This is a genomic window from Geodermatophilus sp. SYSU D00684, from assembly GCF_054050455.1.
This window is the reverse complement of record NZ_JBJGZI010000009.1, coordinates 114,005-167,097: the sequence shown is the minus strand read 5'-3', so window position 1 is coordinate 167,097 and position 53,093 is coordinate 114,005. Positions and strand designations below refer to the sequence as shown.

The following is a 53,093-nucleotide window of genomic DNA, read 5'->3' as shown; positions in this document are numbered from 1 at the left end:
GGCCCCCTCCCTCCCGGGAGGGGGCCGCCGTCGCGTGGGCGATGAGTCCGCCCGGTCCGGGCCGTCTCCTCTCCCGACACCCACCGACCCCGGGGAGCACGCGATGTCCTTCCAGGCCTACCTCGACGCGATCGAGGAGAAGACGGGCCTCACCCCGCGCCAGCTGCTCGCGCAGGCGCACGAGCGGGGCCTCGACGCCCCGGACACCAAGGCGGGTGAGGTGGTGGCGTGGCTGAAGGAGGAGCACGGGCTCGGCCGCGGTCACGCGATGGCGCTGGTCCACGTGCTGAGGAACGGCCCGGTCATCGACAGCAGGCACGTCGGCGGCACGGGCTCGCACCGCGACGAGTCCGACACCCTCTGGCTCGACGGCAGGGCCACGAAGCCCGCCGGGTGACGGGCCGCGCGGGGTCCTCCCGCTAGAGGCGGCAGGCGTGGATGCTCGTGACGAGGATGGCGCGGGCGCCGAGCTCCCAGAGCTCGTCCATGACCCGGTTGGTGTCCGACTGGCGGACCATCGCGCGCACCGCCGACCAGCCCTCGGTCTGCAGCGGGCTCACCGTCGGGCCCTCGAGGCCGGGGGTGAGCTCGGTGGCCCGGGCCAGCAGCTCGTTGGGGCAGTCGTAGTCGAGCAGCACGTACTGGCGGGCCACGAGGACCCCGCGCAGCCGCCGCCGCAGCTGGGCGACGGCGGGGATCTCCTCCGCGCCCTCACGGCGCACGAGCACCGCCTCGCTGGTGAGCACCGGCTCGCCGATGATCCGCAGGCCCGCCGCGCGCAGCGTCGTCCCGGTCTCGACGACGTCGCACACGGCGTCGGCCACCCCGAGGCGGCAGGCGGTCTCCACCGCGCCGTCGAGCTTGACCACGCCGGCCTTGATGCCCGACTCGTCGAGGTACCGCTGCAGCAGCACCGGGTAGGCGGTGGCGATCCGCCGTCCGGCCAGCTTCTCGACCGAGTCGATGCCCGACTCGACGGGGCTGGCGAACCGGAACGACGAGCGGCCGAAGCCCAGCGGCATGACCTCGACGGCGGTCGGGCCCCCGCCGTCGGCCGGCGCGGTCTCCAGCAGCATGTCGCGGCCGGTGATGCCGACGTCGAGGGTGCCGGCGGCCACGTAGACGGCGATGTCGCGCGGGCGCAGGTAGAAGAACTCGGTGTCGCTCTCGGGGTCGTAGACCGCGAGGTCCTTGGTGCTGCGCCGCTGGCGGTAGCCGCTCTCGGCGAGCATCGCGGCCGCGGGCTCGCTCAGGACGCCCTTGTTGGGCACGGCGATGCGCAGCACTGGGTGGCTCCTTCGTTGAGTGCTCGTCCGATGGTCTCTCGGCCCTCCTGCAGGGTCCCGCCGCGAGCGGGCGAGCGGTGGGGGGCAGGAGGGTCCTTCCTCAGAGGTGGGTGTAGACGTCGTCGAGGGTCAGCCCGCGGGCGAGCATGAGGACCTGCACCCGGTAGAGGAGCTGGCTGATCTCCTCCGCCGTCCGCTCGGGCCCCTCGTGCTCGGCGGCCATCCAGGACTCCGCCGCCTCCTCGACCACCTTCTTGCCCGCCGCGTGCACGCCGTCGCGGACGGCGGTCACCGTGCCCGACGCGGGGTCGCCCGCGGCGACCTTGGCCGACAGCTCGGCGAACAGCTCGTCGAAGCGCTTCACGCCAGGCCCTGCCCGACGGCCGGGGTGACCTGGAAGCCGGTGGACTGCCGCGGCCCGCGGAGGTCGCGGAGGGTGAGCGCGGTGGCCAGGGCGGCGACGGCGGCCTCCCAGCCCTTGTCCTCCGCGGAGCCGGGCAGGCCGGCGCGGTCGCGGGCCTGCTCCTCCGTGTCGCAGGTGAGCACGCCGTTGCCGACGGGCGTGCCGGCGTCCAGCGCCACCCGGGTGAGGCCCGCGGTGACCGCGTCGCAGACGTACTCGAAGTGCGGCGTGCCGCCGCGGATGACGACGCCGAGCGCGACGACGGCGTCGTGCCGCTCGGCCAGCGCCTGGGCGACCACCGGCAGCTCCACCGCGCCCGGCGCCCGGACGACGGTCGGCTCCCCGATGCCGCTGGCGCGGGCGGCCTCGACGGCGCGGGCGAGCAGCGCGTCGGTGATCTCGGCGTGCCAGGTGGTCGCGACGATGCCCAGCGTCAGCCCGGCGGCGTCGACCGCCTGCGCCTCGGGGCGTCCCTGTCCGCTCACGCTGCCTCCTCGCTGGCGCTCGTCGACCGCGTGCGCGGACCCGCTGCTGTGCCCCTCGGTGAACTCGCCAGCTCGTTCACAGCTGCTGCTCCCGCCGGCCCAGCGGGACGTCGGTGCCGGGGACGGTGGCGTGCTCACCGGCGGGGACGTCGGCGGGGCCGGACTCGGTCTCGGGCTCGATGATGTCGAGCAGGTGGCCCATCCGGTCGCGCTTGGTGCGCAGGTAGGACAGGTTCTCGGCGGTGACGTGGCTGGGCAGCGGGACCCGGCCGGTGACCTTGAGGCCGTAGCCCTCCAGGCCCGCGCGCTTGGCCGGGTTGTTGGTCAGCAGCCGCATGGTGTGCACGCCGAGGTCGACGAGGATCTGCGCGCCGGTGCCGTAGTCGCGGGCGTCGGCGGGCAGGCCGAGGTCGAGGTTGGCGTCGACGGTGTCCACGCCGGCGTCCTGGAGCTGGTAGGCCTGCAGCTTGTGCAGCAGGCCGATCCCCCGGCCCTCGTGCCCGCGGATGTAGAGCACGATCCCGCGGCCCTCGTGCGCGACGGCGGCCAGCGCGGCCTGCAGCTGGGGGCCGCAGTCGCAGCGCAGCGAGCCGAAGACGTCGCCGGTGAGGCACTCGGAGTGCACGCGGACGAGCACGTCCTCGCCGTCGCCGATGTCGCCGTAGACGAAGGCGACGTGCTCGCGCTCGTCGTAGGAGCTGCGGTAGCCCACCGCGGTGAAGGTGCCCGGCGCCAGCGGCACGGTGGCCTCGGCGACCCGCTCGACCAGCTTGTCGAACCGCTTGCGGTAGGCGATGAGGTCGGCGATGGAGATCAGGCACAGGTCGTGCTCGTCGGCGAAGACCCGCAGCTCCTCGGCGCGGGCCATGCCGGTCGGGTCCTTCTCGCTGACCAGCTCGCACAGCGTGCCCGAGGGGCGCAGGCCGGCGAGGACGGCGAGGTCGACGGCGGCCTCGGTGTGCCCGGGCCGGCGCAGCACGCCGCCGTCCTTGGCGCGCAGCGGCACGATGTGCCCGGGGCGGGCGAGGTCGGCCGAGGAGGTGTCCGCGGCGGCGAGCAGCCGGATGGTGTGCGCGCGGTCGGAGGCCGAGATGCCGGTGGTCACGCCCTCGCGGGCGTCGACGGTCACGGTGTAGGCGGTGCCGCGGCGGTCCTGGTTGACCCGGAACATCGGCGGCAGGTCCAGCCGGTCCGCGTCGGCCTCGGTGACCGACACGCAGATGTAGCCCGAGGTGTACCGGACCATGAAGGCCACGAGCTCGGGGGTGGCCAGCTCCGAGGCGAAGATGAGGTCGCCCTCGTTCTCGCGGTCCTCGTCGTCGATGACGACGACGGGGCGGCCGTCCTTGACCGCCGCGATGGCGCTCTCGACCGTGTCCAGGCGGACTGCTCCGCTCATCGTCGCGCTCCCAGCAGACGTTCCACGTACTTGGCGATCACGTCGACCTCCAGGTTGACCGGGTCACCCGGGGCGCGGCCGCCCAGCGTGGTCTCCCGGAGGGTGGCGGGGATGAGGCTCACCTCGAACCAGGGCTCGGGGTCGTCGGCCGCGCTGAGGGCGCTGACCGTGAGCGAGACGCCGTCGACGGTGATCGAGCCCTTCTCGACGACGTAGCGCGCCAGCTGCGGCGGCAGCGCGACCCGGACGACGTCCCAGTGCTCGCTCGGCGTGCGCGAGACGACCGTGCCGACGCCGTCGACGTGGCCCTGCACGACGTGCCCGCCCAGGCGCCCGCCGGCGGCGACGGCGCGCTCGAGGTTGACCGGGTCGCCGTCGCCGAGGGTGCCGAGGCTGCTGCGGCGCAGCGTCTCGGCCATGACGTCGGTGGACCACACGGAGCTGCCGTCGGCGTCGGGCTCCACGCCCGTGACGGTGAGGCAGACGCCGTTGACCGCGATCGAGTCGCCGAGGCGCACGTCCTCGAGCACGCGGCGGGCGCGGATGCGCAACACCGCGGCGTCGGCGGACTCCTCGCGCGCGGCGAGGGAGCCGACCTCCTCGACGATGCCCGTGAACACGTCAGCCCCTCTCGTCCGCGACCGGTCGGTCTCCAGTGTGCCGGGTCGGCCGCAGGCGGATCTGCGCGTCCCCGCCCAGCAGGGTGACGTCCCGGACCTCCAGGGTCAGCGCCGCGCCGATCGTGCTGATTCCCAGGTCCCCCACCAGCGAGGGACCGGCGCCCAGCAGCTTCGGCGCGAGGTGGACGACGGCCTCGTCGACCAGGCCGTCACGGAGGAAGGCGGCGGCCAGCGTCGGGCCGCCCTCCAGCAGCACCCGGCGCACGTCGCGGTCGAACAGCTCGGCGAGCAGCTCGGCGGGGCCGGCCGCGCGGCTGACGTGGGTGGGCGCGGAACCGTCGAGCACCCGCGCGGTGGCCGGCAGCCGGCCGCGGCGGTCGTGCACCACGCGCAGCGGCTGGCGGGCGGCGTCGCGGCCGTCGGCGTCGCGGACGGTGAGCTGCGGGTCGTCGGCCAGGGCGGTGCCCGACCCGACGACGACCGCGTCGCACGTGGCGCGCAGCGCGTGCACGGCGGCGCGGGCCGTCGGGCCGGTGATCCAGCGGCTGGTCCCGTCGGCGGCGGCGACCCGCCCGTCGAGGGTGGCGCCGACCTTCCAGACGACGAACGGCCGGCCCGCGCGGACGCCGGTGAGCCACGCGGCGAGCGCGCCCTCCTCGGCGGCCTGCCGCTCGACGCCCACCTCCACGTCGACACCGGCCGCGTGCAGCCGCTCGGCGCCGCCGACGGCCAGCCGGGTGGGCTCGGGCACGGCGACGACGACCCGGGCGATCCCGGCGGCCAGCAGCGCGTCGGCGCAGGGGCCGGTGCGGCCGGTGTGGGCGCACGGCTCGAGGGTGACGACGGCGGTGCCGCCGCGGGCGCGCTCACCGGCCTGGCGCAGCGCGTGCACCTCGGCGTGCGGCCCGCCGGGCGGGGAGGTGGCGCCCTCCCCCACGACCGCGCCGTCGGCGTCGAGGACGACCGCGCCGACCGGCGGGTTGGGACTGGTGCTGCCGAGGACGCTCTCGCCGAGCGCGCGCGCCCTCACCATGGCGGCCTGCTCGGCCGGGGTGACCGTCACCCGGCGGCCGCCGCCGTGGCCTGGGCGCGCAGCGCGGCGATCGCGCGGGCGGGGTCGTCGGCGCCGTAGACGGCCGAGCCCGCGACGAAGACGTCGGCGCCTGCCTCGGCGGCCCGCTCGATGGTGTCGGCGTTGATGCCGCCGTCGACCTCGACCAGCAGCCGCAGGTGGCCGGTGTCGACCAGCTCGCGGGCGCGGCGGACCTTGGGCAGCACGTCGGCGATGAACGCCTGGCCGCCGAAGCCGGGCTCGACGGTCATGACGAGGAGGGTGTCGAAGTCGCGGAGGACGTCCTCGTAGTCCTCCAGCGGCGTGCCGGGCTTGATGGCCAGGCCGGCCAGGGCGCCGGCGGCACGGATGTCCCGGGCGACGTCGCGGGGGTCGCCGGTGCAGGCCTCGGCGTGCACGGTGACGTTGCGGGCGCCGAGCTCGGCGTACCCGGGCGCCCAGCGCTCGGGCGCCTCGATCATCAGGTGGCAGTCCAGCGGGATCGGGCTCACCGCCTGGATCGCCTCGACCACCGGCCGCCCCAGGGTGAGGTTGGGGACGAAGTGGGCGTCCATGACGTCGACGTGCAGCCAGTCGGCGTCGGCGACGCGGGCCACCTCGTCGGCCAGCCGGGCGAAGTCCGCCGAGAGCAGGCTGGGGGCGATCATCGGGGTCCGGGCCACGTCGTCCGAGTCTAGGCAGCCGGTGATCACCCCCTCGCGGCGCCGCCGTCCCGCTACCGTGCCGCCCGTGTCGGACACCGGGGTGGCCGCGCGGGTCGCCGCACCGTGCCTGGCCGGACGCGGGCGCCCGGGCGACTGGTCGATCTGCGGTCCGGCCGTCCGTGCGGGGCTGCTGCTCGACCTCGGGCTGGGCGGCCGGGTGACCCAGACGGCCGACAGCGTCGTCGACCGCTCCCCGACCGGGTCCGCCGCGGCCGACCGCCTGCTCGCGGCGATCGCCGCCGGGCCGGAGCGGTCCCTCGACAGCTGGGTCGAGGACGGGCCGGTCGGCCTGCGCGACGTCGCCGACGCGGAGGTCGCCGCCGGCCGCTGGGACCGGCGGCGGCTGCGGTGGCGCCGGGACCGGTTCCTGCCCCACCGCGAGCGGCTCGACGTCGACCGCACCCGGGACCCCGGCTCGCTCGACGGCCGGTGGACCGCCGCGGACGCCGCCGTCGCCGCGGTGGCCCTGGCCGCCGGGCTGCGCGGCGGCGGCCCGGTGCCGCCGGAGCCGGAGCTGGTCGCCGCCACCGGTGCCGCGGCGTGGCTGTGCGGGCCGGTCACCGGGCACCTGCACGCCACCGCCCGCCGCTACCGCACGCAGGCCACGGCGCTGCGCGCGGGCGACGCGCCGGGCCCGGCCTGACCGGCGCTCAGCCGCGGTCGGGCAGCGCGGTCCACTCGGCCCAGGACAGGTCGCGGCCGACGAAGCGCGGCGCCCGCAGCGGCCACTCCGCGGCGAGCCAGCGCGGGACGAAGGCGTCCAGCGCCGCCTCGACCTCGGTGCCGGCCAGGCGGTCGACCACCCACCAGGACACCTCGGCGTCGGCGTCGCCGGCCTTCTCCGGCGGGTCGACGTAGGCGCAGCCGAGCAGCTCGGTCTCGTCCTCGTCGAGCAGCGCGTAGTTGAAGCTCTCGTGCGCCTCGATCTCCCGCTCGTGGCGGGCGAGGTCCTCCCGGTCCTGCTCCTCGGTCATCGTCGCGGGCGGCCAGCCCCACGCCTCGCCGTAGATGCCCCACAGCCGCTCGCGGGAGCCCATGACGGCGGGGAAGTCGATGGCGGTGTCGGCCGCGCGGATGGGGCGCAGGTGCTGACCGGTGGGCAGGTCGGCGCGGAGGGGGTGGACGAAGTCGTCGGGGAGCCAGGAGTCCGAGGGCGTGGGCACGGCGGGGCAGGCTAGGCGACGGACGCCGGTCGTGGGGCCCCGCGCGTCTCAGCGGGTGCGGCGCAGCAGGGCCAGGAACATCGCGTCGGTGCCGTGCCGGTGCGGCCACAGCTGCCCGTACGGGCCGCGCTCGATCCCGGGGACCTCGGGGAACAGCGGCGCCACCGGGAGCACCTCGACGTCGTCCCGCGCGGCCGCGGCGTCCGCGACCGCGACGGTCTCGGCGGCGTGCGGCGAGCAGGTCACGTAGGCGACGACGCCGCCGGGGCGCACCGAGGCCAGCGCGCGGTCGAGCAGCGCGGTCTGCAGGTCCACCAGCGGGCCGACGTCGTCGGGCGTGCGCCGCCAGCGCACCTCCGGACGCCGGCGCAGGGCGCCCAGCCCGGTGCACGGCGCGTCGAGCAGCACCCGGTCGAACGAGCCCGGCGCCCACGGCGGCTCCCGCCCGTCGGCGACGAGCACCTCGACGTCGTCCTCCCCCGCCAGCGCCCCGCGGACCAGCTCGGCGCGGTGCGGCGCGCGGTCGGCGGCGGTCAGGTGCACCCCGGCCGGGCGGACGGCGGCCAGCAGCCCCGCCTTGCCGCCGGGGCCGGCGCAGACGTCCAGCCAGCGCGTGTCGGGGCCCTCCAGCGGCGCGCGGGGGAGCAGCAGCGCGGCGAGCTGGCTGCCCTCGTCCTGCACCGCGGCCCGGCCCGCCCGCACCGACGGCAGCTTCCCGGGGTCTCCCCCGCCGAGGCGCACCGCGTACGGCGACCACGGCCCCGGCGTCCCGCCGGACTCCCCGGCCAGCGCGGCGCGGTCCACGTGCCGGGCGACCAGGTGCACCTCGGGCGCGGCGTCGTCGGCGAGCAGCGCCTCCTCGAGCTCGGCGTCGCCGCCCAGCGCCTCGCGCCAGGCCGCCACGATCCACCCGGGGTGGTCGGTGGCCAGCACCAGCCGCCGGTCGCCGTCGGCGCCGAGCCGCTCGAGCCACGCGGCGCGGTCCCCGCCGGTGGCCACCTTCCGCAGCACGGCGTTGACCAGCCCGGAGGCGCCGGCGCCGACGATCGCGCGGGTGAGGTCGACGGTGGTCGCGACGGCGGCGTGCGCCGGCACCCGCAGGTCCAGCAGCTGGTAGGCGCCCAGGCGGAGCAGGTCCAGGACGCGCCGGTCGAGGTCGGCCAGCGGTCGGTCGACCAGCCGGGCCAGCACCGCGTCGAGGGTGCCCTGCGCGCGCAGCGCCCCGTAGGCCAGCTGGGTGGCGAAGGCGGCGTCGCGCGGGTCGAGGCCCCGCTCGCGGAGCAGCTGGGGCAGCAGCAGGTTGGCGTAGGCCTCCCGCGCCGAGACGCCGTCCAGGACGTCGTAGGCGGTCAGCCGGGCGCCGTCGAGGGACGGGCGGCGGGGCGAGCGGTCGCGGCGCCCGCCGCGCGGGCCGGCCGGGCGCCGGGGCGGGCGACTCATGCGCCGAACCGCTCGCCGGGCGCCGGGCGGGCGCCGCGGGCCCAGTCGGCGGCCGGCAGCATCCGCTTGCCCGCGGGCTGCACCTCGCCCAGGCGCACCGAGCCGCGGCCGGTGCCGACGACGACGCCGCTGGGCCCGGCCGACACCTCGCCGGGTGCCAGGGCCAGGGCGGTCGGCAGCGGCTCGACCGGGCCCAGGCGCAGCCGGTCGCCGCGCCAGGTGGTCCACGCGCCGGGCGCGGGGGTCACCCCGCGCACCCGCCGGTCGACGACGTGCGCAGGCAGCTCCCAGTCGACCCGGGCGTCGGCGGTCTCGATCCGCGGGGCGAGGCTGACCCCCTCGGCCGGCTGGGGCCGCGGGACGAGGGTGCCGGCCGCGATGCCGTCGAGGGTGGCGACCAGCAGCCGGGCGCCGCTGACCGCGAGCCGGCCGAGCAGGTCACCGGCGGTGTCGCGCGGGCCGATCGGCTCGGTGACCAGGCCGAAGACCGGGCCGGTGTCCAGGCCCTGCTCGAGCCGGAAGGTGCAGGCGCCGGTGACCTCGTCGCCGGCCATGACCGCGTGCTGCACGGGCGCCGCGCCGCGCCAGGCCGGCAGCAGCGAGAAGTGCAGGTTGACCCAGCCGTGCGCGGGCAGCTCCAGCGCCGCGGGCGGGACCAGCGCGCCGTAGGCGACCACCGGCGCGCAGTCGACGGCGAGGTCCGCGAGCTGGGCGAGGAACTCCGGCTCGCGCGGCGACCGGGGCTGCAGCACCGGCAGGCCGGCGGCGTCGGCGCGCTCGGCCACCGGGGAGCGGCTGACCTTCCGGCCGCGGCCGGAGCGGGCGTCGGGCCGGGTGAGCACGGCGGCCACCTCGTGGTCGGAGGCGAGCAGCGCCTCCAGCGAGGGGACGGCGGCCTCGGGCGTCCCGGCGAACAGGAGCCTCAGTGGGGGCTCACCTCCACGCGCGGGACCCAGGCGGCCATGCCGGCCCACTCGGCCTCGGCCAGCGCGGCCCGCGCCGCGGCGGCGGCCTCGGGGTCGAGCCGGTCGACGAACACGACGCCGTCGAGGTGGTCCACCTCGTGCTGCACCGCGCGGGCCAGCAGGTCCGAGCCCTCCACCCGCACCGGGTCGCCGTGCACGTTCCAGCCGGTCGCGACGACGTGCAGGTGCCGCCGGCAGTCGAAGCGGAAGCCCGGGATGGACAGGCAGCCCTCGGGCGCCTCCTCGGTCTCGTCGCCGACCAGGTCGACCGAGGGGTTGACCAGGTGGCCCACCTCGCCGTCGACGTACCAGGTGAAGACCCGCAGCCCGACGCCGATCTGCGGCGCGGCGAGCCCGGCGCCGCCGGCGGCGTGCATGGTGTCGGTCAGGTCCGCGACGAGCCGGCGCAGCTCCGCGTCGAAGTCGACGACGGGCGCCGCGGGCCGGTGCAGGACCGGGTCGCCCAGCAGCCGGATGGGGGTGACGCTCACCCGCCCAGCGTAGGTGGGGGCGTGCGGGGACCCGTCACACCAGGTCGAGCGGGTCGAGCTGGACGCGCACGTGCTCGGGCGCCTTGCGGGCGCTGCGCACGCCCTGCACCTCGGCCAGCGCGGTCGCCAGCGCCAGGCCCTCGGTGCGCGGCACCCGCACGAGGTAGCGCTCGCGCTCGCCCTCCTGCCCGGGCCGCGGCGGCTCCGGCACCGGGCCGAGCAGGTCGGCGTCGTCGGGCAGCCGCGCGGCGCCGAGGAACTCCGCCAGCGCCGCCGGCGACCCGGACAGCGCGGCCATCCGGGTGACCGGCGGGAAGCCGAGCTCGCGGCGGTCGGCGAGCTCGCGCTCGGCCAGCCAGCCCGGGTCCCAGCGGACCAGCGCCTGGACGACGGGGTGCGCGGCGTCGGCGGCGACGACGACCGAGCCGTGTGCCCGCACCAGCGTGGCGGCGTTCATCCAGCGGCGCAGGGTCTCCTCCCCCGCCCGCAGGTCCGCCCGCCCGAGCAGCGCCCACGAGTCGAGCAGCAGCGCGGCGCCGTAGCCGCCCTCGGCGACCGGCTCGGCGCCCGGGGTGGCCACGACCAGCTGCGGCCCGGCGGGCACCGACGGCAGCACGCCGGAGCCGCGCCCGGACACCCGCACCGGCGCCCCGGGGAACGCCCGGCCCAGCTCCTCGGCGGTGCGGTTGGCGCCGACGACGGAGGCGCGCAGCTTCGTCCCGTGGCAGTGCGGGCAGTCGAAGGTGGCCGCGGGGCGGGCGCACCAGCGGCAGGCCGGCACCCGCGAGCCGCCCGGCCCGGGCGTGGGTGCGATGCCCAGCGGCCCGGAGCAGACCGCGCAGCGGGCCGGCGCCCGGCAGCGGTCGCAGGACAGCCCCGGCGCGTAGCCGGCGCGCGGCACCTGCACCAGCACCGGGGTGCCCTCGGCCAGCGCCGCGCGGGCCACCCGGTGCGCGAGGCTGGGCAGCCGGGCGGTGCGCGCGGCGGGGTCCCGCGCCAGCTCGTGGTCCTCGCCGAGGGCCTGCACCCGCGGGGCGACCGCGCGCAGCGTGGCGCGGTCGGCGGCGAGCTCGTGCGCCCAGCCGCTCTCCACCAGCAGCGCGGCCTCGGCGGTGCGCGCGGTGGCCGCGACGACGGCGGCGCAGGAGGACAGGTGCGCGCGGTGCACCAGCACGTCGCGGGCGTGTGCGTAGGGGGCGCGCGGCTCGGCGTGCAGGTCGTCGCCGTCGTCCCAGATCGCGACCAGGCCCAGGTCGGCGACCGGCGCGAACGCCGCCGCGCGGGTGCCGAGGACGACCTTGGCGCTGCCGCGGGCGGCGTCGAGGAAGCGGCGGTAGCGGGCGTCGGGGGCGGCGTCGGCGCGGAGCACGACGAACGACCCCTTCGGCAGCCGGGCGCCGGCCGCGGCCTCCAGCCGGTCCAGGTCGCGGCCGTCGGGGACGACCACCAGCGCGCCGCGGCCGCCGGACAGCGCCGCCTGGCACAGCTCGGCCAGCCGGGCGGGCCAGTCCTCCCCCGGCAGCGCCGTCCACACCGCGCGGGCGGGCCGGCCCTCGGCGACGGCGGCCAGCAGCGCCGGCCCGGTCGGGTAGCGGGCGAAGCCGGCCGGGTCCGGCGGCGCCGGCGGGTCGGCGGGCTCGGCCGGCGGGCGCTTCTCCGCGGCGGCCCGCCGCGGCGGGACGGCCAGCCGCAGGACGTCGGTCAGCGTGCCGGCCCAGCGCTGCGCGACCGAGCGGGCCAGCGCGGCCACCTCGGGGGTGAGCACCGGCTCGGACGAGACCAGCTTGGCGAGCGGGGCGAGCGTGCGGCCGGACTCGCTGACGTCGGTGAGCTCGAGGACGAACCCGTCGACCAGCTGCCCGGCGAAGCGCACCCGCACCCGGCAGCCGGCCCGGACCTCGCCGGCCATCTCGTCCGGGACCGCGTAGTCGAAGGCCCGGTCGAGGTGGGCCAGCGGCACGTCGACGACGACCCGGGCCACGCGTTTCGGCCCCGCGCGGAGGCTCGCCCCGAGCTCGCGAGGGGTGAGGGGCGCGGGGTCCTTCGACAGCGCTGTTCTCCGTTCGGCGGGGTCGTGTCGCAGCAGTGTCCCCGCCGGGTCCGACGATCCTGGCCCCGCTGCAGGGGCCCGCCGCGAACCTGGTGACGTGCTGGAACGGTCACCCTCCAGGCCCCGCGCCGAGCTCGCGAGGCGTGGGGGGAAGGGTGGTCCTCCGTCAGCCCACCGCGGAGCGGAGGGCCTCCACGCGGTCGGTGCGCTCCCACGGCAGCTCGACGTCGGTGCGGCCGAAGTGGCCGTACGCGGCGGTCGGGCCGTAGATGGGCCGCAGCAGGTCCAGGTCGCGCACGATCGCGCCCGGGCGCAGGTCGAACACCGTGGTGACCGCCTTCTCCAGGACGTCGTCCGGCACGGTGCCGGTGCCGTGGGTGTCGACGAACAGGCCGACCGGGTGCGCGGCGCCGATGGCGTAGGCCACCTGCACCTCGCAGCGGCGGGCCAGCCCCGCGGCGACGACGTTCTTGGCCACCCAGCGCATCGCGTAGGCGCCGGACCGGTCGACCTTCGAGGGGTCCTTGCCGGAGAACGCGCCGCCGCCGTGGCGGGCCATGCCGCCGTAGGTGTCGACGATGATCTTGCGGCCGGTCAGCCCGGCGTCGCCCATCGGGCCGCCGATGACGAACTTGCCGGTCGGGTTGACCAGCAGCCGGTAGCCCTCGGTCGGCAGGCCGAGGGCCTGCAGCTCCGGCTCCACGACGAGCTCCTGCACGTCGGGGGTGAGCAGCTGCTCGATGGAGATGTCCTCGGCGTGCTGCGAGGAGACGACGACGGTGTCGACCCCGACCGGCCGGTCGTCCTCGTAGACGACGGTGACCTGGGTCTTGCCGTCGGGGCGCAGGTAGGGCACCGAGCCGTCCTTGCGGACCGCGGCCAGCCGGCGCGAGAGCCGGTGCGCCAGCGCGATCGGAAGCGGCATGAGCTCGGGGGTCTCGTCGGTGGCGTAGCCGAACATCAGGCCCTGGTCACCGGCGCCCTGGCGCTCGATCTCGTCGTCGGTGGTGCCGGTGGTGCGCGCCTCGTAGGCGGTGTCCACCCCCTGCGCGATGTCCGGCGACTGGGAGCCCAGCGAGACGCTGACGCCGCACGAGGCGCCGTCGAAGCCCTTGCGGGAGGAGTCGTAGCCGATCCGCAGCACGGTCCGGCGGACGACGTCCGCGATGTCGACGTAGCCGGCGGTGGTGACCTCGCCGGCGATGTGGACCTGGCCGGTGGTGATGAGCGTCTCGACGGCGACGCGGCTGCGCGGGTCCTGCGTCAGCATCTCGTCGAGGATCGCGTCGCTGATCTGGTCGGCGATCTTGTCCGGGTGGCCCTCGGTCACCGACTCGGACGTGAAGAGGCGGCGTGGCACTCGGTTCTCCCTGGGTCGGTGACGAGATCGTGGCGCGGGCTGCCCGCGCCGTGGGAGCAACTTACCGGCGGGACCCGCCCGTGGCAGCCGCCGGTCAGGCGAGACGGGGCAGGACGACCTGCCAGACCGCCGCGGCGACGGCGTCCTTGCTGCCGTGGGGCACCTCGGTGGCGGTGCCGTCGGCGGCGAGGACGACGGCGGCGTTGTCCGGGCGGCCGAACACGCCGCCGCCGGAGACGTCGTTGACGACCAGCAGGTCGCAGCCCTTGCGGGCGAGCTTGGCCCGGGCGTGGGCCAGCACGTCGGCGTCGGCGTCCCCGGTCTCGGCGGCGAAGCCGACCACGAGCTGCCCGGGGGCGCGCTTGGTGACCAGCTCGGCGAGCACGTCGGGGTTGCGCACCAGCGGGACGGCGTCGGGCTCGCTCGCGCTGTCCTTCTTGAGCTTGGTGGCGGCGACGGTGGCCGGCCGGAAGTCGGCGACGGCCGCGGCCATGACGACGACGTCGGCATCCGGGGCCTCGGCGAGCATCGCGGCGCGCAGCTCCTCCGCCGTCCCGACCGGGACGACGCGGACGCCGAACGGCGCGGGCAGGTCGACGTTGGCCGCGACGACGGTGACGTCGGCGCCGCGGGCGGCGGCGACGCGGGCCAGCGCCCAGCCCTGCTTGCCCGACGAGCGGTTGCCCAGGTAGCGCACCGGGTCCAGCGGCTCGCGGGTGCCGCCGGCGCTGACCAGGACGCGGCGGCCGGTGAGGTCGGCGCGCACGACGTCCGCGCCCGCCGCGAGGACCACCTGCGCCAGCGCGGCGACGTCGGCGGGCTCGGGCAGCCGACCGGGGCCGGAGTCGGGACCGGTCAGCCGGCCGACGGCGGGCGGCAGCACGATCGAGCCGCGGCGGCGGAGCGTGGCGACGTTGTCCTGGGTGGCCGGGTGCAGCCACATCTCGGTGTGCATGGCCGGCACGAACACCACCGGGCAGTGCGCGGTGAGCAGCGTGGCGGTGAGCAGGTCGTCGGCGCGGCCCATGGCGGCGCGGGCGAGCAGGTCGGCGGTGGCCGGCGCGACGACGACGAGGTCGGCGGTCTGCCCGATGCGCACGTGCGCGACCTCGGGCACCTCCGACCAGACGTCGGTGGTGACCGGGTGGCCCGACAGCGCCTCGAAGGTCGCCGCACCGACGAAGTGCAGCGCCCCGGGGGTGGGGACGACGCGGACGTCGTGCCCGGCCTCGGTCAGCGCGCGCAGCAGCAGGGCGGCCTTGTAGGCGGCCACGCCGCCGGCGACGCCCAGCACGATCCGGCTCATGCGCCCCATCCTCCCGCAGACGCGACGACGCCCCCGGCCTGGGCCGGGGGCGTCGTCACTCGCACGGGGCTGGAACGGCCCCCTCGCAGGGTCCCGCGCCGAGCGTGCGAGGCGTGGGGGCGAGGGGGTCCTTGCTCAGTTGTCGCCGGCGGTGTGGGTGAGCAGGCCCTCGTTGATCTCGCGCAGCGCGATCGACAGGGGCTTCTCCTGCGGGGCGGTGTCGACCAGCGGGCCGACGTACTCGAGCAGGCCCTCGGAGAGCTGGCTGTAGTAGGCGTTGATCTGGCGCGCGCGCTTGGCGGCGAAGATCACCAGGCCGTACTTGCTGCTGGTGCGCTCGAGCAGCTCGTCGATCGGCGGGTTGGTGATGCCCTCGGGGGCGGGTGCGACTCCGGACACGGGCGGGCGTGCTCCTCGGTTGGCTCGGTGGGAGTGAGGGGCCTCGGGTGGCCGGTCACTCGGAGGCGCCGGCAGCCTTTCCTGCCGACGGCGCGACCAGCAATCCTACCAACTCGTCGGCGGCCCTCGCGACGTCGTCGTTGACCACCACGACGTCGAACTCCCCCGCGGCGTCCAGCTCGGCCTGCGCGATCGCCAGCCGGCGCTCCTGCACGGCCGGCGGCTCCGACCCGCGGCCGGCCAGCCGGCTCTCGAGCTCCGCCCACGACGGCGGGGCGAGGAAGACCAGCTGCGCCTCCGGGGCGCGCGCCCGCACCTGGCGGGCGCCCTGCAGCTCGATCTCGAGCAGCGCCGGGGCCCCGGCCGCGAGGCGCTCGCGGACCGGGGCGGCCGGCGTGCCGTAGCGGTTGCCCGCGTACTCGGCCCACTCGAGCAGGCCGTCCTCGGCGACCAGCCGGTCGAACTCGGCGTCGCCGATGAAGTGGTAGTGCACCCCGTCGACCTCTCCCGGGCGCTGCCGGCGGGTGGTCACCGACACCGAGACCCACACGTCGGGGTACCGGCGGCGGACCTCGGCGACGACGGTGCCCTTGCCGACCCCCGAGGGTCCGGAGAGCACCGTCAGGCGCGCCGGGGCAGGGATCGGCTGGGCAGTCGGCAACGGGTGGTCCCTCGTGGTGCTGGTGTCGGACGGGTGGTGCGGCGGGGTGACCTCAGACCGTCGAGTCGGCGGGCACCTGGTCGGCGGCCACCGGATCGCCGCCGAACTCCGCCTCCAGCGCCTTGCGCTGGTTGGCGCCCAGGCCGCGCACCCGGCGGGTCGGGGAGATCTCGAGCCGCTCCATGATCTTCGCAGCCCGGGCCTTGCCCACGCCGGGCAGGGACTCCAGGACGGCGGAGACGCGCATCTTGCCGATGACCTCGTCGGTCTCGCCCTGCTTGAGGACGTCGCCGACCGTGGCGCCCTTGCTCTTGAGCCGCTCGCGGAGCTCGGCGCGCGCCTTGCGGGCGGCGGCGGCCTTCTCCAGTGCGGCGGCGCGCTGTTCGGGGGACAGGTCGGGGAGGGGCATGGTGCGTCCCATCGTGTCGTTGCCGGGGATCTGCGACCCGGCGGGTACGTGCGGTGTCGGGTGCGGGCCCGCGGTCTGGGCACCGACGATCAACCTAGTAACCCCGAATCCGCAGGTCACGCGCTGTTTGCACGACCTTTTCGATCTCCGGTCGTCCGCTCGTGACGCCCTGTGGAGGCCTGCTGTGACCCTCCGTGAACACCGCAGGTCACGAAGTATACGAAACGCATTCGTGTCGGCCCGCCGCCCCCGACGCGCCCGGACGTGACACGCCGGGCGGCGCGCCCGGGGCAGCCCCGTCAGCGGGCCGACCGGCGGCCCAGGACCCAGCCGCCGACCGGGGCCGGCACCGGCGCACCGGCGGCCGCGAGGGCGGCCCCGACCAGGTGCCCGGGGTCCCGGACGACCGACCCGGGGCCGGACGTCAGGGTCAGCGTGCTCCCGTGGACGGAGTCGACCTCCTCCAGGGGCGCGTACGCGGTCCAGCCGTACCCCGACGGCGGGCGGGTGGTCGTCCACCAGAGCACCGCGACCCCGGCGACGGCGAGGGCCACCCCGGGTACCGCGACCAGCCGGGGCAGCGCGCGCCTCACCGCCCGAGCTCCTCCGCCCAGCGGGCGGCCGCGGCGCGCAGCCCGGCGGGGTCCGGGCCCGCCGCGAGCACGTCGCGGGAGACGGTGGGGACGACGGCGCGGCCGGTGCCGAACAGCCGCCGCAGGTCCGCGGCGGAGCCGCCCTGGGCGCCCAGCCCCGGCGCGAGCACCGGGCCGCCGAGACCGTCGAGGTCGACGTCGAGCTCGCGCAGCGTGGCGCCGACGACGACGCCGAAGGACCCGGTCGTGGCGCCCCAGCAGCTGCCGAGGTCCCGCACCGCGCCGCGGTCGGGCAGCGGGTCGCCGACGACCCAGCCGGGGGTGTTCCAGCCGCGCACGGTGTCGACGACGGCCTGCGCCACCGACCGCTCCCCCACCCCCGCGTGCTGCAGCGTGCCGGCGTCGGGGTTGGACGTGCGGGCCAGCACGAACAGCCCGCCGCCGGTCAGCCGGGCGGTGTCGACGGCCGGCTGCAGCGAGCCCGGCCCCAGGTAGGGGCTGACGGTGAGCGCGTCGACGGCGCACGGGTGCTCCGGGCGCAGCACGTCGGCGTAGGCGTCCATGGTCGAGCCGATGTCGCCGCGCTTGGCGTCCAGCAGCACCAGCGCCCCGGCCGCGCGGGCCCGGGCGACGGCGTCCTCCAGCACGGCCAGGCCGCGGGAGCCGTGCCGCTCGAAGAACGCCGACTGCGGCTTGACCACGGCGACCTCGCCGGCCAGCGCGTCGACCACCGTGTCGGTGAACCGGCGCAGCCCGTCGACGTCGTCGGCGAGGCCCCAGCGCTCGAGCAGCGGCGCGTGCGGGTCGATGCCCACGCACAGCGGCCCGCGGGCGGCGACGGCGTCGGCGAGCCGCTGCCCGAACGGCGCGCTCACCGCGGCACCGACCGGGACAGCGTGTCGCCGTGCGCGGCGATGCAGTCGCGGGCGAGGAAGGGGTCGGCGAAGGCGCCCGACGCCGACTGCACGGCGTCGGCGCCGGCCTCCCACAGCGCCGCGAACGACGCCGGGTCGGTCACCCCGCCCATCGCCAGCACGTCGAAGCGCCGGCCGGACGCCTCGCGCAGCGCCACCAGCCGGCGGGTGAGGTCCAGCGCCTGCCCGCGGACGGCCGCCCCCGACAGCCCGGCCACCGCGCGGCCGGGGAAGGTCGGCTCGCCGTCGCCGCGCACCACCCGGCTCGCGACCGTGTTGATGCCCGCGACGCCGTCGACCAGCGGCGCCAGCCGGGGCACCAGCGCGGCCAGCCGGTCCTCGTCGAGCCAGGACAGCTTGGCGACCAGCCCGGTGCGGTCGTCCAGCGCCCGGTGCACGCCCTCGACGACGGCGACCGTGGCGTCCGCGTCCAGGCACAGCGGCGGCTTCACGCCGTCCGGCGAGGCCGACAGCGTGTTGGGGCAGGACAGGTTCAGCTCGACGACCGTCGCGCCGGCCTCCTGCGCCATCGCCGCGACCCGGGCGAAGTCGTCGACCAGGGCGGGGCCGTCGCCGGACCCCATGACGCTGACCAGCAGCAGCTGGTCGGCGTCGACGGCGGCCAGGGACCGCTCGAGGTCGGCCATCCACTCCTCCGGCGCCGGGGAGGGGACGCCGAAGGAGTTGACCGTGCTGACGTCCGGGGAGCCGGGCGCCACCCAGTCCCAGGGGTCGGAGACGACGGCGTCGCCCGGCGGGCGCGGCGCGAACGTCCAGTTCGGCTGCACGTTCGGCTCGTGCGCCCGGCTGCGCACCGTCTTGTAGGTGAGCACGCTGAACCCGTTGCGGGCGTGGAAGCGCACCCACTCCTCCCCGCCGTTGAGCACGCACGCCGGCACGCCGATCGGGAAGCCGACGTCGCGGCCGAGCACCCGCCACCGGCGGTCGCCGGCCCGCGGCCGCCGCGGCAGCCGTGGGCCGACCGGGGTCAGGAGGTTGTCGCGGTAGGAGCCGAGCAGGTCGTAGGACGGCGTGCGCACCCCGTGCGCGGCCAGCAGCCCGCCGTGCCCGGCGAAGAACGCCACCCGGGTGAGCAGCGGCAGGTCGCCGTCGCCGGCCTCCCCCGCCGCGAGGCGCGCGGCCAGTTCCTCCGCGCCGGCGCGCAGGGCGGCGAGCTCGTCGGCCGGCGGCGTCGCGAACCGGGTGACCCCGGCGAGGAACGACGCCGCCAGCCCGTCGACCAGCCCGCGGGCGACCAGGTCGTCCCGCACGGCCCCGACGACGCTCACGGGCGCGGCGCCAGCGCGGCGTGGACCTCCTGCAGGCTGCGCACCCCGAGGCCGCCGCGGCGCAGCGCCTCGACGCCCTGCACCGCCGCCGCCAGCCCCTGCACCGTGGTGACGCACGGGATGCCGGCGGCCACCGCCGCGGTGCGGATCTCGTAGCCGTCCAGCCGCGGCCCGCTGTTGCCCGGCGACCCGAACGGCGTGTTGACCACGACGTCGACGTCGCCGGCCAGGATCCGCTCGACGCAGTTGCCCGGGCCGTCGCTGTACTTGCCGACCACCTCGCACTCCACGCCGTTGCGGCGCAGCACCTGCGCGGTGCCGGCCGTGGCGAGCACGCGAAAGCCGAGGTCGGCCAGCCGCTTGACCGGGAACACCGCGGCCCGCTTGTCCCGGTTGGCCAGCGAGACGAACACCGTGCCCTCGGTGGGCAGCGAGCCGTAGGCGGCGGCCTGGGACTTGGCGAACGCGGTGCCGAAGCCGTCGTCGAGGCCCATGACCTCGCCGGTGGACTTCATCTCCGGCGACAGGACGGTGTCGACGCCGTGGCCGTCGACGGTGCGGAACCGGTGGAAGGGCAGCACCGCCTCCTTGACCGCGATCGGCGCGTCCTCGGGCAGGTCGGTGCCGTCGCCGGTGGCCGGCAGCACGCCGGCGGTGCGCAGCTCGGCGATCGTCTCCCCCACCGCGATCCGCGCCGCGGCCTTGGCCAGCTGCACCGCGGTCGCCTTGGACACGAACGGCACCGTGCGGCTGGCCCGCGGGTTGGCCTCCAGCACGTGGAGGACGTCGTCCTTGAGCGCGTACTGCACGTTGAGCAGCCCGCGGACGCCGATCCGGGCGGCCAGCGCCTCGGTGGCGGTGCGGATCTGCGCGAGGTCGGAGGAGCCCAGCGTGATCGGCGGCAGCGCGCACGCCGAGTCGCCGGAGTGGATGCCGGCCTCCTCGATGTGCTCCATGACGCCGCCGAGGTAGAGCTCGGTGCCGTCGTAGAGCGCGTCGACGTCGATCTCGACGGCGTCCTCCAGGAACCGGTCGACCAGCACCGGGTGGGCGGGGCTGACGTCGGTGGCCTTGGCGATGTAGGCCTCGAGCGTGGCGTCGTCGTAGACGATCTCCATGCCGCGCCCGCCGAGCACGTAGGAGGGGCGGACCAGCACCGGGTAGCCGATCTCGGCGGCGATCGCGCGGGCCTCGGCGAACGTCGTCGCGGTGCCGTGCTTGGGCGCGGACAGGCCGGCGTCGGCGAGCACCCGGGAGAACGCCCCGCGGTCCTCGGCGTCGTCGATGGCCTCCGGCGAGGTGCCCAGCACCGGCACGCCGGCGTCCTTGAGCCGCTGCGCGAGCCCCAGCGGCGTCTGCCCGCCGAGGGTGCAGATCACCCCGGCGACGGGACCCGCGGCGCGCTCGGCCTCGACCACCTCGAGGACGTCCTCGAAGGTCAGCGGCTCGAAGTACAGCCGGTCGGCGGTGTCGTAGTCGGTGGAGACGGTCTCGGGGTTGCAGTTGACCATCACGGCCTCGTAGCCGGCGTCCTGCAGCGCCATGACCGCGTGCACGCACGAGTAGTCGAACTCGATGCCCTGCCCGATCCGGTTGGGCCCGGAGCCGAGGATCAGCACGGCCGGCTTCTCCCGCGGCTCGACCTCGGTCTCCTCGTCGTAGGACGAGTAGTGGTACGGCGTGCGGGCGGCGAACTCGGCGGCGCAGGTGTCCACGGTCTTGAACACCGGCCGGACGCCGAGCCGGTGGCGCAGCAGCCGGACGCCGTCCTCCCCCGACAGCTCCGGGCGCAGCGCGGCGATCTGCCGGTCGGACAGCCCGTGCCGCTTGGCCCGCCGCAGCACCGCGGCGGTGAGCGCCGGCGCCTCCCGGACCTCCGCGCCGACCTCCCCGACCAGCGCGATCTGGTCGACGAACCACGGGTCGAAGCCGCTGGCCTCGGCGACCTGCTCGACGGTGGCGCCGGCACGCAGCGCCGCCTCGGCCACGTACAGCCGCCCGTCGACCGGCGTGCGCAGCGCCTCCAGCAGCTCCTCGGCGCTGGACCCGGCGACGTCTCCACCCGCCCCGCCGGCCCCGCCGGCCCCGGTCCAGAACCCGGCGACCTTGGTCTCGGTGGACCGCATCGCCTTGCCCAGCGCCTCGGGGAAGTTGCGGCCCATCGCCATGACCTCGCCGACGCTCTTCATCGTCGTGGTCAGCCGCGGGTCGGCGCCGGGGAACTTCTCGAACGCGAACCGCGGGATCTTCACGACGACGTAGTCCAGCGCCGGCTCGAAGCTGGCCGGGGTGACACCGGTGATGTCGTTGGTGATCTCGTCGAGGGTGTAGCCGATGGCGAGCTTCGCGGCGATCTTGGCGATCGGGAAGCCGGTGGCCTTCGACGCCAGCGCGCTCGACCGCGACACCCGCGGGTTCATCTCGATGACGACCAGGCGCCCGTCGGCCGGGTTGACCGCGAACTGGATGTTGCAGCCGCCGGTGTCGACGCCGACCTCGCGCAGCACCGCGATGCCGACGTCGCGCATCCGCTGGTACTCGCGGTCGGTGAGCGTCATCGCCGGCGCGACGGTGACCGAGTCGCCGGTGTGCACGCCCATCGCGTCGACGTTCTCGATCGAGCAGATGACGACCACGTTGTCGCTGCGGTCGCGCATGAGCTCGAGCTCGTACTCCTTCCAGCCGAGCACCGACTCCTCGATGAGCACGGTGTGCACCGGGGAGTCGGCCAGGCCGTGGGAGGCCATCCGGCGCAGCATCGCCTCGTCGGTGGCGAACCCGGAGCCCAGCCCGCCCATGGTGAAGCTCGGCCGGATGACGACGGGGTAGCCGACCTCGGCGGCGGTCGCCAGCGCCTCCTCGACGGTGGCGCAGACCCGGGAGCGCGGGGCGTCGGCGCCGATGGACCGGACGATGTCCTTGAACTTCTGCCGGTCCTCGCCGCGGTTGATCGCGTCGACGTCGGCGCCGATGAGCCGGACGCCGTAGCGCTCCAGCGTGCCGTTCTCGTACAGGCCGATGGCGATGTTGAGCGCGGTCTGCCCGCCGAGGGTGGCCAGCAGCGCGTCGGGGCGCTCCTTGGCGATCACCCGCTCGACGAACTCCGGCGTCAGCGGCTCGACGTAGGTGGCGTCGGCGACGTCGGGGTCGGTCATGATCGTCGCCGGGTTGCTGTTGACCAGGCTGACCCGCAGCCCCTCGGCGCGCAGCACCCGGCAGGCCTGGGTGCCGGAGTAGTCGAACTCCGCGGCCTGGCCGATGAGGATCGGCCCGGAGCCGATGACCAGGACGTGCGAGATGTCGGTGCGCTTGGGCATCAGGCGTTCTCCCCCGTGCTGGACCGGACCCGTGGCGCCGGGCTGACCGCGTCCCCGCCGTCCCGCGTGGCCTGCAGGAGGTCGACGAACCGCTGGAACAGCGGCGCGGCGTCGTGCGGGCCGGCGGCGGACTCGGGGTGGAACTGGACGCTGAACGCCGGGGCGTCGAGCAGCCGCAGCCCCTCCACGACGTCGTCGTTGAGGCCGACGTGGCTGACCTCGACCCGGCCGAAGGGGGTGCCGGTGGGCCGGTCCAGCGGCGCGTCGACGGCGAAGCCGTGGTTGTGGCTGGTCACCCGGACGGTGCCGCTGACCCGGTCGAGCACCGGCTGGTTGAGGCCGCGGTGGCCGAAGCGCAGCTTGTAGGTGCCCAGGCCCAGCGCCCGGCCGAGGATCTGGTTGCCGAAGCAGATGCCGAACAGCGGCCGGCCGGCGTCGAGCACGCCCCGCACCGCGGCGACGGCGTAGTCGGCCGCGGCCGGGTCGCCGGGGCCGTTGGAGAGGAACACGCCGTCGGGGCCGGCGGCGAGCAGGTCCTGCGCGGTCGCGGTCGAGGGCAGCACGTGCGTCTCGACGCCGAGCTCGGCGAGGTGCCGCGGGGTCGCGGTCTTGATGCCGAGGTCGAGCGCGGCGATGGTGAACCGCCGCTCCCCCACCGCCGGGACGACGTACGGCTCGCGGGTGCTCACGTGCGGCGCGAGGTCGGCGCCGACCATGCCCTCGGCGGCCCGCACCCGGGCGAGCAGCGCGTCGGGGTCGGTGGACTCGCTGCTGATCCCGGCGCGCATCGCCCCGCGCTCGCGCAGGTGGCGGGTCAGGGCGCGGGTGTCGATCCCGCTGATCCCGACGACGCCCTGCGCGGCGAGCTCGTCGTCGAGGCTGCCGGTGGCCCGCCAGTTGGCCGGGCGGCGGGCGGGGTCGCGGACGACGAACCCGGCCACCCACATGCGGCGGCTCTCGTCGTCCTCGCCGTTGACGCCGGTGTTGCCGACGTGCGGCGCGGTCATCGTGACGATCTGGCCGGCGTAGCTGGGGTCGGTCAGCGTCTCCTGGTAGCCGGTCATCCCGGTGGCGAACACCGCCTCGCCGACCGTCGTGCCGACCTTGCCGTAGGACTCGCCGCGGAACGTCCGTCCGTCCTCCAGGACGAGGATCGCCTCGCTCACTTCTGTGCCTTTCCGTCCAGGACGGTCGCCTCGCCCCGCAGGAACGTGGCGACCACGCGGCCGGGCAGCTCCCGGCCGGCGTAGGGGCTGTTGCGGCTGCGGCTCGCCAGCGCGGCCGGGTCGACGGTGGCCCGGGCGGCGGGGTCGAGCAGCAGCAGGTTGGCCGGCTCCCCGGGCGCGATCGGGCGCCCGTGGCCGGTCAGGCGGCCGATGGCCGCCGGGCGGGCCGACATGCGGTCGGCGACGCCGGCCCAGTCGAGCAGGCCCGGCTCCACCAGCGTCTCCAGCACCACCGGGAGCGCCTGCTCCAGCCCGAGCATCCCGGGCCGGGCCTGCGCCCACTCGCTCTCCTTGTCCTCCACCGCGTGCGGCGCGTGGTCGGTGGCGACGGCGTCGATCGTGCCGTCGGCCAGGCCCTGCCGGAGGGCCTCCACGTCCGCGTCCGTGCGCAGCGGCGGGTTGACCTTGAACACCGGGTCGTAGGACTCGGCGCAGGCCTCGGTGAGCAGCAGGTGGTGCGGGGTGACCTCGGCGGTCACCTGCACGCCGCGGGACTTCGCCCAGCGCAGGATCTCCACCGAGCCGGCGGTCGAGACGTGGCAGACGTGCAGCCGGGCGCCGACGTGCTGGGCGAGCAGCACGTCGCGGGCGATGACCGCCTCCTCGGCGGCGGCCGGCCAGCCGGTGAGCCCGAGCCGGGCGGAGCGGTCGCCCTCGTTCATCTGCGCGCCGGCGGTCAGCCGCGGCTCCTCGGCGTGCTGGGCGACCACGCCGTCGAAGGCCTTCACGTACTCCAGCGCGCGGCGCATGAGCGCGGGGTCGGCGACGCAGTGCCCGTCGTCGGAGAACACCCGCACCCGGGCGGCGGAGTCGGCCATCGCGCCGAGCTCGGCCAGCCGCTCGCCGCGCAGCCCGACGGTGACCGCGCCGACCGGCACGACGTCGACCAGCCCGGCCTCCTGGCCCAGCCGCCAGACCTGCTCGACGACGCCGGCGGTGTCGGCGACCGGATCGGTGTTGGCCATGGCGTGCACCGCGGTGAACCCGCCGAGCGCCGCGGCCCGGCTGCCGGTCTCCACCGTCTCGGCGTCCTCGCGGCCGGGCTCGCGCAGGTGGGTGTGCAGGTCGACCAGCCCGGGCAGGGCGACCAGCCCGTCCGCGTCGACGACGGTCGCGCCGGTCGCGGACAGCCGGTCCCCGACCGCGGCGACCCGCCCGTCCTTCAGGATCAGGTCGGCGGGCTCGCCGCCGAGGACGCGCGCCCCCTTGATCAGCGTGGTCACGCGTTCCCTCCGAGGAGCAGGTACAGGACGGCCATCCGCACGCTGACGCCGTTGCCGACCTGCTCGACGATCGTCGAGCGGACCGAGTCGGCGACGTCGGCGGCGATCTCCATGCCGCGGTTCATCGGGCCGGGGTGCATGACGATCGCGTCGTCGGACAGCGCGGCCATCCGGACGGCGTCGAGGCCGTAGCGGCGGCTGTACTCGCGGGCGCTGGGGAAGAACGAGGCGTTCATCCGCTCGAGCTGGACCCGCAGCATCATCACGACGTCGGCCTTGGGCAGCACGGCGTCGAGGTCGTAGGAGACCTGCACCGGCCAGGACCCGACGCCGACCGGCAGCAGCGTCGGCGGCGCGACGAGGGTGACCTCCGCGCCGAGCGTCGTCAGCAGCCAGACGTTGGAGCGGGCCACCCGGCTGTGCAGGACGTCGCCGACGATCGCCACCCGCACGCCGTCGAGCCGGCCCAGCCGGCGGCGGATCGTGTAGGCGTCCAGCAGCGCCTGGGTGGGGTGCTCGTGGGTGCCGTCACCGGCGTTGACGACGCTGCCGCGCACCCAGCCGGCCAGCCGGTGCGGGGCGCCCGACGCCGAGTGGCGGACGACGATCGCGTCGCTGCCCATCGCCTCCAGCGTCAGCGCGGTGTCCTTGAGGCTCTCGCCCTTGGAGACGCTGCTGCCCTTGGCGGAGAAGTTGATGACGTCCGCGGACAGCCGCTTGGCCGCGAGCTCGAAGGAGATGCGGGTGCGGGTGGAGTCCTCGTAGAAGAGGTTGACCACCGTGCGGCCGCGCAGCGTGGGCAGCTTCTTGACCTCGCGGCCGGCGAGCGCCTGGTCGATCTGCGCGGCGGTGTCGAGGACGAGCGTGGCGTCGGCGCGGTCGAGGTCGGCCGCGTCCAGCAGGTGCCGCTTCACCGGCCGGTCACCAGCACCTCGTCGACGCCGTCGGTCTCGGCGAGGTGGACCCGCACCTTCTGCGCGCGCGAGGTGGGCACGTTCTTGCCCACGTAGTCGGCGCGGATCGGCAGCTCGCGGTGGCCGCGGTCGACGAGCACCGCCAGCTGCACCGCGCGGGGCCGGCCGAGGTCGCGCAGCGCGTCGAGTGCCGCGCGCACCGAGCGGCCGGAGAACAGGACGTCGTCGACGAGGACGACCAGCCGGCCGTCGATCCCCGCGGGCGGCAGGACGGTGTCCTCCAGCGCCCGGACGCCGCGCATCCGCAGGTCGTCGCGGTAGAGGGTGATGTCGACGGTGCCGACGTCGACCGCCGTGCCGGCGAAGGCGGCGATGCGGGCGGCCAGCCGGCGGGCCAGCGGGGCGCCGCGGGTGGGGATGCCGACCAGGACGACGTCGGGCAGCGCGTCGCCGGCCTTCTCGATCACCTGGTGGGCGATGCGGTCGACGACGCGGGCGACGTCGGCGGCGGCGAGCAGCACGGTGGGCGCCGGGCCGCCGGACGGGTCGGTGGACTGGTTCCCGGGCAGGGGCCCGGTCGTGCCGGCCATCAGGCCTCCTTCCCCGCCTCACGGGACGGGTCGTTAAAGGAGTGGGGTGGACCGGTCTCGACCGTACTGCACCCCTCCGTGTGACCGTCGTCGCGCGTCGTGGCCCCCCAGGTGGGCGCAGGAGTCCCAGATGGCCCGCACGAGGGAAGCGCTGTTGCCATCCGCCACATGTGAGTACGCTGCGTGACGGACCAGCCCTGGACACGACGACGGACAGTGAGCAGAGACGCATGAGCACCGACTACTCACGGGCACTCGGCGCCCGGCTGCGGGCCATCCGCAACCAGCAGGGTCTCTCCCTCCAAGGCGTGGAGGACAAGTCGCACGGACGCTGGAAGGCCGTCGTCGTCGGGTCCTACGAACGCGGGGACCGCGCGGTGACCGTCCAGCGGCTCTCCGAGCTCGCCGTGTTCTACGGCGTGCCGGTCTCCGAGCTGCTGCCCGACCCGCGCCCCTCCTCGGCCGTCACCTCGACGACCAAGATCGTGCTCAACCTCGAGTCGCTGGGCTCGCTGCCCGCCGACGAGGCCGGCCCGCTCGCCCGCTACGCCTCGACCATCCAGGCGCAGCGGCACGACTACAACGGCAAGGTCCTCTCCATCCGCGCGGAGGACCTCAAGTCGCTGGCGATCATCTACGACATGAGCCCCGACGAGCTCACCACCCGGCTCATCGAGTGGGGCGTGCTCAACCCCGGCATGGACGGCGTCGGCGGCCCCGTCGACGACGAGGACGAGGCCTGGGACCGTCGCCGCGCCCCCCGCTGAGGAGACACCGCTGTCCAGCGGCAGGCCTCGCGACAGCACGACGAGACCGGGCCACGGAGTGCGTGCGCCCCGGCCACCGGCCGGGTCGGTCCGGCTCGGTTGACCGGGGCACGTGTCCGCTCCCGCCCGGGCCCGCGGTCACAGCCGCGCGGACAGCCGCCGACCGCGTAGCGTCAACTCCCCCCGGGCGCCGTTCGAGGGGCCTGTGCGCGGTGGCGGGTCCACGAGCGCGTCGGACAGCTCGGTCCGACCGGTGATGCCGAGCTTGCCGTAGATGTGAGAGAGGTGCGCCTCGACGGTGCGCACCGACACGACCAGCCGGTCCGCGATCTGCACGTTGCTCAACCCGAGGCTGGCCAGCCGAGCCACCTCCTGCTCCCGTGCGGTCAGGGACGGGGGCAGCAGCGCCTGCAGGGACTGACTGCCTGCCAGGCCGCACTCGCGTGCCAGCGTGACGGCCCGTGCCATGGCCGTGGCCGCCACACGCCGCGCGCCGCGGCGCTCGTGGGCGGCCGCTGCCTCCGCGGCGGCGTCCGCAGCGGTCAGCACCAGGCCGGCCTCCTCGAAGCGGCGGCTCAGCACGTCGAGGTCGTCCCCGTTCTCGGCCACGATCGCCCCCACGTGGTCGGCGAGGTCCTGCACGTAGGCCGACTCGCAGCGCCGGGCGAGGACGCCGAGCCGGTCGACCACGTGGAGCGGGCGCCCGAAGCGGAAGGTGGTGTGCAGGACGACCGCCTCGGTCGCCACCTGCCCCTGTTCGGCGGCGCTCCGAGCGGCCTCCCGGCTGAGCCGGGCGGCCTCAGCGGAGTGTCCCTGGGCACCGGCCACCACGGCGCGTGCGACGAGGACGAACGGGGCGTAGACGGGGAGCGCGGAGGCGGCTTCGTCGAGTTCGGCAACGAGCCCGCGTGCGGCGTCGACGTCGCCGAGGAGCGCCCGCGCCATCGCGAGCTGGGCGCGGCACAGCGGCAGGAGACCCAGCGGGTCGGCCCTCCGCAGGCCCGCGTACGCGCTCACCAGCCAGCGGGCCGCCAGTCGTACCCGCCCGGCGGCGAGCGCGGCCCAGCCACAGTGCAGGGAGGCGATGGCGTCCCCGTACCACTCCGGACCGGCCAGGTTGCGCCGGTGGAGGTCGGCCGCGAGGGACTCGAGCTCACGCGCCCGTCCGCTCAGGCGGAGCGCCATGACCTCGGCCTGCGTCAACGCCAGGTGCACGAAGGCGGGCACGCTCCTCCCATCCGGCCACGTCAGACGGGCCCGCCCCTCGGCGACCCTGGCCAGCGCCGACCGCGGAGCTCCGGTGACGGCGTGCCCCAGTGCAGCCGCGGCGGTCGCGAGCTGCCAGGCCGACTCCCCTTCGCGGGCGGTGGAGCGCACAGCCGTTGCCTGGTCCACCGCCCCGACCGGGTCGCCGCTGCAGAAGGCGAGAACCGCCCCGGTCGCCGCGAGGAGGGAGCGGCCGTGGTCCGAACGGACTGCCGGGACCACCGCGTCGAGCACGGCCTGCGCCTGGGCGACCTGACCGAGGGCGCAGGCCAGGTCGAGCACCCGGATCACCGTGGCCTCGACGCGGTCGTCGTCCGTGACGGCGACCTCTGCGGCGTGGCGGGTGAGGTCCTCGGTCTCCACCGGGGACCCGGGCCAGGTGGTGGCCTCCACCAGCGCGAGGTACGCCGGCGCCTGCCCGCCCGCCTCGACGGCGGCCCGCGCCAGGCGCCCGGCGAGGCGGTGGTCGAGCATCGGGGGGGGGGGGGGGGGGGGGGGGGGGGGGGGGGGGGGGGGGGGGGGGGGGGCGGGGGCCGCGGCCCGGGCCGGGGGGGGCGGGGGGGGGCGGGGGGGGGGGGGGGCCCACCACGCCCCCGCGCCGGGGCGGGCGGGCGGCGGGGGGGGGGGGGCGGCCCGCCCCCCCCCCCCCCCCCCCCCCCCCCCGGGGAACGGCGGTCAGCGGTAGTCGGACTTCAGCTCCCGCCCGTGGACGATGATCGCGTAGATCACGATGACGTCGATCGTGATCATGAGGACCGACCACACCGGGTACGCGGCGATGAACGCGAGGTTCACCAGCGCGCTCAGGAACGCGATGCAGACGCCGACCACGCGGGCGGCCATGTTGCCCGCCAGGAGGCCGAGCCCCGCCGCGATCCCGACGGCGCCGATGATCATGTGCGTCCAGCCCCAGACGTCGTAGTCGACGTTCACGGCCAGGCCGGAGTCCGCGACCAGGTAGAAGCCGTCGTCGAAGACGGCGATGAGCCCCTGGATGATCTGGAACGTGCCGAGCATGACGAGCATGACGCCGGCGAAGACGACCCAGCCCGCCCAGCCGCTGGGCCGCTCCTCGAGGGGTTGCTGCTCGTAGCGCGGCCGCGGCACCGACGTGCTCGTCGACGTCGCGTCCGCGCGCGAGGTGTCTGTCACGTGCCTCTCCTCCTCGGTCCGGCCCCGGGTCCCGCTGGCCCGTGCGACGGGCGGGACCGGGGCGTGTGCGGCAGCAGCGTGGGGCCGCGGCGGGCGGGCGGGCATCGTCCGCTCCGCATGACCCCGGTCACCTCCCGCCGCGGCGACCCGCCCGCCGGGAGGTCAGACCAGGCCGAGCTCGCGGGCCCGCCGGACCGCCTGGTTGCGCCGGCTGACGGCGAGCTTGCGCAGGATGCTGCGGATGTGCGTGCGGACGGTGTTCACCGAGATGAACATGGTCGCCGCGATCTCCGCCGTGGACAGCATCCCCGCCAGGTGCCGCAGCACCTCGGTCTCCCGGTCGCTGAGCTCCTGGACCACGTCCGGCACCTCCCGGGGAGCCGCGGGGCGGGTGCCTCCCGCGCGCGGCGGGGTGGTCGCCGACGGGTTCAGCCAGGCGGCGGGGCCCTGCAGGCGGGGCTGCGTGCGCAGCAGCCGCCGGGCCTGGGGCAGGGTGTCGACGAAGGGCCAGCGCAGCAGCTCGGGCCGGGCCGTCTCCAGGGCCTCGGCGAGCTCGTCCACCGCGGCGGGCGCGTGGCCGGCCTCCAGCAGCTGGCAGGCGCGGATGACCCGGGCCTCGACGACGGCGGCCGGCGCCCGGGTCCCCGTCGGCTCGGTCGGGGTCACCGCCGTCGCGTCGCCGGACAGGAGGTCGACCGTCGCGCGCAGCCGCCGGCTCCACGGCTCGTCGGCACGGGTCTCCCGGAGGATCGACAGCCCGTCGGTGACGTGCCCGCGGGCGACCGCGAGGCGGACCACCTCGCTGATCACCGGCTCGGCCACCCACCGGGGGAGGCGCGGCCCCCGCAGGTGCGGACCCAGGCACCGCTCCGCCGCGTCGTACTCGTGCCGCAGCCGCAGCAGCTGGCTCTGCAGCACCGCGAGAAGCGGCTCCGCGTGGGCGGCGGCGGCCGTGCCCGCGGCGCGGGACCGCGTGCGGGCGTGCGCCCGGCCCAGCCACTCCCGGGCGGCGGGGAGGTCGTAGCGCCGCAGGTGCGTCCACGCGAGGGCGGTCGCCGACGCCGGCTCGCGGGCGGCGTCGTCCCGCCCCTCCTGGGCCGCGAGCCTCTCGGCCTCGCCGGCCAGCTCGACGGCGTGGTTCAGCCGGCCCTCGAGGGCCTCGAGCAGGCCGAGGGAGGCGACGGTGCCGCTGCGCAGGTGCCGCGAGCCCGTCGCCTGGGCGGCGCCCGCCGCCGTGCGCAGCCCGGCGGCCAGCTGCCCGGTCGGCTCGTCGGTGTCGAGGGCCGCGGCGGCGCGCAGGGCGCCCAGCACCGCGGCGCCCTCCCGCCGGTCGTCGTCCGGCAGCGCGGCCAGCAGCGGAGCCGCGGCGTCGGCCTCGGTGAGCCGGGCGCCGGCGGGGACCCCGGAGACGGCGGCGGTGGCCAGCGAGGCGAGCGCGGCCGAGGCGCGCAGGGCCGGCCGGGAGCCCTCCCCGCGGGCCGCCGCGACGTCGGCGAGGTCGGCGGCGGGGGGCGCGGCCCCGTCGGTCAGGGCGACCGCGGTCCGGAGCACGGCGGCGTCGGGGCCGCGGAACCGCCCGGGCAGCGCGCGCACCCCGTCCACTGCGGGGTCGGTGCCGTGCGCCAGCAGGCGCGGGACGAGCAGGTCGTCGACCAGCAGCCGCGCGAGCAGAGGCCAGTCCTCCGCGGCGGCGGCGTGACCGACCGCCTCGGGCACCCGGCCGGCCGCCGCGTACCAGGCCGCGCAGGTGCGGTGCAGGGCTGCGACGTCGCCGGGGTGGTCGTAGGCCAGCTGGGCCTGCAGCATCTCCCGGAACAGCGGGTGGACCCGGTACCCGCCCGGCGCTCCGGGGGCGGCCTCGACGAACGCGTTGGCCCGCGCGAGGCCCGCGAGGACCCGCCGGCCGATGGGTCGCCCGCACAGCCGGTCCACCAGGTCGGGCCACAGCTCGGCGGTGACGCTGACCCGCAGCAGGAACCTCCGCACCGGGGCCGGCTGCCGCTGCAGCACCTCCGCGAACAGGTACTGCGCCACGCTGCCGTCGTCCTGCGCGAGCGAGGTCACCAGGTGCTCGGGCGACGCCCCCTGCGCGAGGGCGGCGCCCGCCAGCCGCAGGCCGACCGCCCACCCCTGCGCCTCCGCGTGGAGCGTCCGGGCGACCTCCGGCGACACCGGCACGCCCATGGCGGCGAACAGCTCCCGGGTCTCGTCCGCGGTGAAGGCCAGCTCGTCCGCGCGGATCTCCGAGACGGTCCCGGCCAGCCGGTACTGGTGCAGCGGCACCGGGGGGTCGGCGCGGGCGCACAGCACCAGCCGCAGCCTGCCCCCGGAGTGCCGGACCAGCAGGTCGAGCCCGGTGGCGACCGACCGGTCCCGCACGTGGTCGGCGTCGTCGACCACCAGCGTCACCGGCCGGGACAGCGCGGCCACCCGGCCGGCGAGGGACGGGACGAACCCCGGCGGCTCCGGCTCCCCGGGCTCGAGGGCCGGCAGGCCGGCGCGCGCGAGCCCCACCGACTCCAGCGCACCGACGACGTAGCTCCAGAACGCCGCGGCGTCGTCGTAGTCGTCGAGGGTGAGCCAGGCGACGGGGCCGTCCGGCCGGCTGCGCGCCCACGAGGCCGCCAGCACCGTCTTGCCGGAGCCCGCCGGCCCGCTGACCAGGGTCAGGGGCGACCGCTGCACCGCCCGAGAGAGCGCGGTGGTCAGCCGCGGCCGGAGGACGGTGGCCTCCCCCGGCTCGGGCGGGGTGAGCTTGGAGGCCAGCAGGGCGGGACCGGACCGCGCAGCGGCGGGCACCGCCGTCCCCGACCCGGTCGCGTGGATCGGTGACAGACTCGCCATGGCGCGTCCTCCCGCGTGCGGTGCAGCCCCTCCCCGTTCCGGAGCCTCCCTCTGGGCACCTACCGGGCCGGACGTGCGACCGGTCCCTCACCCAGCCTGGCCGTCCCCCCTGCGGGACCTCAGAGCCGAAGGTCACCGGCCTCCCCTGTCCGCGGAACCCGCGGTGGCGAGGCGGAGGTCACCGGAGCCTCCCGCCCCCGCTGGGGGGCGGGTTCATCCATTCCGGATGAGGGACGGCCCCGGCCCCTGCCGGACGCTGGCGGCTCCGAGGGCGGGAGGGCGCATGGTCCTGACAGCGGGCGGCGTCCCCCGGTGGCCGTGAACCCCGGCGGGCCACCGGCCGAGGGGCTGCGGCCGGCCGGGGCACCGCCGGTCTCCCCGCCGCCGGACCGGTTCGACGCCGACGGCGCGGTCCGGGACGTGGTGCAGGCGGCGGTCGCGGTGCTCGAGGTGACCGCCGCGCTCGCCCGCCTCCTCGCCGACCGCGCCGCCACCCGCCGCCGCGCCGTCACCGCCCGGCTGCCGCGGCCCGGGCGCGCCCCGGAGGCGCTCGCCCACCCGGTGGCGGCGACGGCGCGCGCGCTGGCCGGGGCGGCCGACCGCGTGGTCCCGGCGGTGGCCCGGGGACTGCTCGCCCGCCTCGACGTCCCGGCACTGGTCGGCGAGTTCGTGGACCTCGACCGCCTGGCGGCCCTGATCGACGTCGACGCGGTGGCCGACCGGGTCGACGTCGGCCGGGTCGTGGACCGGGTCGACCTCGACGCCGTCGTGGCACGCGTGGACCTCGACCGCGCCGTGGCCCGGGTCGACCTCGACGCCGCGGTCGCCCGGGTGGACGTCGACGCGGTGGCCGACCGGGTCGACGTCGGCCGGGTCCTGGACCGGGTCGACCTCGACGCCGTCGTGGCGCGCGTGGACCTCGACCGCGCCGTGGCCCGCGTCGACCTCGACGCGGCGGTGGACCGGGTGGACGTCCGCCGGGTGCTGGACCGGGTCGACCTCGACGGCGTGGTCGACCGGGTGGACCTGGACCGCGCCGTGGCCCGGGTCGACCTCGACGCCGCGGTGGACCGGGTGGACCTCGACCGCGCGGCCGCGCGCCTCGACCTCGACGCCGCGGCCCTCCGCATGGACCTCGCCGGCCTGGCGCGGTACGTGGTCGAGGTCATCGACCTGCCCGGCCTGCTGCGCGCCTCGACCGGCTCGGTGACCTCGGAGGTGGTGCGCTCCGTGCGCGACCAGGGCGCCGACGCCGACCGGGCGGTGGAGCGGGTCGTCGACCGGCTGCTGCGCCGGCACGCGCGGCGGGCCACGGCGGGCGACGGCGCCCGCGGCCCCGCCGGTCCGGAGCCGCCGTCGTGACCCGGGCCGAGGAGCGGCGCGGCACGCGGGCCGCCGTCCCGGCGCCGGCGCCGGCGGAGCACGCGGGGCCGCGGGGCGGCCGCGCCGGCCTGGTCACCCGCGCGCTGGCCAGCGTGGTCGACTTGCTGGTGGTCGCGCTGCTGGTGGTCGGCGGCTACGCGGCGGTCGCGGCCGCCCGGTTCCTCGTGAACCCGGCCGGCTTCTCCTTCCCCGCGCCGTCGTCGTCGACGCTGCTGTCCTGGGCGCTCGGGGTGCTGGCGGTCTACCTCGCCGTCACCTGGGCCGACGCCGGGCGGACCTACGGGGACCGGCTGCTCGGGCTGCGGGTGGGCGACGACCGCGGGGACCGGCTGGGCTGGGGACGGTCCGCGGTGCGGGCGGTGCTGTGCGTGGCGTTCCCCGTCGGACTGCTGTGGGTGCTGGTCAGCCGGGGCAACCGGTCGGTGCAGGACCTGGTGCTGCGGACCTCGGTCGTCTACGACCGGCCGCCGGCCCCGGTCGTCCCTGGCGGACGATGACCGCCGCCGGACCGCGGGGCAGGCTCGGGGTGACCGGGACGCCGTGCCCCGTGCGCCCCGGCCCCGGCAGCCCCGGGCCGCGACGACCGGCGGGAGGTCCGCCATGCCCACCCTGGCGCCGACCCCGGACCGTTTCACCGTCCTCGACTCCCTCATCGTGCGGGCACTGGCCGAGCTCCGGACCGCGCGGCGCGCCTGCGGCCGGCCGGGCGACGCGAGGGCCCTCGAACTGGCCCTCGAGCTGCGGACGCAGGCCGAGGCCAACCTCAACGCCCTCCTCGAGTACCGGCACGCCGCGCAGCAGCGGTGACCCGGCCGTCCCCCGCGGACGAGGCGCCGGCGGGCGACGCCGGAGCAGGGTCGGTGCGCGCGACACCCGACCGGGGAGGACCCGTGCCACTGCGTGAGGAGACGTCCGGGACGGTCCGCACCGGGACCGCGCCGGCGCGCCTCCCGTCCCCGCTGCTCGTCGCGGCCGCGCACCGGCTGGCCGCCCGGCTGCTGGGAGACACGGGGACGCGCTGGCGGCACGAGCAGGGGGTGGCGCGCCGCGCGGAGGAGGCGGCGGCCGCGGTCGCCCCCGCCGACCGGCCGCTGCTGCTGGCCGCCGCGTGGCTGCACGACATCGGCTACGCCCCGGAGGTCCGGCGCACGGGCTTCCACCCGCTCGACGGCGCCGTGTACCTGCGCGACCGCGGCTGGCACCCCGTGGTCGTCGGGCTGGTCGCGCACCACTCCGGCGCCCGCTTCGTCGCCGACGAGCGCGGGCTCGGGCAGCGGGTGCGGGACCTCGACCCCGGCGGGTGTGCCTCCGGTCCGCTGGCCGACGCGCTGACCTACGCCGACCAGACCACGGCCGCCGACGGCCGCACCGTCGACGTCGAGGACCGCTTCGCCGACGTGCTCGGCCGGCACGGCCCCGACAGCGCCACCGCCCGCGCCCACCCCCGGCGCGCCCCGGTCGTCCGGGCCGCCGTCGCGCGCACCGAGCGGCGCCTCGCCCGCCTGCACGGTCTGCGGGCCGTCCCCTCCCACGACGGGGGGACGGGCGCCGCCGGGGGCTCCAGCTCCCCCGCCCGGGCGGCCGATGGGACCGGGTGACGCCGCACCGCCCCTCCCCCCGCTGGTACCCCGCCGAGGACCCCTGGGAGTGGGCCGGCCGGCACAGGCTCTGGCGCGGGGACGACGTCGCCGCCACGGCGCTGGTGCTCGCGGTCGCCGAGCACGCCGAGGACGCCTCCCCCTGGGCGGGCGGCCAGGTCGTGCGGCTGGTCCGGTCCGTCCTCGACGACGCCTCCCCCGCCGCGGCCCGGCTGGCCGCCGCGCTCACCGGTCCCGCCGCGGCGCTCGGCGAGGTCGCGGCGACGCCGCTGGTGCACGTCCGGGCGGCGGTCGCCGCCCGGCCCGACCTGCCCGGCGACGTCGCGGCCGTGCTGGACCGGGACGAGGCGCTGCGGCGGGCCCGGCAGCGGGTCGCGGCCGCGCCGGCGGCGGACGCGCGCGGCCTGGTCGGGGAGTTCCGCGCGTGGTCGCTGGGCCGGGCGCTGCTGCGGCAGCGCGGGACGTGGGCCGGCCGGGCCCGGCTGGCGGTGCGCCTCGACGAGGAGGCCGCGGACCTGCTCGCGGAGCTCGGCCGGACGCCGGCCGCCGACCTGCTCGTCCGCGCCACCGGCGGGCGCGCGGCCCGCGGCTGAGCCGCCGCCCGGACTGCGGGACCGCAGCCGCTCGGGGAGGGTGGCGGGGGTCCCGCCCGGGGCCGCGGACCGCGGGAGGAGCGACGTGCCGGACTGGGTGACCGACGCGATCTGGTGGCAGGTGCACCCCCTGTCGTTCACCGGCGCGGAGCCGGCCGCCCTCCCGCCCGGGCAGCTGCGGCACCGCCTGCCCCACCTGCAGCGCTGGCTGGACCACCTGCTGGCGCTGGGCTGCAACGGCCTGGCGCTCGGGCCGGTGTTCGCCAGCGGCACCCACGGCTACGACACCGTCGACCACTTCCGCGTCGACCCGCGCCTGGGCGACGACGCCGACCTCGACGCGCTGCTCGCCGCCGCGCACGAGCGCGGCGTCCGGGTGCTGCTCGACGGCGTGTTCAACCACGTCGGCCGCGACCACCCCGCGTTCCGCGCCGTCGTCGAGCAGGGGCGCGACGCCCCGACGGCGGACTGGTTCCGGCTGCACTGGCCGGCGGACTGGACGCCGGGCACCGCGCCGGGCGCCGACGTCTTCGAGGGCCACGACCTGCTCGTCGAGCTCGACCACTCCTCCCCCGCCGTCGCCGACCTGGTGACCCGCGTGATGACGCACTGGCTGGCCCGCGGCGCCGACGGCTGGCGCCTGGACGCCGCCTACGCCGTCCCGCCGTCGTTCTGGGCGCGGGTCCTGCCCGCCGTGCGCGCCCGCCACCCGCAGGCCTACGTCGTCGGGGAGGTCATCCACGGCGACTACCCGCGGCTCGTGGCCGAGGGCGGGCTGGACGCGGTCACCCAGTACGAGCTGTGGCAGGCGGTCTGGCACGGGATCGCCGAGCGCAACCTGTTCGAGCTGGCCTGGTCGCTGCAGCGGCACGCCGGCTTCCTGCGCTCCTTCGTGCCGTGGACGTTCGTGGGCAACCACGACGTCACCCGCATCGCCAGCCAGCTCCCCGACGTGCGGCACCTCCCGCACGCGCTCGCGGTGCTGTTCACCGTGGGCGGGACGCCGGCGGTGTGGTCCGGCGACGAGCACGCCTTCCGCGGGGTGAAGGAGCACCGCGCCGGGGGCGACGACGCCGTCCGCCCGCCGTTCCCCGCCGACCCGTCCGGGCTCTCGCCGCTCGGCGCGCCGACGTTCGCGCTGCACCGGGAGCTGGTCGGCCTGCGCCGCCGGCACCGCTGGCTGCACACCGCGGCGCCCGAGCAGGTGCACGTGGCCAACGAGCAGCTGGTGTACGCCGTCGCCGGGGACGGGCAGCGGCTGCTGGTCGCGCTCAACCTCGCCGACGCCGCGGTGCGCGTGCCCGCCCCGGGCGCGGGGTCGGTGCAGGCGGGCGGCGCGTCGGTGGGCCGCGGCGACGTCGGGCTGCCCGCCCACGGCTGGGCCGTCCTCACCGGCTGAGGTCGCCGCGCCCGGGGCCCTGTCGGCTCCCCGGCGCGGCGGGCATGCTCCGGGCACGCCCGGGTGACCGGGAGTCAGGAGGTCCCCCGGATGACCGAGACCGCCGACCCCGCCGTCCCCGCCCTGCGCGGGATCGCGCTGTTCGACGGCACCGACGACGACCAGCTGCGCACGCTGGCCGCCGTCGGCACCGAGGTGCCGTTCGCGTGCGGCGACGTCCTGTTCGTGGAGAACGCTCCCGCGGAGTCCTGGTGGGTGCTGCTGGAGGGCAGCATCGACCTGGTCCGCCACCTGGGGTCGGAGGAGACCCGGCTCGGGGTCATGGACGTGCCCGGCCGCTGGGCCGGCGGCTTCCGGGCCTGGGACGAGCACGGCGTCTACCTCGCCACCGGCCGGGCGGCCACGGACGGGCGGGTGCTGCGGGTGCCGGCCGGCGCGCTGCGGGACCTGTGGACCAGCCGCTTCCCGCTGGGGCTGTACCTCACCGAGGGCGTGTCCCGGTCGGCGCGCAACTACGAGACGATGGCCCGGCAGCGGGAGGCCCTGGCCGCGCTCGGGACGCTGGCCGCCGGGCTCGCGCACGAGCTCAACAACCCGGCCGCGGCCGCGACCCGGGCGGTCGACGCCCTCGCCGAGGCCCACGCGGCGATGCTGTCGTCGCTGCGCCGGCTGGCCGCCGCCCCCGTCACCGCCGACGAGTTCACCCGGCTGGACACCCTCCGCCAGGAGCTGCGCAGCCGGCCCGGCGGGGACCCGCTGGAGGTCGCCGACCGGGAGGACGCCCTCGCCGACTGGCTGTCCCGGCAGGGCGTGGCGCGGGAGTGGGCGCTGGCGCCCGCGCTCAGCGGGGCGGGCGCCGACGTCGCCTGGGGCGAGCGGGTGGCCGGCGTCGTCGGGGCCGACCGGCTCGAACCCGCGCTGGAGTGGGTGGCGAGCACCCTGGAGGCGAGCGGGCTGCTGGCGGAGGTGAAGGAGTCCACCCGGCGCATCTCCGACCTGGTGGCGGCGGTGCGGTCCTACTCCCAGCTCGACCGGGCCGCCGTGCGGGAGACCGACCTGGCCGAAGGCCTGGAGAGCACCCTGGCGATGCTCGCGCCGCGGGTGCCGCCGGGCGTGACCGTCGTCCGGGACCACGCGCCCGGCGTGCCGCGCATCGAGGCGCGCGCCGCCGAGCTCAACCAGGTGTGGACCCACCTGGTCGACAACGCCCTGCACGCGATGGGCGACCGCGGCACGCTGCGGGTGTCCACGCGGGTGGACCGGGACGCGGTGGTCGTGGAGGTCGGCGACACCGGTGCCGGGATGACCCCCGAGGTCCGGGCGCACGCCTTCGACCCCTTCTTCACGACGCGGGGCGTCGGCGAGGGCACCGGGCTGGGCCTGGACATCTCCCGGCGGATCGTCGACCGGCACGGCGGCGACATCGACATCGACCTGCGGCCCGGCGAGACGGTGCTCCGCGTGCGCCTGCCCGTCCGGCGCCCCGGACGGCACTGACCGGGACGCCACCGGCCGGGGCGCCTCACGGGGGGCCGGCCGCGCCCCCGGCCGCCGGGACGGGCGCCGGGGTGGCCGCCCGCCGGTCCAGGGCGACGGCCAGCGCCGGGAACAGCAGCACGGTGACCACGCCGGCGCCGACCAGCGCCGCGGCGTTCTCCGGCAGCATGTGGCCGCTGCGCAGACCGATCTCGGTGAGCGCGACCAGCACCGGCAGCGCGGTGGCGCTGACCAGGGCGGTCTGCGCGCGCTGCCGCAGCGGCAGCACCCGGCGGTAGACCAGCAGCGCCGGGCCGCCCCGGACGGCGAGCATCAGCGCGAAGAACAGCACCAGCCGCAGCGGCGCGTCGGCGATCGAGCCGAGGTCCAGCGCCATGCCCGAGGCCACGAAGAACACCGGCACGAAGAAGCCGTAGCCGACCGCGTCGAGCTTGGCCTCCAGCTGGGGCGCCGCCCCGCCGACCCACCGCCGCAGCACCATCCCCGCGAGGAAGGCCCCGAGCACCGCGTCCAGGTGGAACTGCTCGGTGACCGCGATCAGCGTGATCAGCAGCAGCACGGTGGCGCGCAGCGTGATCTGCGCGGTCGCGTCCTGGCCCGCGGCGACGACCCGGGTGAGCCGGCCGCCGTCCCGGATGCCGCGGCGCAGCAGGGCGAGGGCGACGGCGAGCGCGGCGACCGCGCCCAGCGACACGAGCGCGGCGACCCGGCCCTGGCTGCCCAGGAACACCGCGATCGCGAGGACCGGCAGCAGCTCCCCCACGCCGCCCGCGGCCAGCAGGTACCGCCCGAGCCGGCCGCCGAGCAGCCCCTTCTCCCGCAGCACCGGCAGCAGCGTCCCCAGGGCCGTGGTGGTCAGCCCGAGCGCCACCGGGAGGAACGCCTCCACGACGTCCCCGGCGGACAGCAGGCCCACCACGCCGAGCGCCAGCAGCAGGGACACCGTCCAGCCGAGCAGCGCGCGGCGGCCGGCGTCCTCCCGGAACAGCCGCGGGTCGAGCTCGTAGCCGGCCAGCAGGAAGACGAAGCCCAGCCCGACGTCGGCGAGCACCCGCACGTCCTGCGCCGTGCCGACGTCGAGGACGTGCGGGCCCAGCAGCATCCCGCCGACGAGCAGCAGCACCACCTGGGGCACCGGCAGCCGCGGGAACAACCCGACGAGGACGGCGGCGAGCAGGGAGACGGCCGTGACCGCGGCCAGGGTGTCGATCACCACGACGTCGTCCACCCGGTACTCCCCTCGCCCGGGGTGCCGGCCGATCCTCCCGCGCACCCCCTGCCGGGGGAACCCGGCCGGTGCTGTCACATCCGCGGGCGCGGCGGTGCTACCTGGACGTGAGCGCGATGAGGCACGGTGTCCCCGCACCGGCGGCCGCCGTGCCGGCCGTCCTGTCCCGGGCCGGGCGGAGCCGGCGCGCGGGCCGGGCGGATCGGGAGGACGGCGGGGCCGTGTCGGGACGAGGAGCGGTCCGCGCCGACCTCGAGCAGGTCTTCCGCGCCTCCTACCCGCGCGTGGTCGGCGTCGCCGCCCGGGTGCTCGGCTCCCGGGACGGCGCCGAGGACGTCGCCCAGGAGGTGTTCCTCTCCTTCGCCCGCACCACGGTGCCGGCGGGCGAGGCGCCGGGCTGGCTCTCGGTCGCCGCGGCCCACACCGCCCTCAACCACCTCCGCTCCGGCCGCCGCCGCGCCACCCGCGAGGAGGCGGCCGGCGGCCCCGGCCCCGCGGTGCCCGACGTCGCCGACGACGTCGTCACCCTCGACGAGCGCCGCCGCGTGCGGGCGGCCCTGGGCCGGCTCCCCCGCCGCCAGGCCGTCGCGCTCGTCCTGCGGCACAGCGGCCTCAGCTACGCCGAGGTCGCCGCCGCCCTCGACCTGTCCCCCGGCAGCGTCGGCACGACCGTGCGACGCGCCGAGTCCGCCCTGCGCGAGGAGTTGACCCGCCATGCGTCATCCGACTGAGGGCACGCTGCGCCGGCTCGTCGACGAGCCGGCCGGTGTCCCCGACGCCGACCGCGAGCACGTCGCCGGCTGCGCGACGTGCCTGACCGGCCTGGCCGCCGCCCAGCGCGACGCCGCCGCCGTCTCCGCGGCCCTGGCCCCGGGCACCGCCCCCGACACCGGGGCCGCCTGGCACCGCCTGTCGTCCGCGGTCGCCCTGGACGAGCGCCGCCGCGCGGCCGCCCCCGCCCCGGCCCGCCGCCGGCGCGCCCGGCTGCGCAGCCCGCTCGTGGCCGCCGCCGGCGTGGTCGCGCTGCTGGCCGGGGGCGGCGTCGCCGCCGCGACGGACTGGCTGCAGGTCTTCCGCACCGAGGAGATCGCGCCGGTCACCGTCACCCAGGCCGACCTGGTGGCGCTGCCCGACCTGTCCGCCTACGGCACCGTGCAGGTGCTGGAGGAGCCCGACGTGCGCCCGGTGGCCGACGCCGCCGCCGCGGAGGACGCCACCGGGCTCGCCGTCCCGACGGTCGGGGAGCTCCCCGGCGGGGTGGGCGGCGACCCGACCTACCAGGTCGGCGACCGGGCCGCCGTGGAGTTCACCTTCTCCGCCGAGCGCGCGGCGCAGGCGGCCGCGGCGTCCGGCGAGACGCTGCCGCCCCCGCCGGCCGGGCTCGACGGCGGCCGGTTCCGGCTGACCGCCGGCCCCGGCGTCGCCGCGGTCTGGTCCAGCGGCAGCGGCGCGCCGGGCCTCGTCGTCGCCCGGGTCGTGGCCCCCACCGCCGAGTCCTCGGGCGTCCCGTTCGCGACCGCCCGCGACTACCTGCTGTCCCTGCCCGGCCTGCCCGAGGACCTCGCCGCCCAGCTGCGGTCCTTCTCCGGCGACGGCACGACGCTGCCGCTGCCGGTGCCGGCGGGCCTGGCGACCAGCTCGACCGCCGACGTCGACGGCGAGGAGGCCACGGTGCTCACCTCGCGGGACGGCTCGGTCGCCGGCGTGGTGTGGGTGACCGACGGCGTCGTCACCGCGGTGGCCGGGTCGCTGGGCGCCGACGAGGTGCTCGCCGTCGCCCGGGGTCTCGGGGAGTGACCTCCCCGACCGCCGCCGCGGAGCGATTGCTGGCCGACCTGCCGCCGTCGCCGGCGGTGTGGTGCCAGGGGCTGCGCAAACGGTACGGGCGGCGGACCGCGGTCGACGGTGTGTCCTTCACCGTCGGCCGCGGCGAGGTGCTCGGCCTGCTCGGGCCCAACGGCGCGGGCAAGACCAGCGTCATCAAGATGCTGCTCGGCCTCGTCCGGCCCGACGCCGGGGAGGTGCTGCTGCTCGGGCGGCCGGCGCGCGACCCGCGGGCGCGGGCCCGCGTCGGCTACCTGCCCGAGCTGTTCCGCTACCAGCCGTGGCTCAGCGCGGCCGAGGTGCTGGCCCTGCACGCCCGCCTGTCCGGCGCGGCGGTGCCGGCGGCCGGGCAGCGCGACGCCCTGGCGCTGGTCGGCCTGGCCGACCGCGCCGGCGACCGGGTGGGCGGCTTCTCCAAGGGCATGCAGCAGCGGCTGGGGCTGGCCGTGGCGCTGGTGGCCCGCCCGGAGCTGGTGGTGCTCGACGAGCCGACCAGCGCGCTGGACCCGCTCGGCCGCGTCGACGTCCGCGACGTCGTGCTGTCGCTGCGCGAGCGCGGCGTCGCGGTGCTGCTCAACTCGCACCTGATCGGCGAGGTGGAGCGGGTCTGCGACCGCGTGGTCATCCTCGACAAGGGGCGGGTCGCGGCAGCCGGGACGCTGGCCGAGCTGCTCGGGCAGCGGGAGGTGCGGCTGCGGCTCGACGGCGTCGACGCCCGCGCCGAGGCCCGGCTGGCCGCCACCGGCCGGCTGACCCGCAGCGGCGACCGGTTCACCGTCACGCTGCCCGAGGACGCCGACGCCGCGGTGCCGGCGCTGGTCGCCGACCTGGTCGCGCTCGGCGTCCGGGTGCACGCGGTGGAGCCGGGGCGGATCAGCCTGGAGGAGCGGCTGCTCGACGTCCTCCGCTCGGGCTCGGCGGCGCAGCGGTGAGCACCGCCCGCGTCGTGCTGACGATCGCCGGCCTGACCCTGCGCGAGGCGGCGCGGCGGAAGGTGCTGCGCTCGCTCGCCGTGCTCACGCTGGCGCTGCTGGGGCTGTCCGCGTGGGGCTTCGCCCGGCTCGACGCCGAGTTCGGCGGGCTCACCAGCGGCGAGGCCCGGATCGCCGCGTCCACCGTGCTCAACTTGGTGATGTTCGGGTTCAGCCTCATCGCCGCGCTGGGGACGGCGTTCCTCGCCGGCCCCACCGTCTCCGGGGAGGTGGAGTCCGGGGCGGCGCTGGCGGTGCTGGCGCGGCCGGTCCGCCGCTCGGCGGTGCTCGTGGGCAAGTGGCTGGGGCTGGTGGCCTTCGGCAGCGCGTTCGTCGCGCTGGCGGGGCTGGCGCAGTTCGTCGTCGTCCAGGTGACGGTCGGCTACTGGCCGCCGCGGCCGCTGGTGGGGCTCGCGCTGCTCGCCGCGCAGACCGCGGTGCTGCTCACCCTGGCGCTGCTGCTGTCCACGGTGATCTCGCCGATGGCCTCCGGCGTCGTCGCGGTCGGCCTGTTCGGCGCCACCTGGATCGCCGGCGTCGTCGGCGGGATCGGCGACGCGCTGGGCAACGAGGGCGTCGCGCGGGTGGGCGCGGTGTCGCGGATGCTGCTGCCCACCGACGGGCTGTGGCGCGGGGCGATGAACGCTTTCCAGGACCCGACGCTGGTCGGGCAGTTCACCGAGCTCGGCGGGTCGCCGTTCTTCGGCGAGGCCCCGCTCACCGCCACCTACCTGGCGTGGGCGGCGCTGTGGGTCGCCGTCGTCCTGGGACTCGCGGGGATGGCGTTCTCCCGCCGGGACCTGTAGCCGTCCCGGCTCGGTACCGTCCGGAGCCGGGGTTCCACGACCCCGCCCCCGCCCGACGACGCCGTCTGGAGTTGCCCCGTGCCGGTCGACCCGCACATCGCCGCCCTGCTGTCCCTGCTCGCCCAGTCCGGCGCGCCGCCCATGTGGGAGGGCACGCCCGAGGCCGGCCGCGCCCAGTACCTGGCGCTCACGCACGGCGCGCGCTCGCCCGAGCACGTGGTGCCGGTGGCGAGCGCCGAGGACCGCACCGTCCCCGGCGCCGGGGGCGACCTGCGGGCGCGGGTGTACCGGCCCGAGGGCGAGGGCCCGTTCCCCACGGTCGTGTTCTTCCACGGCGGCGGCTGGGTGATCGGCGACCTCGACACCCACGACAACATGGCCCGCAACGTCTGCCGCGGCGCCGGGGCCGTGGTCGTCGCCGTCGACTACCGGCTCGCCCCCGAGCACCCGTTCCCGGCCGCCGCCGAGGACGCCGTCGCCGCGGCGCGGTGGGTGGCGCAGCACCTGGACGAGCTCGGCGGCGACTCCCGGCTCGGGCTGGCCGGCGACAGCGCCGGCGGCAACCTGGCCGCCGTCGTCGCCCAGGTCCTCCGCGACGAGGGCACGAAGACGGCCGCGCAGTTCCTCGTCTACCCGTCGGTCGACGTCGCCGGCGAGTACCCGTCCCGGGTGGAGAACGCCAAGGGCTACTTCCTCGAGCAGGACACCATGGACTGGTTCCACGGCCACTACGCCGGGACCTGGGAGGACGCCCGCGACCCGCGGCTGTCCCCGCTGCACGCCGCCGACCTGGCCGGCCTGCCGCCGGCGCTGGTGGTCACCGCCGAGTACGACCCGCTGCGCGACGAGGGCGAGGCCTACGGCGAGGCGCTGGAGGCCGCGGGCGTGGCCGCCGACGTGCGCCGCTACGACGGGATGATCCACGGCTTCTTCGACATGGGCGCCTGGTCCCCGGCCGCGCAGGCCGCGATCGACGAGAGCTGCGCGCGCTTCGGCGAGCTGCTCCGCGGCTGAGTCGGCGGGCCGGCCGCCCGACGGCGGCCGGCCCGTCAGACCCAGTACGTGTCGTGGCGGAGCATGAACTCCGCCCGCTCCTCCGGCGTCATCTGCGCACCCCGCGCGAGCGTCCGGAAGTACTCCTCGCGCGGCCCGCCCGGCGCGAACATCAGGAGCATCGAGGCGTGGTCGCCGCCGCGGAACCCGTGGACCCCGCCCTCGGGGACGTAGAGGAAGTCGCCCGCGCCCGCGGTCACCCAGCTCCGCCCGTCGTAGAGCTCCACCTCGCCGCGCAGGACGTAGAACTGCTCGGAGATCGAGCGGTGGAAGTGCGGGCCGGGGCCGGACGCGTCGGCGCCGAAGGTCCACCGGTAGAGGCCGAACCGGCCGGTCGTCTGGTCCCCGGTGGCGAGGAACTCGCAGGTGACCCCGGCGGCCGAGACGGTGTCCGGCGGCGTGTCGGTGCGGCGCAGCCAGGCGGTGGCCTCGCCGGTGGTGCCGCGGTAGAGGTCGGGCGGGTAGTGGCGGTGCAGGGACACGGGTCCTGCTCCTCTCGTCGCCGGACGCCCATCGTGGCAGCGGACCGGTAGCGTCCGCCGGGTGCCGGACGCTGCGACGGAGCAGGTCGGGCGGCGGCTGGACGCCCTCACCTTCGGGCTGTTCACCGTCGCCCTGGGCACCAACGTCCCGACGCCGCTGCTGCTGGTCTACCGCCGCACCCTCGGGCTGTCCGACGCCGACCTCACCGCCGTCTTCGGCTGCTACGCGATCGGCCTGATCGCCGCGCTGACGGTGTCCGGGGCCGCCTCGGACCGGTTCGGCCGGCGCACCGTCATCCTCCCGTTCGCGGTGCTGGCCGGGCTGGTCTCGCTGCTGTTCGTGCCCGCGGCCGAGCACCTGCCGCTGCTGTACGCGGGACGGCTGCTGCAGGGCGCGGTGTCCGGCGTCGTGTTCTCGGTGGCCAACGCGTGGCTGCAGGACCTCGCCGGGCCCGCCGGCCAGCAGTCGGCGGCCACCCGCGGCGCGGTGTCGACGTCGCTGGGCTTCGCGATCGCGCCCGCGATGAGCGGGGTGCTCGCCGAGTACGGCCCGGCGCCGACGACGCTGCCCTACCTCGTGCACGTCGCCGTCCTGCTGGTGGGGCTGGCCGCGCTGCTGACCGTGCCGGAGACCGTGCGGGAGCGCCGGCCGGGCCGGCTGATGACCCTCGGCCTGCCGCCGGAGGCGCGGCGGCCGTTCCGCGCGGTGCTCGCGCCGACCGCGACGGGCGTGTTCGCCTTCCCCGCGGTGGCGGCGACCGTGCTGCCGCTGCTGGTGGTGCCCGACGGCGTCGGCGTCGCGTACGCCGGGCTGGTGGGCGGGCTGGCGCTGGCGGCGAGCGCGGTCGCCGCGCGGCTCGGGCGGCGGGCCGGGGGCGGCGGCGGTCCGCTCGGGATGACGCTCGGCGCCGTCGGCCTCGCCCTCGGGGTGGTGGCGGTGGCGACCACGTTCGAGCCGCTGCTGCTGCCGGCCGCGGCGCTGATGGGCGCCGGCGGCGGGCTGTGCCTGACCGCGGGGCTGACGCTGACCGCGCAGCTCGCGCCGCCGCACACCCGCGGGGCGATGAACAGCGCCTTCTACGCCTTCGCCTACGTCGGCTTCGGCACCCCACTGCTGCTCGCCTGGCTGGGCTCGGTGTTCGGCACCGTCCCGGCACTGGCGGCGTTCGTGGCGGTGCCGCTCGCGCTCGCCGTCTGGCTGTGGTGGGAGCTCCGCTCCACCGCCCACGGGTGAGAAGTCAACCGCCGGTCACGGACGCGCGAGCCGGAAGCCGACGTCGTCGAGCGGCCCGTTCCGGGCGGCCGTGGTGCCGGCGCGGCAGGCGTGCTCCCACTCGGCCTCGGTCGGCAGCCCGTCGCCCGTGCCGCGCTCGGCCGATGTCCAGTGACCTCGGCGTAGCGCTCCTGGGTCAGCGGGACGGCGGCCAGCTCGAAGGCGTCGACGGCGACCGTCCACCGGCGCTGCGTGCGCCGGTCGGAGAGGATCACCCGGCCCGCGGGGACGGGCAGCATCGCCGGTACCGGCGGTCGGGTGCACGGTCGCGGGACGCTACCGGACGGCCTGCACTCCGGGCCCCGGGTCAAGGGCCCCCGCCGACACTGTGGACAGGCGTCTGAGCTGCGGATTCGCCCCGCGGGACGGTGTCCGATCGGCTAGACTTCGATCATGTGTTCGGGTGATTCCGGTGGCGGTGACGTCCTCGACGACGTCGCCGCGCTGGTCGCCGAGCGCAACCGGATCGACGCCCGGCTGGCCCGCGCGGTCCGCGCCGCGGAGCTGTCCCAGACTCCCGAGCGGGACGGGCTGAGATCCATGTCCTCGTGGCTGCGCGGGCACTGCCGGCTCTCGACGGCAGAGGCCGCGCGGCTGGTGCGCAACGGCCGGGCACTGGAGCACCTGCCGGCGCTGGCCGAGGCCCACGAGGCCGGTCTGGTGTCCGCCGAGCAGGTCACCGTCGCGGCGAAGGCGGTGACCCCCGAGCGGCTGGCCTCGGCCGCCGACCAGGGCGTGGACCTGGCCGTGATCGACGGGGTGTTCACCGGAGTGGCGGTCGAGCGCGCGCACGCCGACCTGGTGCAGGTGGTGCAGCACTACTGCAACGACCTGGACCCCGACGGGCCGGAGCCCGACCCGACCGAGGGCCGGTCGCTGACGCTGGCCAAGCACGCCGACGGCTCGCTGTCCTTCCGCGGCCACCTGGACGCCGTGGGCGGGGAGAGGCTGCAGACCGCACTGGAGGCCCACGTGCAGGCCGACCGGCCCGCGGGGGACGAGCGCAGCCGCGCCCAGCGGCTCGGCGACGCGCTGGTGCAGGTGGCCGACAACGCCCTCGCCGCCGGGACGCTGCCCACGCTGCGCGGGCACAGGCCGCAGATCGCCGTGGTCGTGGACCTGAACGATCTGGTCGACCCGGCCGGAAGCCCGAACGCGGGGCGGATGGGGTTCGGGGCGACCATCTCCGCCGCGAGAGCCCGGTGGCTGGCCTGCGACGGCGCGGTGTCCCGGGTGGTGTTCGGCCCCGACGGCGCCCCGCTGAACCTGGGCCGGGAGCAGCGGCTGATGAGCCGGCACATCCGCAAGGCAGCCGAACTCCGCGACGGCGGCTGCGTGTTCGCCGGGTGCGGCGCCCCGACCTGGTGGTGCGACGTCCACCACCTGGTCCACTGGATCGACGGCGGCGACACCAGCCTCGACAACTCGGCCCTGCTGTGCGAGCGCCACCACACCAAGGTCCACCACGGCTTCCTCGTCGAACGACAACCGACCGGCCGATGGCGCACCTACCGCCCGGACGGCACCGAGATCAGGGTCCCGACGTCCCTGCTCGCCCCCGCCGCCTGACCGCGTGACGTGGACGCGCGCCCGTGTCAGCTCAGCGAGCGGCTGCGCTGCTCCGCGCCGATCTCGCCGTAGGGGTAGTCGGCCCAGCCCGGGTCGCTGACGGCGTCGAGCCGCGCGGTCTCCTCCTCGGTGAGGACGAGGCCGGCGGCGCCCAGGTTGCCGCGCAGCTGCTCGGTGGTGCGGGCACCGAGGATCACCGAGCTGACGCCCGGCCGGGCCAGCAGCCAGGCCAGCGCGACCTGCGGCATCGCCACGCCACGGGCCTCGGCGACGTCCTGCACCGCGGACAGCACGTCCCACGTCCGCTCGCGCGTGGCGACCCGGTCGTAGGCCTCCATCCCGCGCGCCGGGTCCTCGCCGAGCCGCGTCGCCCCCGCGGGCCGCTGGTCGCGGGTGTACTTGCCCGACAGCCACCCGCCGCCCAGCGGGCCCCAGGGCAGCAGCCCCAGGCCGTTGGCCAGGCAGGCGGGCACGATCTCGGCCTCGACGTCCCGCACCAGCAGGCTGTACGACGGCTGCAGGGTCACCGGGACGGCGAGGTGCGCCCGCTCGGCGACGTCCACGGCCCGCTGCACCTGCCAGCCGGTGAAGTTGGACAGCCCCGGGTAGCCGATCTCGCCCGCGGACACGGCGTCGTCGAGGAAGCGCAGCGTCTCCTCCAGCGGCGTGAGCGGGTCCCAGGCGTGCAGCTGGTACAGGTCGACGGAGTCGACGCCGAGCCGGCGCAGCGAGTCGTGCAGCGCCCGGCGCAGGTGCCGGCGCGAGGTGCCGAGCGCATTGGCGTCCTCGCCCATCGGGAAGCGGCCCTTGGTGGCGAGGACGACGCGGTCGCGGACGTCGGCCGGGCGCGAGGCCAGCCAGCGCCCCACGATCTCCTCGGACGCGCCGGCGGAGTAGACGTCGGCGGTGTCGACGAGCGTGCCGCCCGCCTCGACGAACACGTCGAGCTGCTCGTGCGCCCCCGCCTCGTCGGTCTCCGCGCCGAAGGTCATCGTGCCGAGCGCGAGGGAGGAGACGGCACAGCCGCTGCGGCCGAGGGTGCGCAGGTCCATGCGCCCAGCAAGCCACAGGACGCGGGGCCGCGCGAGGTCAGCGCAGGGCCGGCACCCGGTTGGCCAGCTCCAGCAGCACGTCCGCATGGCAGGGCTCGCCGGCCGGGCACCAGCAGGCGAGGTTGCGCCCGCGCAGCTGCCGGCGGGCCTGGGCGGCGAGGTCGCCGGAGGCGGCCCAGCGGCGGAACCACTCGATCGCGGTGGCGCGGTCGGCGCAGCGGACGACGCGGCTGCCGTCCTCCTGCACCCCCGGCTCCCGCGCGGTCGGCAGCGGCCACGCGCTCTCGTCGTCACCGGGCAGCCACAGGTAGGTCTCCCCCACCCGGAACGGGTTGCCCCAGCGCGAGGGGCGGGCGACGACGACGGTGTTCGGCGGCTTCCGCCAGCCGCGCGCCCGGGAGAGCTGCACACGCACCGGACCGGTCATGGGCCGATGCTGCCGCGCGGGTGTGACAGGACCGCGCCACGGCTCCCGGGGCTCCCCCGTCCGGGGACACCCCCAGTGCGACCAGCGCTTTCGGGGGCGTCACCCGATGGTCCGCGCACGGCGCCGTCGCGAGGCTCGAGCTGCCCGGCGGGGCCGAGGTCACGTCCCGCCGGGCTCCACCCCCGTGGCCCGACGACGAGGCGCCGTGTCCGCTCCCGAGTGCACCCTCGACCTCCCCCAGCCCGCCGCTCCGCCCCCTCCCCGCCGCGGCCCGGCGGCGCGCGTCCGGAGCCGGCTCGGCCGCCTGGCGCTGCGCCGCGTCCGCCGCCGCGGGCTGGACCTCTCCCGCCTGACGTTCCTCCCGGCCGCCGCGACGGTCCCGCTCCGGCGGGTCGACGTCGACCCGGTGCCCGAGCTCCGCGACGGCGGGCCGGTGCGGCGGCTGGACCTGCCGTTCGACCTCTCCGTGCTCCTCGTGACCGGCGCCGCGGAGGCCCGCGCGGTGCTCGCCGACCGCGACGGCTTCAGCACCGACGTCCGCCACCTGTTCAGCGGCACCGGCCCGGCCACGGCCGACGACGTCGGCGGCCTGGGGTTCACCGACCCGCCCGACCACACCCGGCTGCGCGGCCTGGTCGCCCCCGCGTTCACCCGGGCCCGCCTGCAGCGTCTCGAGCCGGCGATCGAGGCGACCGTGGCCCGGCAGCTCGACGAGCTCGCCGCGGCCGGACCGCCGGCCGACCTCGCCCGGCACGTCTCCGGCCCGGTCCCGATGCGGACGATCTGCGACCTCCTCGGCCTCGACCGTCCCGACGAGCAGCTGGTCACCCGGCTGGCCACCCGTCGCTTCGACGCCGCCCGCGGCACCGCCGGCGCGTTCGGCGCGGTGTCCGCGCAGCGCCGGTTGCTGTTCGACGCGGTCGCGCGGCAGCGCCGGGACCCCGGCGACGGGCTGCTCGGGCGGATCGTCCGCGAGCACGGCGACGCCGTCTCCGACGCCGACCTGGCCGGCCTGGCGGACGGGATCGTCACCGGCGGGTTCGAGACGACGGCCTCGACGATCTCGCTCGGCACGCTGGTCCTGCTGCGCGACCCGGTCGCCGCGGCGCTGGTGCGCGAGGGCTCGCGCCGGGACGTCGAGGCGGTGGTGGACGAGCTGCTGCGGCTGCTCTCGGTGGTGCAGGTGGCCTTCCCCCGCTTCGCCCGGCAGGACACCGAGGTCGCCGGGCACCGGCTGCGGGCCGGCGACGCCGTCCTGGTCTCGCTGAGCGCCGCCGACCGCGACCCGACCTGGGCCGGCGCGCACCCCGGCGCGCTCGCCCCCGGGCGGCCGACCCGCGGCGGGCACCTGGCCTTCGGCCACGGCATCCACCGCTGCGTCGGCGCCGAGCTGGCCCGGCTGGAGCTGCGGATCGTGCTGCCCGCGCTGCTCCGGCGGTTCCCGGACCTCGCCCTCGCCGTCCCGCCCGAGCGGCTCGCCTTCCGCCGGCTGTCGTTCGTGTACGGCGTGGACGCGCTGCCGGTGACGTTCTGACTCAGCCGGCCGGGTCGGCCCGCAGCAGCGCGGCGCCCGGGACGACGAGGCGGCGCACGTGCGCGTCGACGTCGTCCGGGCCGGGGGCCGGCTCGCCGAAGTCGAGGGCGCCGATCGCGTAGAAGTCCGTCGTCGCGGTGACGCACTGCCAGCGCCAGGCGAGCTCGCGCGCGTCCAGGAGCGGGAGCAGCGGCGCCAGGGCGGCGCAGTACCGCCCGGCCGTCGCCCGCACCGCCGCCGCGCCGTTGGCCTCCCAGCGGTCCGGGGGCTGGTCGAAGATCCGGGTGAACACCCGCGCGGCGTAGCGGCCCCGCCCCGCGCAGCGCAGGGCCACGATCGGCCGCACCCAGCCGTCGACGAGCGCCTCCACACCCGGGTCCCCGCCCAGGCCCGCCAGCACCCGCTCCCGGTCGGCGACCACGCCGTCCACCACCCGGCGCTCCACCGCGGCGACCAGCCCGTCCTTGCCGCCGAAGTAGTAGCCGACCGCGGCGGCGTTGGCGACGCCGGCCCGCCGCAGCACGTCACGCACCGAGGTGCCCGCCGCACCGGCGGTCGCGAGCAGCTCCTCGGCCGCGTCCAGCAACCGCGCGGGGGTTGCGGTCCCGGTCACGGCCCCTCCATCCTGGGTCACCGCCCTGAGACGGGCGTATCAGGCGATCGTCTGGAGCCACAGCATGCCCGACGCTCGAGGAGTCCGGGGCGGGCTCGGCGCGCTGCTCGCCGTCATGTGCGCGGCCCTGGCCCTGGTCATCGGCGCCGGCTCGTCGCTGGCCCTGGCCCTGCCGGAGCTCGCCCGCGCCACCGGCGCCACCCAGACCGAGCTGACCTGGGCGGTCAACGTCTACGCGCTGACGTTCGCCGCGCTGCTGCTGCCACTGGGCATCGCCGCCGACCGCTTCGGCCGGCGCGGCGCGCTGCTGCTCGGGCTCGCGGTGTTCGCCGCCTGCAGCGCGGCGTCCGGCCTGGTCACCGACCCGGTCCAGCTGATCGTGCTGCGCGGCCTGGCCGGCGTCGGGGCGGCGGCGGTCATGCCGGCCACGCTGTCCGTGCTCGTCGACGCCTACCCCGCCGAGCGCCGCGCCGCAGCGATCGGCGTGTGGGCCGCGGTCTCGGGCGCGGGCGCGCTGCTGGGGCTGGTGCTCGCCGGCGTGCTGCTCGAGTTCGCCTGGTGGGGCAGCGTGCAGGTGGCCTTCGGCGCGCTGTCGGGGCTGGTGCTGCTGCTGTGCCTGGTCGTCGTCCCGGCGTCGCGGAACCCGGACCTGCCGCTGGACCCGCTCGGCGGGCTGCTCGCCCTCGCCGGCCTGGGCGGCGTCGTCTGGGGCGTCATCGAGGGTCCCGAGCGCGGGTGGACCGACCGGACGACGCTCACCGCCCTCTCCGCCGGCGGGCTGTGCCTGCTCCTGTTCACCGTGCACGAGCTGCGCAGCCGGCACCCCATGCTCGACGTCCGGCTGTTCCGCCACCGCGGCCTGTCCGCCGGCAGCATCTCCGTCTTCCTGCAGTTCTTCGCCGCCTTCGGGCTGTTCTTCCTCGCGCCGCAGTGGCTGCAGTACGTGCACGGCCTCTCGCCCCTGCAGGCCGCGTTCTGGCTGGCGCCGATGGCGCTGGGCATCGGTCCGACCGCGCAGCTCGCGCCCGTGCTGCTGCGCCGGCTCGGCGCCCGCACCGTCGCGGCGTGGGGGCTGGCCCAGATGGGCGCCGGGCTGTTCCTGCTCGCCCGCCAGGCCGACGGCGACGCGCCGCTGTGGCACTTCGCCGCGGCGCTGTTCGTGTTCGGGGTCGGCTTCGGCCTGGCCCTCACCCCGGGCACGGCGCTGATCATCGAGGGGCTGCCCGCGGACCGGCGCACGCTCGCCGCGGCGGTCAACGACGTGACCCGCGAGGTGGGCGGCGCCCTCGGCGGCGCGGTGGCGGCCAGCGTGCTGCTCGCCGTCTACCGGGACGAACTGGTCCCCGTGGTCTCCGGCCTGCCCGCGCGGGCGCGCGAGTGGGCCGGGGCGGGGCTGGCGCAGGCGGTCGAGGTGGCCGGCCGGTCGGGTCCCGACGGCGCCGCGGTGGCCGGCGGGGCCCGGGACGCGTTCGGCGCGGGTTAC

General features: G+C 77.1%; 52 protein-coding genes (1 of these 52 cut by a window edge). 19 read left to right on the top strand and 33 right to left on the bottom strand.

Annotation, left to right across the window (positions count from 1 at the left end; all coding sequences use genetic code 11):
• The first annotated feature begins 103 nt into the window (after window positions 1-103).
• Complete coding sequence (locus ACI79L_RS08830) at window positions 104-397, top strand: DUF4287 domain-containing protein (protein WP_456936424.1); 294 nt, start codon at window positions 104-106, stop codon at window positions 395-397.
• A 22-nt stretch (window positions 398-419) separates the two neighbouring features.
• Here ACI79L_RS08830 and hisG read toward each other — a convergent pair whose 3' ends face one another.
• From hisG to rpe, 7 genes are all read right to left on the bottom strand, one after another.
• Window positions 420-1,286, bottom strand: coding sequence for an ATP phosphoribosyltransferase (hisG, locus tag ACI79L_RS08825; protein ID WP_456936423.1), 867 nt, complete (start codon window positions 1,284-1,286; stop codon window positions 420-422).
• Window positions 1,287-1,386: 100 nt separating this feature from the next.
• Entirely contained in the window at window positions 1,387-1,650 is a 264-nt protein-coding gene (locus ACI79L_RS08820; protein WP_387986919.1) for a phosphoribosyl-ATP diphosphatase, read from the bottom strand.
• Window positions 1,647-2,174 (bottom strand): 6,7-dimethyl-8-ribityllumazine synthase, encoded by a 528-nt coding sequence (ribH, locus tag ACI79L_RS08815; RefSeq protein WP_456936422.1) that lies wholly within the window; start codon window positions 2,172-2,174, stop codon window positions 1,647-1,649. The genes ACI79L_RS08820 and ribH overlap by 4 nt, the downstream gene beginning before the upstream one ends.
• A gap of 76 nt (window positions 2,175-2,250) precedes the next feature.
• Window positions 2,251-3,573: a bifunctional 3,4-dihydroxy-2-butanone-4-phosphate synthase/GTP cyclohydrolase II gene (locus tag ACI79L_RS08810; protein WP_456936421.1), complete on the bottom strand. Its 1,323-nt coding sequence runs from the start codon at window positions 3,571-3,573 to the stop codon at window positions 2,251-2,253.
• Window positions 3,570-4,193 (bottom strand): riboflavin synthase, encoded by a 624-nt coding sequence (locus ACI79L_RS08805; RefSeq protein WP_456936420.1) that lies wholly within the window; start codon window positions 4,191-4,193, stop codon window positions 3,570-3,572. Before ACI79L_RS08805 ends, ACI79L_RS08810 begins: the two co-directional genes overlap by 4 nt.
• Before the next feature lies 1 nt (window position 4,194).
• Window positions 4,195-5,256 carry a bifunctional diaminohydroxyphosphoribosylaminopyrimidine deaminase/5-amino-6-(5-phosphoribosylamino)uracil reductase RibD gene (gene ribD, locus ACI79L_RS08800; RefSeq protein ID WP_456936419.1) on the bottom strand — a complete coding sequence of 354 codons (1,062 nt, stop codon included), beginning with the start codon at window positions 5,254-5,256 and terminating at the stop codon, window positions 4,195-4,197.
• A complete protein-coding gene (rpe, locus tag ACI79L_RS08795) occupies window positions 5,253-5,927 on the bottom strand; it encodes a ribulose-phosphate 3-epimerase (protein ID WP_456936418.1) in 675 nt (224 codons plus the stop codon). Before rpe ends, ribD begins: the two co-directional genes overlap by 4 nt.
• Window positions 5,928-5,994: 67 nt before the next feature.
• On the opposite strand from rpe, the gene ACI79L_RS08790 reads away from it, so the two are divergent.
• A complete protein-coding gene (locus ACI79L_RS08790; RefSeq protein ID WP_456936417.1) occupies window positions 5,995-6,612 on the top strand; it encodes a GPP34 family phosphoprotein in 618 nt (205 codons plus the stop codon).
• Window positions 6,613-6,619: 7 nt separating this feature from the next.
• Here the strand turns inward: ACI79L_RS08790 and ACI79L_RS08785 are convergent, their stop codons facing one another.
• The 18 genes from ACI79L_RS08785 to pyrR all read right to left on the bottom strand — a co-directional run bounded on the left by ACI79L_RS08785 (window position 6,620) and on the right by pyrR (window position 26,279).
• The gene (locus ACI79L_RS08785; protein ID WP_456936416.1) at window positions 6,620-7,132 is read right to left on the bottom strand and encodes a hypothetical protein; all 513 of its coding nucleotides are present in this window, start codon (window positions 7,130-7,132) and stop codon (window positions 6,620-6,622) included.
• A gap of 48 nt (window positions 7,133-7,180) precedes the next feature.
• Complete coding sequence (locus ACI79L_RS08780; protein WP_456936415.1) at window positions 7,181-8,572, bottom strand: RsmB/NOP family class I SAM-dependent RNA methyltransferase; 1,392 nt, start codon at window positions 8,570-8,572, stop codon at window positions 7,181-7,183.
• Window positions 8,569-9,546, bottom strand: a complete 978-nt coding sequence (gene fmt / locus ACI79L_RS08775) for a methionyl-tRNA formyltransferase (protein ID WP_456936414.1) — start codon at window positions 9,544-9,546, stop codon at window positions 8,569-8,571. Before fmt ends, ACI79L_RS08780 begins: the two co-directional genes overlap by 4 nt.
• On the bottom strand, window positions 9,495-10,028 hold the full coding sequence (gene def / locus ACI79L_RS08770; protein ID WP_456926792.1) for a peptide deformylase: 534 nt from the start codon (window positions 10,026-10,028) through the stop codon (window positions 9,495-9,497). Before def ends, fmt begins: the two co-directional genes overlap by 52 nt.
• A gap of 34 nt (window positions 10,029-10,062) precedes the next feature.
• Entirely contained in the window at window positions 10,063-12,009 is a 1,947-nt protein-coding gene (locus ACI79L_RS08765; protein WP_456936413.1) for a primosomal protein N', read from the bottom strand.
• Between the two features lie 235 nt (window positions 12,010-12,244).
• Window positions 12,245-13,438, bottom strand: a complete 1,194-nt coding sequence (gene metK, locus ACI79L_RS08760; RefSeq protein WP_456936412.1) for a methionine adenosyltransferase — start codon at window positions 13,436-13,438, stop codon at window positions 12,245-12,247.
• Window positions 13,439-13,532: 94 nt separating this feature from the next.
• Window positions 13,533-14,744 (bottom strand): bifunctional phosphopantothenoylcysteine decarboxylase/phosphopantothenate--cysteine ligase CoaBC, encoded by a 1,212-nt coding sequence (coaBC, locus tag ACI79L_RS08755; protein WP_456936411.1) that lies wholly within the window; start codon window positions 14,742-14,744, stop codon window positions 13,533-13,535.
• Window positions 14,745-14,879: 135 nt separating this feature from the next.
• Window positions 14,880-15,143, bottom strand: a complete 264-nt coding sequence (rpoZ, locus tag ACI79L_RS08750; protein ID WP_089305624.1) for a DNA-directed RNA polymerase subunit omega — start codon at window positions 15,141-15,143, stop codon at window positions 14,880-14,882.
• A 55-nt stretch (window positions 15,144-15,198) separates the two neighbouring features.
• Complete coding sequence (gene gmk / locus ACI79L_RS08745) at window positions 15,199-15,804, bottom strand: guanylate kinase (RefSeq protein ID WP_456936410.1); 606 nt, start codon at window positions 15,802-15,804, stop codon at window positions 15,199-15,201.
• Between the two features lie 52 nt (window positions 15,805-15,856).
• Window positions 15,857-16,213 carry an integration host factor, actinobacterial type gene (gene mihF, locus ACI79L_RS08740; protein WP_456936409.1) on the bottom strand — a complete coding sequence of 119 codons (357 nt, stop codon included), beginning with the start codon at window positions 16,211-16,213 and terminating at the stop codon, window positions 15,857-15,859.
• A 299-nt stretch (window positions 16,214-16,512) separates the two neighbouring features.
• Window positions 16,513-16,806, bottom strand: a complete 294-nt coding sequence (locus tag ACI79L_RS08735; protein ID WP_456936408.1) for a hypothetical protein — start codon at window positions 16,804-16,806, stop codon at window positions 16,513-16,515.
• On the bottom strand, window positions 16,803-17,681 hold the full coding sequence (gene pyrF / locus ACI79L_RS08730) for an orotidine-5'-phosphate decarboxylase (RefSeq protein ID WP_456936407.1): 879 nt from the start codon (window positions 17,679-17,681) through the stop codon (window positions 16,803-16,805). The genes ACI79L_RS08735 and pyrF overlap by 4 nt, the downstream gene beginning before the upstream one ends.
• The gene (locus ACI79L_RS08725) at window positions 17,678-19,009 is read right to left on the bottom strand and encodes a dihydroorotate oxidase (protein WP_456936406.1); all 1,332 of its coding nucleotides are present in this window, start codon (window positions 19,007-19,009) and stop codon (window positions 17,678-17,680) included. Before ACI79L_RS08725 ends, pyrF begins: the two co-directional genes overlap by 4 nt.
• Window positions 19,006-22,326 carry a carbamoyl-phosphate synthase large subunit gene (gene carB, locus ACI79L_RS08720; RefSeq protein ID WP_456936405.1) on the bottom strand — a complete coding sequence of 1,107 codons (3,321 nt, stop codon included), beginning with the start codon at window positions 22,324-22,326 and terminating at the stop codon, window positions 19,006-19,008. Before carB ends, ACI79L_RS08725 begins: the two co-directional genes overlap by 4 nt.
• Window positions 22,326-23,492 carry a glutamine-hydrolyzing carbamoyl-phosphate synthase small subunit gene (gene carA, locus ACI79L_RS08715; RefSeq protein ID WP_456936404.1) on the bottom strand — a complete coding sequence of 389 codons (1,167 nt, stop codon included), beginning with the start codon at window positions 23,490-23,492 and terminating at the stop codon, window positions 22,326-22,328. The genes carB and carA overlap by 1 nt, the downstream gene beginning before the upstream one ends.
• Window positions 23,489-24,775, bottom strand: coding sequence for a dihydroorotase (locus ACI79L_RS08710; RefSeq protein WP_456936403.1), 1,287 nt, complete (start codon window positions 24,773-24,775; stop codon window positions 23,489-23,491). The genes carA and ACI79L_RS08710 overlap by 4 nt, the downstream gene beginning before the upstream one ends.
• Entirely contained in the window at window positions 24,772-25,689 is a 918-nt protein-coding gene (locus ACI79L_RS08705) for an aspartate carbamoyltransferase catalytic subunit (protein ID WP_456936402.1), read from the bottom strand. Before ACI79L_RS08705 ends, ACI79L_RS08710 begins: the two co-directional genes overlap by 4 nt.
• On the bottom strand, window positions 25,686-26,279 hold the full coding sequence (pyrR, locus tag ACI79L_RS08700) for a bifunctional pyr operon transcriptional regulator/uracil phosphoribosyltransferase PyrR (protein WP_456936401.1): 594 nt from the start codon (window positions 26,277-26,279) through the stop codon (window positions 25,686-25,688). Before pyrR ends, ACI79L_RS08705 begins: the two co-directional genes overlap by 4 nt.
• 230 nt (window positions 26,280-26,509) lie before the next feature.
• Here pyrR and bldD point away from each other — a divergent pair, with 230 nt between their 5' ends.
• Window positions 26,510-27,046, top strand: coding sequence for a transcriptional regulator BldD (gene bldD / locus ACI79L_RS08695; RefSeq protein ID WP_387986855.1), 537 nt, complete (start codon window positions 26,510-26,512; stop codon window positions 27,044-27,046).
• 138 nt (window positions 27,047-27,184) lie between these two features.
• On the opposite strand, the gene ACI79L_RS08690 is transcribed toward bldD, so the two are convergent.
• The 3 genes from ACI79L_RS08690 to ACI79L_RS08680 form a co-directional block, all read right to left on the bottom strand.
• The gene (locus tag ACI79L_RS08690) at window positions 27,185-28,594 is read right to left on the bottom strand and encodes a helix-turn-helix transcriptional regulator (RefSeq protein ID WP_456936400.1); all 1,410 of its coding nucleotides are present in this window, start codon (window positions 28,592-28,594) and stop codon (window positions 27,185-27,187) included.
• Window positions 28,595-28,987: 393 nt separating this feature from the next.
• The gene (locus ACI79L_RS08685; protein ID WP_456936399.1) at window positions 28,988-29,464 is read right to left on the bottom strand and encodes a DUF7144 family membrane protein; all 477 of its coding nucleotides are present in this window, start codon (window positions 29,462-29,464) and stop codon (window positions 28,988-28,990) included.
• Window positions 29,465-29,626: 162 nt separating this feature from the next.
• Complete coding sequence (locus tag ACI79L_RS08680) at window positions 29,627-32,308, bottom strand: LuxR C-terminal-related transcriptional regulator (protein ID WP_456936398.1); 2,682 nt, start codon at window positions 32,306-32,308, stop codon at window positions 29,627-29,629.
• A gap of 312 nt (window positions 32,309-32,620) precedes the next feature.
• On the opposite strand from ACI79L_RS08680, the gene ACI79L_RS08675 reads away from it, so the two are divergent.
• The 7 genes from ACI79L_RS08675 (at window position 32,621) to ACI79L_RS08645 (ending at window position 38,778) form a co-directional block, all read left to right on the top strand.
• Window positions 32,621-33,670, top strand: a complete 1,050-nt coding sequence (locus ACI79L_RS08675; RefSeq protein ID WP_456936397.1) for a hypothetical protein — start codon at window positions 32,621-32,623, stop codon at window positions 33,668-33,670.
• Window positions 33,667-34,188, top strand: a complete 522-nt coding sequence (locus ACI79L_RS08670; RefSeq protein ID WP_456936396.1) for an RDD family protein — start codon at window positions 33,667-33,669, stop codon at window positions 34,186-34,188. The genes ACI79L_RS08675 and ACI79L_RS08670 overlap by 4 nt, the downstream gene beginning before the upstream one ends.
• A 103-nt stretch (window positions 34,189-34,291) precedes the next feature.
• A complete protein-coding gene (locus ACI79L_RS08665) occupies window positions 34,292-34,498 on the top strand; it encodes a hypothetical protein (RefSeq protein WP_456936395.1) in 207 nt (68 codons plus the stop codon).
• Between the two features lie 83 nt (window positions 34,499-34,581).
• Window positions 34,582-35,289, top strand: a complete 708-nt coding sequence (locus ACI79L_RS08660; protein ID WP_456936394.1) for an HDIG domain-containing metalloprotein — start codon at window positions 34,582-34,584, stop codon at window positions 35,287-35,289.
• The gene (locus ACI79L_RS08655) at window positions 35,286-35,882 is read left to right on the top strand and encodes a hypothetical protein (protein ID WP_456936393.1); all 597 of its coding nucleotides are present in this window, start codon (window positions 35,286-35,288) and stop codon (window positions 35,880-35,882) included. Before ACI79L_RS08660 ends, ACI79L_RS08655 begins: the two co-directional genes overlap by 4 nt.
• Window positions 35,883-35,967: 85 nt before the next feature.
• Complete coding sequence (locus tag ACI79L_RS08650) at window positions 35,968-37,281, top strand: alpha-amylase family glycosyl hydrolase (RefSeq protein ID WP_456936392.1); 1,314 nt, start codon at window positions 35,968-35,970, stop codon at window positions 37,279-37,281.
• A 90-nt stretch (window positions 37,282-37,371) separates the two neighbouring features.
• Window positions 37,372-38,778, top strand: coding sequence for an ATP-binding protein (locus tag ACI79L_RS08645; protein ID WP_456936391.1), 1,407 nt, complete (start codon window positions 37,372-37,374; stop codon window positions 38,776-38,778).
• A 25-nt stretch (window positions 38,779-38,803) separates the two neighbouring features.
• On the opposite strand, the gene ACI79L_RS08640 is transcribed toward ACI79L_RS08645, so the two are convergent.
• A complete protein-coding gene (locus ACI79L_RS08640) occupies window positions 38,804-40,006 on the bottom strand; it encodes a cation:proton antiporter (protein WP_456936390.1) in 1,203 nt (400 codons plus the stop codon).
• 221 nt (window positions 40,007-40,227) lie between these two features.
• Between ACI79L_RS08640 and ACI79L_RS08635 the strand changes: the two genes are divergently transcribed.
• The 5 genes from ACI79L_RS08635 to ACI79L_RS08615 all read left to right on the top strand — a co-directional run bounded on the left by ACI79L_RS08635 (window position 40,228) and on the right by ACI79L_RS08615 (window position 44,621).
• Window positions 40,228-40,737 carry a sigma-70 family RNA polymerase sigma factor gene (locus ACI79L_RS08635; RefSeq protein ID WP_456936389.1) on the top strand — a complete coding sequence of 170 codons (510 nt, stop codon included), beginning with the start codon at window positions 40,228-40,230 and terminating at the stop codon, window positions 40,735-40,737.
• Complete coding sequence (locus tag ACI79L_RS08630) at window positions 40,721-41,803, top strand: hypothetical protein (protein WP_456936388.1); 1,083 nt, start codon at window positions 40,721-40,723, stop codon at window positions 41,801-41,803. Before ACI79L_RS08635 ends, ACI79L_RS08630 begins: the two co-directional genes overlap by 17 nt.
• Complete coding sequence (locus tag ACI79L_RS08625; protein WP_456936387.1) at window positions 41,800-42,762, top strand: ABC transporter ATP-binding protein; 963 nt, start codon at window positions 41,800-41,802, stop codon at window positions 42,760-42,762. The genes ACI79L_RS08630 and ACI79L_RS08625 overlap by 4 nt, the downstream gene beginning before the upstream one ends.
• Complete coding sequence (locus tag ACI79L_RS08620) at window positions 42,759-43,607, top strand: ABC transporter permease (RefSeq protein WP_456936386.1); 849 nt, start codon at window positions 42,759-42,761, stop codon at window positions 43,605-43,607. Before ACI79L_RS08625 ends, ACI79L_RS08620 begins: the two co-directional genes overlap by 4 nt.
• 78 nt (window positions 43,608-43,685) lie before the next feature.
• A complete protein-coding gene (locus ACI79L_RS08615; RefSeq protein WP_456936385.1) occupies window positions 43,686-44,621 on the top strand; it encodes an alpha/beta hydrolase in 936 nt (311 codons plus the stop codon).
• 35 nt (window positions 44,622-44,656) lie between these two features.
• Here the strand turns inward: ACI79L_RS08615 and ACI79L_RS08610 are convergent, their stop codons facing one another.
• A complete protein-coding gene (locus ACI79L_RS08610) occupies window positions 44,657-45,142 on the bottom strand; it encodes a cupin domain-containing protein (RefSeq protein WP_456936384.1) in 486 nt (161 codons plus the stop codon).
• A 61-nt stretch (window positions 45,143-45,203) separates the two neighbouring features.
• Here ACI79L_RS08610 and ACI79L_RS08605 point away from each other — a divergent pair, with 61 nt between their 5' ends.
• A complete protein-coding gene (locus ACI79L_RS08605) occupies window positions 45,204-46,376 on the top strand; it encodes an MFS transporter (protein WP_456936383.1) in 1,173 nt (390 codons plus the stop codon).
• A gap of 432 nt (window positions 46,377-46,808) precedes the next feature.
• Window positions 46,809-47,984, top strand: a complete 1,176-nt coding sequence (locus tag ACI79L_RS08600) for a DUF222 domain-containing protein (RefSeq protein WP_456936382.1) — start codon at window positions 46,809-46,811, stop codon at window positions 47,982-47,984.
• A 26-nt stretch (window positions 47,985-48,010) separates the two neighbouring features.
• On the opposite strand, the gene ACI79L_RS08595 is transcribed toward ACI79L_RS08600, so the two are convergent.
• A complete protein-coding gene (locus tag ACI79L_RS08595; protein WP_456936381.1) occupies window positions 48,011-49,036 on the bottom strand; it encodes an aldo/keto reductase in 1,026 nt (341 codons plus the stop codon).
• Between the two features lie 37 nt (window positions 49,037-49,073).
• Window positions 49,074-49,463 (bottom strand): DUF4326 domain-containing protein, encoded by a 390-nt coding sequence (locus ACI79L_RS08590; protein WP_456936380.1) that lies wholly within the window; start codon window positions 49,461-49,463, stop codon window positions 49,074-49,076.
• Between the two features lie 205 nt (window positions 49,464-49,668).
• Here ACI79L_RS08590 and ACI79L_RS08585 point away from each other — a divergent pair, with 205 nt between their 5' ends.
• Window positions 49,669-50,997: a cytochrome P450 gene (locus ACI79L_RS08585; protein ID WP_456936379.1), complete on the top strand. Its 1,329-nt coding sequence runs from the start codon at window positions 49,669-49,671 to the stop codon at window positions 50,995-50,997.
• Between the two features lies 1 nt (window position 50,998).
• Here ACI79L_RS08585 and ACI79L_RS08580 read toward each other — a convergent pair whose 3' ends face one another.
• Window positions 50,999-51,610: a TetR/AcrR family transcriptional regulator gene (locus ACI79L_RS08580; RefSeq protein ID WP_456936378.1), complete on the bottom strand. Its 612-nt coding sequence runs from the start codon at window positions 51,608-51,610 to the stop codon at window positions 50,999-51,001.
• A 64-nt stretch (window positions 51,611-51,674) separates the two neighbouring features.
• On the opposite strand from ACI79L_RS08580, the gene ACI79L_RS08575 reads away from it, so the two are divergent.
• A protein-coding gene (locus tag ACI79L_RS08575) for an MFS transporter (protein WP_456936377.1) crosses the window boundary here: on the top strand, window positions 51,675-53,093 show its 5' portion. 825 nt of this gene lie beyond the right edge of the window; the window shows 1,419 of its 2,244 coding nt (coding positions 1-1,419); it begins with the start codon at window positions 51,675-51,677; its stop codon lies off the right edge, out of view.

What these genes read in the sequence shown, in the direction of transcription:
- ACI79L_RS08630 (WP_456936388.1), top strand. Translation starts at nt 40,721, where the DNA reads ATGCGTCATCCGACTGAGGGCACGCTGCGCCGGCTCGTCGACGAGCCG.
- ACI79L_RS08780 (WP_456936415.1), bottom strand. Translation starts at nt 8,572, where the DNA reads ATGAGTCGCCCGCCCCGGCGCCCGGCCGGCCCGCGCGGCGGGCGCCGC.
- carB (WP_456936405.1), bottom strand. Translation starts at nt 22,326, where the DNA reads ATGCCCAAGCGCACCGACATCTCGCACGTCCTGGTCATCGGCTCCGGG.
- ACI79L_RS08680 (WP_456936398.1), bottom strand. Translation starts at nt 32,308, where the DNA reads ATGGCGAGTCTGTCACCGATCCACGCGACCGGGTCGGGGACGGCGGTG.
- coaBC (WP_456936411.1), bottom strand. Translation starts at nt 14,744, where the DNA reads ATGAGCCGGATCGTGCTGGGCGTCGCCGGCGGCGTGGCCGCCTACAAG.
- ACI79L_RS08645 (WP_456936391.1), top strand. Translation starts at nt 37,372, where the DNA reads ATGACCGAGACCGCCGACCCCGCCGTCCCCGCCCTGCGCGGGATCGCG.
- pyrR (WP_456936401.1), bottom strand. Translation starts at nt 26,279, where the DNA reads ATGGCCGGCACGACCGGGCCCCTGCCCGGGAACCAGTCCACCGACCCG.
- ACI79L_RS08830 (WP_456936424.1), top strand. Translation starts at nt 104, where the DNA reads ATGTCCTTCCAGGCCTACCTCGACGCGATCGAGGAGAAGACGGGCCTC.
- ACI79L_RS08810 (WP_456936421.1), bottom strand. Translation starts at nt 3,573, where the DNA reads ATGAGCGGAGCAGTCCGCCTGGACACGGTCGAGAGCGCCATCGCGGCG.
- ACI79L_RS08590 (WP_456936380.1), bottom strand. Translation starts at nt 49,463, where the DNA reads ATGACCGGTCCGGTGCGTGTGCAGCTCTCCCGGGCGCGCGGCTGGCGG.
- ACI79L_RS08595 (WP_456936381.1), bottom strand. Translation starts at nt 49,036, where the DNA reads ATGGACCTGCGCACCCTCGGCCGCAGCGGCTGTGCCGTCTCCTCCCTC.
- ACI79L_RS08665 (WP_456936395.1), top strand. Translation starts at nt 34,292, where the DNA reads ATGCCCACCCTGGCGCCGACCCCGGACCGTTTCACCGTCCTCGACTCC.
- mihF (WP_456936409.1), bottom strand. Translation starts at nt 16,213, where the DNA reads ATGCCCCTCCCCGACCTGTCCCCCGAACAGCGCGCCGCCGCACTGGAG.
- bldD (WP_387986855.1), top strand. Translation starts at nt 26,510, where the DNA reads ATGAGCACCGACTACTCACGGGCACTCGGCGCCCGGCTGCGGGCCATC.
- ACI79L_RS08600 (WP_456936382.1), top strand. Translation starts at nt 46,809, where the DNA reads ATGTGTTCGGGTGATTCCGGTGGCGGTGACGTCCTCGACGACGTCGCC.